This is a genomic window from Amycolatopsis sp. lyj-90, from assembly GCF_046549035.1.
GTDB lineage: Bacteria > Actinomycetota > Actinomycetes > Mycobacteriales > Pseudonocardiaceae > Amycolatopsis.
The window spans coordinates 504,916-560,608 of the sequence record NZ_JAJPWP010000006.1 but is presented as its reverse complement, the minus strand read 5'-3'; the positions used below and the strand labels follow the sequence as shown (position 1 = coordinate 560,608).

The 55,693-nt window shown below is 69.4% G+C and carries 56 protein-coding genes and 2 pseudogenes (2 of these 58 running past the window's edge); 36 read left to right on the top strand and 22 right to left on the bottom strand.

Going from position 1 to position 55,693, the window contains the following annotated elements; genetic code table 11:
* The 4 genes from infB to ACLJPX_RS25900 form a co-directional block, all read left to right on the top strand.
* Positions 1 to 434: the 3' end of a translation initiation factor IF-2 gene (gene infB, locus ACLJPX_RS25915; protein ID WP_410602428.1), read on the top strand. The gene continues 2,608 nt to the left of window position 1, outside the view; only the last 434 of its 3,042 coding nucleotides appear in the window; the start codon falls outside the window, past its left edge; the stop codon is at positions 432 to 434.
* Between the two features lie 71 nt (positions 435 to 505).
* Positions 506 to 799: a DUF503 domain-containing protein gene (locus ACLJPX_RS25910; RefSeq protein ID WP_410602426.1), complete on the top strand. Its 294-nt coding sequence runs from the start codon at positions 506 to 508 to the stop codon at positions 797 to 799.
* 202 nt (positions 800 to 1,001) lie between these two features.
* On the top strand, positions 1,002 to 1,478 hold the full coding sequence (rbfA, locus tag ACLJPX_RS25905) for a 30S ribosome-binding factor RbfA (protein ID WP_101606283.1): 477 nt from the start codon (positions 1,002 to 1,004) through the stop codon (positions 1,476 to 1,478).
* Entirely contained in the window at positions 1,459 to 2,325 is an 867-nt protein-coding gene (locus ACLJPX_RS25900; protein WP_410602424.1) for an alpha/beta hydrolase, read from the top strand. Before rbfA ends, ACLJPX_RS25900 begins: the two co-directional genes overlap by 20 nt.
* 99 nt (positions 2,326 to 2,424) lie before the next feature.
* Here the strand turns inward: ACLJPX_RS25900 and ACLJPX_RS25895 are convergent, their stop codons facing one another.
* From ACLJPX_RS25895 to ACLJPX_RS25880, 4 genes are all read right to left on the bottom strand, one after another.
* Positions 2,425 to 3,372, bottom strand: coding sequence for an ABC transporter substrate-binding protein (locus ACLJPX_RS25895; protein ID WP_410602422.1), 948 nt, complete (start codon positions 3,370 to 3,372; stop codon positions 2,425 to 2,427).
* A 20-nt stretch (positions 3,373 to 3,392) separates the two neighbouring features.
* Complete coding sequence (locus tag ACLJPX_RS25890; protein ID WP_410602420.1) at positions 3,393 to 4,160, bottom strand: amino acid ABC transporter ATP-binding protein; 768 nt, start codon at positions 4,158 to 4,160, stop codon at positions 3,393 to 3,395.
* Positions 4,157 to 5,095, bottom strand: a complete 939-nt coding sequence (locus ACLJPX_RS25885) for an amino acid ABC transporter permease (RefSeq protein WP_410602418.1) — start codon at positions 5,093 to 5,095, stop codon at positions 4,157 to 4,159. The genes ACLJPX_RS25890 and ACLJPX_RS25885 overlap by 4 nt, the downstream gene beginning before the upstream one ends.
* 183 nt (positions 5,096 to 5,278) lie before the next feature.
* Entirely contained in the window at positions 5,279 to 6,322 is a 1,044-nt protein-coding gene (locus ACLJPX_RS25880) for a TRM11 family SAM-dependent methyltransferase (RefSeq protein WP_410602416.1), read from the bottom strand.
* A 25-nt stretch (positions 6,323 to 6,347) separates the two neighbouring features.
* Here ACLJPX_RS25880 and ACLJPX_RS25875 point away from each other — a divergent pair, with 25 nt between their 5' ends.
* The 12 genes from ACLJPX_RS25875 to ACLJPX_RS25820 all read left to right on the top strand — a co-directional run bounded on the left by ACLJPX_RS25875 (position 6,348) and on the right by ACLJPX_RS25820 (position 18,856).
* Positions 6,348 to 7,361 (top strand): DHH family phosphoesterase, encoded by a 1,014-nt coding sequence (locus ACLJPX_RS25875; RefSeq protein ID WP_410602414.1) that lies wholly within the window; start codon positions 6,348 to 6,350, stop codon positions 7,359 to 7,361.
* A gap of 63 nt (positions 7,362 to 7,424) precedes the next feature.
* Positions 7,425 to 8,750 carry an MATE family efflux transporter gene (locus tag ACLJPX_RS25870; protein WP_410602412.1) on the top strand — a complete coding sequence of 442 codons (1,326 nt, stop codon included), beginning with the start codon at positions 7,425 to 7,427 and terminating at the stop codon, positions 8,748 to 8,750.
* A 198-nt stretch (positions 8,751 to 8,948) separates the two neighbouring features.
* Positions 8,949 to 10,259, top strand: coding sequence for an MFS transporter (locus ACLJPX_RS25865; protein ID WP_410602410.1), 1,311 nt, complete (start codon positions 8,949 to 8,951; stop codon positions 10,257 to 10,259).
* Positions 10,260 to 10,288: 29 nt separating this feature from the next.
* A complete protein-coding gene (gene truB / locus ACLJPX_RS25860; RefSeq protein WP_410602408.1) occupies positions 10,289 to 11,212 on the top strand; it encodes a tRNA pseudouridine(55) synthase TruB in 924 nt (307 codons plus the stop codon).
* A gap of 40 nt (positions 11,213 to 11,252) precedes the next feature.
* Positions 11,253 to 12,215, top strand: a complete 963-nt coding sequence (locus ACLJPX_RS25855) for a bifunctional riboflavin kinase/FAD synthetase (protein ID WP_410602406.1) — start codon at positions 11,253 to 11,255, stop codon at positions 12,213 to 12,215.
* Positions 12,216 to 12,330: 115 nt separating this feature from the next.
* A complete protein-coding gene (locus ACLJPX_RS25850; RefSeq protein ID WP_076154920.1) occupies positions 12,331 to 12,810 on the top strand; it encodes a helix-turn-helix domain-containing protein in 480 nt (159 codons plus the stop codon).
* Positions 12,810 to 13,319, top strand: coding sequence for an RNA 2',3'-cyclic phosphodiesterase (thpR, locus tag ACLJPX_RS25845; RefSeq protein WP_410602404.1), 510 nt, complete (start codon positions 12,810 to 12,812; stop codon positions 13,317 to 13,319). The genes ACLJPX_RS25850 and thpR overlap by 1 nt, the downstream gene beginning before the upstream one ends.
* A 128-nt stretch (positions 13,320 to 13,447) precedes the next feature.
* Positions 13,448 to 13,717: a 30S ribosomal protein S15 gene (gene rpsO / locus ACLJPX_RS25840; RefSeq protein WP_003084034.1), complete on the top strand. Its 270-nt coding sequence runs from the start codon at positions 13,448 to 13,450 to the stop codon at positions 13,715 to 13,717.
* Between the two features lie 238 nt (positions 13,718 to 13,955).
* Positions 13,956 to 16,208, top strand: a complete 2,253-nt coding sequence (locus ACLJPX_RS25835; RefSeq protein WP_410602402.1) for a polyribonucleotide nucleotidyltransferase — start codon at positions 13,956 to 13,958, stop codon at positions 16,206 to 16,208.
* Between the two features lie 94 nt (positions 16,209 to 16,302).
* Entirely contained in the window at positions 16,303 to 17,667 is a 1,365-nt protein-coding gene (locus tag ACLJPX_RS25830) for a M16 family metallopeptidase (RefSeq protein WP_410602400.1), read from the top strand.
* Positions 17,664 to 18,410, top strand: coding sequence for a 4-hydroxy-tetrahydrodipicolinate reductase (gene dapB / locus ACLJPX_RS25825; RefSeq protein ID WP_410602398.1), 747 nt, complete (start codon positions 17,664 to 17,666; stop codon positions 18,408 to 18,410). The genes ACLJPX_RS25830 and dapB overlap by 4 nt, the downstream gene beginning before the upstream one ends.
* The gene (locus tag ACLJPX_RS25820) at positions 18,407 to 18,856 is read left to right on the top strand and encodes a tetratricopeptide repeat protein (RefSeq protein WP_101606297.1); all 450 of its coding nucleotides are present in this window, start codon (positions 18,407 to 18,409) and stop codon (positions 18,854 to 18,856) included. The genes dapB and ACLJPX_RS25820 overlap by 4 nt, the downstream gene beginning before the upstream one ends.
* A 19-nt stretch (positions 18,857 to 18,875) precedes the next feature.
* Here the strand turns inward: ACLJPX_RS25820 and ACLJPX_RS25815 are convergent, their stop codons facing one another.
* Complete coding sequence (locus tag ACLJPX_RS25815; protein WP_101606298.1) at positions 18,876 to 19,397, bottom strand: YqaA family protein; 522 nt, start codon at positions 19,395 to 19,397, stop codon at positions 18,876 to 18,878.
* Between the two features lie 86 nt (positions 19,398 to 19,483).
* On the opposite strand from ACLJPX_RS25815, the pseudogene ACLJPX_RS25810 reads away from it, so the two are divergent.
* Positions 19,484 to 19,954 (top strand): annotated as a pseudogene (locus ACLJPX_RS25810) (GtrA family protein); the annotation flags it as partial.
* A 66-nt stretch (positions 19,955 to 20,020) separates the two neighbouring features.
* Here the strand turns inward: ACLJPX_RS25810 and ACLJPX_RS25805 are convergent.
* Positions 20,021 to 20,581, bottom strand: a complete 561-nt coding sequence (locus ACLJPX_RS25805; protein WP_410602395.1) for a GNAT family N-acetyltransferase — start codon at positions 20,579 to 20,581, stop codon at positions 20,021 to 20,023.
* A 59-nt stretch (positions 20,582 to 20,640) separates the two neighbouring features.
* Here ACLJPX_RS25805 and ACLJPX_RS25800 point away from each other — a divergent pair, with 59 nt between their 5' ends.
* Positions 20,641 to 21,861: a winged helix-turn-helix domain-containing protein gene (locus ACLJPX_RS25800; RefSeq protein ID WP_410602393.1), complete on the top strand. Its 1,221-nt coding sequence runs from the start codon at positions 20,641 to 20,643 to the stop codon at positions 21,859 to 21,861.
* Between the two features lie 174 nt (positions 21,862 to 22,035).
* Here ACLJPX_RS25800 and ACLJPX_RS25795 read toward each other — a convergent pair whose 3' ends face one another.
* Together ACLJPX_RS25795 and ACLJPX_RS25790 are read right to left on the bottom strand one after the other, a co-directional pair.
* Entirely contained in the window at positions 22,036 to 22,950 is a 915-nt protein-coding gene (locus ACLJPX_RS25795) for a DUF4097 family beta strand repeat-containing protein (RefSeq protein ID WP_101606301.1), read from the bottom strand.
* Between the two features lie 11 nt (positions 22,951 to 22,961).
* The gene (locus ACLJPX_RS25790; RefSeq protein WP_101606302.1) at positions 22,962 to 23,486 is read right to left on the bottom strand and encodes a toxin-antitoxin system HicB family antitoxin; all 525 of its coding nucleotides are present in this window, start codon (positions 23,484 to 23,486) and stop codon (positions 22,962 to 22,964) included.
* A 132-nt stretch (positions 23,487 to 23,618) separates the two neighbouring features.
* On the opposite strand from ACLJPX_RS25790, the gene thyX reads away from it, so the two are divergent.
* From thyX to ACLJPX_RS25755, 7 genes are all read left to right on the top strand, one after another.
* Positions 23,619 to 24,371, top strand: a complete 753-nt coding sequence (gene thyX, locus ACLJPX_RS25785; RefSeq protein WP_005156312.1) for an FAD-dependent thymidylate synthase — start codon at positions 23,619 to 23,621, stop codon at positions 24,369 to 24,371.
* Positions 24,371 to 24,763, top strand: coding sequence for an ACT domain-containing protein (locus tag ACLJPX_RS25780; protein ID WP_101606303.1), 393 nt, complete (start codon positions 24,371 to 24,373; stop codon positions 24,761 to 24,763). Before thyX ends, ACLJPX_RS25780 begins: the two co-directional genes overlap by 1 nt.
* Positions 24,764 to 24,845: 82 nt before the next feature.
* Positions 24,846 to 26,348, top strand: coding sequence for a protein kinase domain-containing protein (locus tag ACLJPX_RS25775; RefSeq protein WP_410602390.1), 1,503 nt, complete (start codon positions 24,846 to 24,848; stop codon positions 26,346 to 26,348).
* Between the two features lie 111 nt (positions 26,349 to 26,459).
* Positions 26,460 to 27,473 carry a 4-hydroxy-tetrahydrodipicolinate synthase gene (gene dapA, locus ACLJPX_RS25770; RefSeq protein WP_410602388.1) on the top strand — a complete coding sequence of 338 codons (1,014 nt, stop codon included), beginning with the start codon at positions 26,460 to 26,462 and terminating at the stop codon, positions 27,471 to 27,473.
* Positions 27,470 to 29,167, top strand: a complete 1,698-nt coding sequence (locus ACLJPX_RS25765; RefSeq protein WP_410602386.1) for a ribonuclease J — start codon at positions 27,470 to 27,472, stop codon at positions 29,165 to 29,167. The genes dapA and ACLJPX_RS25765 overlap by 4 nt, the downstream gene beginning before the upstream one ends.
* Positions 29,168 to 29,706: 539 nt before the next feature.
* Positions 29,707 to 30,492 carry a pentapeptide repeat-containing protein gene (locus ACLJPX_RS25760; RefSeq protein WP_410602384.1) on the top strand — a complete coding sequence of 262 codons (786 nt, stop codon included), beginning with the start codon at positions 29,707 to 29,709 and terminating at the stop codon, positions 30,490 to 30,492.
* A 273-nt stretch (positions 30,493 to 30,765) separates the two neighbouring features.
* A complete protein-coding gene (locus tag ACLJPX_RS25755) occupies positions 30,766 to 32,340 on the top strand; it encodes a VWA domain-containing protein (protein ID WP_410602382.1) in 1,575 nt (524 codons plus the stop codon).
* Here the strand turns inward: ACLJPX_RS25755 and ACLJPX_RS25750 are convergent.
* A complete protein-coding gene (locus ACLJPX_RS25750) occupies positions 32,270 to 33,691 on the bottom strand; it encodes an amino acid permease (protein WP_410602380.1) in 1,422 nt (473 codons plus the stop codon). The genes ACLJPX_RS25755 and ACLJPX_RS25750 overlap by 71 nt on opposite strands.
* Before the next feature lie 152 nt (positions 33,692 to 33,843).
* Here ACLJPX_RS25750 and ACLJPX_RS25745 point away from each other — a divergent pair, with 152 nt between their 5' ends.
* Entirely contained in the window at positions 33,844 to 34,431 is a 588-nt protein-coding gene (locus ACLJPX_RS25745) for a DUF305 domain-containing protein (RefSeq protein ID WP_410602378.1), read from the top strand.
* Here ACLJPX_RS25745 and ACLJPX_RS25740 read toward each other — a convergent pair.
* The 6 genes from ACLJPX_RS25740 to ACLJPX_RS25715 form a co-directional block, all read right to left on the bottom strand.
* Positions 34,408 to 35,376 (bottom strand): EamA family transporter, encoded by a 969-nt coding sequence (locus ACLJPX_RS25740; RefSeq protein WP_410602376.1) that lies wholly within the window; start codon positions 35,374 to 35,376, stop codon positions 34,408 to 34,410. The two genes, ACLJPX_RS25745 and ACLJPX_RS25740, sit on opposite strands and share 24 nt — an antisense overlap.
* Positions 35,377 to 35,442: 66 nt before the next feature.
* Positions 35,443 to 35,982: a hypothetical protein gene (locus tag ACLJPX_RS25735; RefSeq protein ID WP_410602374.1), complete on the bottom strand. Its 540-nt coding sequence runs from the start codon at positions 35,980 to 35,982 to the stop codon at positions 35,443 to 35,445.
* Positions 35,979 to 37,511 (bottom strand): alpha/beta hydrolase, encoded by a 1,533-nt coding sequence (locus tag ACLJPX_RS25730; protein ID WP_410602372.1) that lies wholly within the window; start codon positions 37,509 to 37,511, stop codon positions 35,979 to 35,981. The genes ACLJPX_RS25735 and ACLJPX_RS25730 overlap by 4 nt, the downstream gene beginning before the upstream one ends.
* Before the next feature lie 37 nt (positions 37,512 to 37,548).
* Positions 37,549 to 38,163, bottom strand: coding sequence for an NAD(P)H:quinone oxidoreductase (gene wrbA, locus ACLJPX_RS25725; protein WP_410602370.1), 615 nt, complete (start codon positions 38,161 to 38,163; stop codon positions 37,549 to 37,551).
* Between the two features lie 48 nt (positions 38,164 to 38,211).
* A complete protein-coding gene (locus tag ACLJPX_RS25720; RefSeq protein ID WP_174720390.1) occupies positions 38,212 to 39,021 on the bottom strand; it encodes a lysophospholipid acyltransferase family protein in 810 nt (269 codons plus the stop codon).
* A gap of 114 nt (positions 39,022 to 39,135) precedes the next feature.
* Entirely contained in the window at positions 39,136 to 39,330 is a 195-nt protein-coding gene (locus tag ACLJPX_RS25715; protein ID WP_168214255.1) for a hypothetical protein, read from the bottom strand.
* Between ACLJPX_RS25715 and ACLJPX_RS25710 the strand changes: the two genes are divergently transcribed.
* On the top strand, positions 39,320 to 41,665 hold the full coding sequence (locus ACLJPX_RS25710; RefSeq protein ID WP_168214256.1) for a DNA translocase FtsK: 2,346 nt from the start codon (positions 39,320 to 39,322) through the stop codon (positions 41,663 to 41,665). The genes ACLJPX_RS25715 and ACLJPX_RS25710 overlap by 11 nt on opposite strands.
* 152 nt (positions 41,666 to 41,817) lie before the next feature.
* Positions 41,818 to 42,306 carry a hypothetical protein gene (locus tag ACLJPX_RS25705; RefSeq protein ID WP_410602367.1) on the top strand — a complete coding sequence of 163 codons (489 nt, stop codon included), beginning with the start codon at positions 41,818 to 41,820 and terminating at the stop codon, positions 42,304 to 42,306.
* A 103-nt stretch (positions 42,307 to 42,409) separates the two neighbouring features.
* Here the strand turns inward: ACLJPX_RS25705 and ACLJPX_RS25700 are convergent, their stop codons facing one another.
* The 3 genes and pseudogenes from ACLJPX_RS25700 to ACLJPX_RS25690 all read right to left on the bottom strand — a co-directional run bounded on the left by ACLJPX_RS25700 (position 42,410) and on the right by ACLJPX_RS25690 (position 44,335).
* Positions 42,410 to 43,129, bottom strand: a complete 720-nt coding sequence (locus ACLJPX_RS25700) for a cold-shock protein (protein WP_410602594.1) — start codon at positions 43,127 to 43,129, stop codon at positions 42,410 to 42,412.
* A gap of 30 nt (positions 43,130 to 43,159) precedes the next feature.
* A pseudogene (locus ACLJPX_RS25695) lies at positions 43,160 to 43,357 on the bottom strand (cold-shock protein); the annotation flags it as partial.
* 132 nt (positions 43,358 to 43,489) lie between these two features.
* On the bottom strand, positions 43,490 to 44,335 hold the full coding sequence (locus ACLJPX_RS25690; RefSeq protein ID WP_410602365.1) for an alpha/beta fold hydrolase: 846 nt from the start codon (positions 44,333 to 44,335) through the stop codon (positions 43,490 to 43,492).
* 58 nt (positions 44,336 to 44,393) lie between these two features.
* Between ACLJPX_RS25690 and ACLJPX_RS25685 the strand changes: the two genes are divergently transcribed.
* Positions 44,394 to 44,927, top strand: a complete 534-nt coding sequence (locus tag ACLJPX_RS25685) for an ABATE domain-containing protein (protein ID WP_410602363.1) — start codon at positions 44,394 to 44,396, stop codon at positions 44,925 to 44,927.
* Positions 44,928 to 44,940: 13 nt separating this feature from the next.
* On the opposite strand, the gene ACLJPX_RS25680 is transcribed toward ACLJPX_RS25685, so the two are convergent.
* On the bottom strand, positions 44,941 to 45,477 hold the full coding sequence (locus ACLJPX_RS25680; protein ID WP_410602361.1) for an amino-acid N-acetyltransferase: 537 nt from the start codon (positions 45,475 to 45,477) through the stop codon (positions 44,941 to 44,943).
* Positions 45,478 to 45,565: 88 nt separating this feature from the next.
* Between ACLJPX_RS25680 and rimO the strand changes: the two genes are divergently transcribed.
* The 7 genes from rimO (at position 45,566) to ACLJPX_RS25645 (ending at position 52,831) form a co-directional block, all read left to right on the top strand.
* A complete protein-coding gene (gene rimO / locus ACLJPX_RS25675) occupies positions 45,566 to 47,014 on the top strand; it encodes a 30S ribosomal protein S12 methylthiotransferase RimO (protein ID WP_101606321.1) in 1,449 nt (482 codons plus the stop codon).
* Positions 47,011 to 47,652 (top strand): CDP-diacylglycerol--glycerol-3-phosphate 3-phosphatidyltransferase, encoded by a 642-nt coding sequence (gene pgsA / locus ACLJPX_RS25670; protein ID WP_410602359.1) that lies wholly within the window; start codon positions 47,011 to 47,013, stop codon positions 47,650 to 47,652. Before rimO ends, pgsA begins: the two co-directional genes overlap by 4 nt.
* Positions 47,649 to 48,119, top strand: a complete 471-nt coding sequence (locus ACLJPX_RS25665; protein WP_410602357.1) for a CinA family protein — start codon at positions 47,649 to 47,651, stop codon at positions 48,117 to 48,119. Before pgsA ends, ACLJPX_RS25665 begins: the two co-directional genes overlap by 4 nt.
* Before the next feature lie 101 nt (positions 48,120 to 48,220).
* Positions 48,221 to 48,667, top strand: coding sequence for a helix-turn-helix domain-containing protein (locus tag ACLJPX_RS25660; RefSeq protein WP_168214257.1), 447 nt, complete (start codon positions 48,221 to 48,223; stop codon positions 48,665 to 48,667).
* 303 nt (positions 48,668 to 48,970) lie between these two features.
* A complete protein-coding gene (locus ACLJPX_RS25655) occupies positions 48,971 to 49,816 on the top strand; it encodes a PspA/IM30 family protein (protein ID WP_044854161.1) in 846 nt (281 codons plus the stop codon).
* Positions 49,817 to 49,892: 76 nt separating this feature from the next.
* A complete protein-coding gene (gene pspM / locus ACLJPX_RS25650) occupies positions 49,893 to 50,891 on the top strand; it encodes a phage shock envelope stress response protein PspM (RefSeq protein ID WP_410602354.1) in 999 nt (332 codons plus the stop codon).
* Positions 50,892 to 51,196: 305 nt separating this feature from the next.
* Positions 51,197 to 52,831 carry an amidase family protein gene (locus ACLJPX_RS25645; protein ID WP_410602352.1) on the top strand — a complete coding sequence of 545 codons (1,635 nt, stop codon included), beginning with the start codon at positions 51,197 to 51,199 and terminating at the stop codon, positions 52,829 to 52,831.
* On the opposite strand, the gene ACLJPX_RS25640 is transcribed toward ACLJPX_RS25645, so the two are convergent.
* From ACLJPX_RS25640 to add, 3 genes are all read right to left on the bottom strand, one after another.
* The gene (locus ACLJPX_RS25640; RefSeq protein ID WP_410602350.1) at positions 52,791 to 53,840 is read right to left on the bottom strand and encodes a quinone-dependent dihydroorotate dehydrogenase; all 1,050 of its coding nucleotides are present in this window, start codon (positions 53,838 to 53,840) and stop codon (positions 52,791 to 52,793) included. The genes ACLJPX_RS25645 and ACLJPX_RS25640 overlap by 41 nt on opposite strands.
* A gap of 23 nt (positions 53,841 to 53,863) precedes the next feature.
* On the bottom strand, positions 53,864 to 54,424 hold the full coding sequence (locus ACLJPX_RS25635) for a GNAT family N-acetyltransferase (protein WP_410602348.1): 561 nt from the start codon (positions 54,422 to 54,424) through the stop codon (positions 53,864 to 53,866).
* A 380-nt stretch (positions 54,425 to 54,804) separates the two neighbouring features.
* Positions 54,805 to 55,693, bottom strand: the 3' portion of a protein-coding gene (add, locus tag ACLJPX_RS25630) for an adenosine deaminase (protein ID WP_410602346.1). Its footprint extends 161 nt past the window's final position; the window shows 889 of its 1,050 coding nt (coding positions 162-1,050); the start codon falls outside the window, past its right edge; the stop codon is at positions 54,805 to 54,807.

The window sequence follows — 55,693 nt, the reverse complement described above, 5'->3', positions numbered from 1 at the left end:
TCAACGTGCGGGCACAGGGCAAGGCGACCGAGCGGGCCACCCGCGAGGGCGTCGACGTCCGGTACTACACGGTCATCTACCAGGCGATCGACGAGATCGAAGCCGCGCTCAAGGGCATGCTCAAGCCGATCTTCGAAGAGGTCGAGCTGGGCAAGGCCGAGATCCGCGGGATCTTCAAGTCGTCGAAGGTCGGCACGATCGCGGGTTGCATGGTCATCTCGGGCGAGATCCGGCGTAACGCCAAGGCGCGTCTCCTCCGTGACGGCAACGTCATCGTCGAGAACCTGCCGATCAACTCGCTGAAGCGCGAAAAGGACGATGTCACCGAGGTCCGCGAGGGCTTCGAGTGTGGTCTCACCTTGGGCAGCTACAGCGATTTGAAGCTCGGAGACGTCATCGAGACGTACGAGCAGCGCGAAAAGCCGCGTGCGTAAGTGACACGGCGGCGCTCCCCCGCATCTGGGCGGGGGAGCGCCGCTTCACTTCTATCCAACCCAGAACCCCCATGTTCGTAGGAGCTCTTGAGCTCGACATCCTGCTGGGCGACGTTCACTCGCTCAAGCAGAAGCGATCCGTGATCAAGCCGGTGCTGGCCGAGGTGCGCAGGCGTTTCGACGTCTCCGTCGCCGAAGCCGGGCAACAGGACCTGCACCGGCGGGCGCTGATCGGTGTGGCCGTGGTCGCGGCGACTGGCGAGCACGTCCGGGACGTGCTCGACTCGTGTGAGCGCTTCGTGGCCGGAAGGCCGGAGTTGGAACTGCTCTCCGCCCACCGCCGGCTGCTCGGCTCGGATGACTGAGCCTGTTGGCGAAGCTGAGATGTGACCGGAAAGGTGACCATGCGCATGAACCCGCCCTGCCGAAGGCCCGCTATCGCGGTGGCAGGACGCCCTGGTCGCCTGGCGTGACGTCGATGACCAGGCAGCGTCCTGCCGACGTCGATCGCGGTCGCGGGTTCACCGACAGACACTGACGGAAAGATCTTTCGAGGAGAAGAATCCCATGGCCGACCCCGCTCGGGCCCGCAAGCTCGCCAAGCGGATCTCGCAGATCGTCGCGCACGCGATCGAGCACGACATCAAGGATCCGCGGCTCAACCACGTGACGATCACCGACACGAAGATCACGGCCGACCTGCACGACGCCACGGTCTACTACACGGTGCTCGGCGAGAACCTGGAGTCCACGCCCGATCACGCCGGTGCCGCGGCGGCGCTCGAATCCGCCCGTGGCGTGCTGCGCACGAAGGTCGGACAGGGCACTGGAGTCCGCTACACTCCGACGCTGGCCTTCGTGGCCGACAGCATCCCTGAGGACGCCAAGCGCATCGAGGACCTCCTCGCGAAGGCCAGGGAAGCCGATGCCGAGGTCGCCCGCCGGGCGACAGGGGCACAGCACGCCGGTGAAGCCGACCCGTACAAGCCGCCGCGGGAAGAGGCCGAAGACGATGAGTTCGCCGATGAGGAGACCCGGGGCTGAGCGAGTGAGCCACGCCGTGACCCGGCGTGGCCTGCTGCTCGGGGCCGCGGCTCTCGGGGGCACGGCACTGCTTTCCGCTTGTGGTACCGGAAGAGCACCCCTGATGGGGCCACCACCGGTGGCCCCGCCGACCAGGCCGACCCCGTTGACCGAAGCGGTCACGGTGCAGAAGATGCGCTCGGCGGCCCGGAACCGGGACGTCAACCTGGTCATCATCGCCCCTGACGGCGTGTCCCGGGTCGGGCTGTCCGTCTGCGTCGCCCTGCACGGGCGCGGGGCGGACGCCCGGACGTTCCTGAACCTCGGTGTGCAGGACGCGCTGAACAAGGCCGTCTCGGCCGGCATGCCCGCCTTCGCGGTGGCCGCGGTCGACGGTGACGACTACTGGGTGGACGTCGGCAAGGGCGACGACCCGCAGCGCATGCTGTCCGCCGAACTCCCCGGCTGGCTCGCCCAGCGCCAGCTGCGGCCGCCGACGGCGATGTTCGGGATCTCGATGGGCGGTTTCGGCGCACTGCGCTACGCCCGCGACCACAAGGACCTCAAAGCCGTCGCCGTCGCGAGCGCCGCCCTGTTCGTGAGCTGGCCCGATGCCAAGTCCCGCAAGGTTTTCGCCGATCGCGCGCAGTGGGAATCGCATGAGCCGCTGCTGCACACCGACGACCTCTCGGCGGCGTCGACAGGGGTGTGGTGCGGGAACTCGGATCCCTTCGCCCGGGCCGACCGCAAGCTCATCAAAGCGCTCGATCCCGCCGTCGCGAAGATGTCCCCCGGTGAGCACAACGACGACTACTGGCGCGAGATCATGCCCGAGGTGGTGAAGTTCGTGGGGGACCGGATGGCCTGACCGTCGCGCCGCTTCCCCCTCACCGACGCTATGAAAGGCCCGTTACTTGCAAAATTTGCAAGTAACGGGCCTTTCATAGCACGCGCCGCACCCAGAGGACTACTTGCGCGGAAGCCCTTGCGGGTTGATCTGCGACGCCTCCACGGCCTCGTTCCCCAGGTTCCAGCGCTTGAGCACCTCGGCGTACTGGCCGTTGGTGAGCACGCTCTGGATGGCCTGGCGCAGCGGCTCGGCGAGGCCGTTGCCCTTCTTGGTCATCGCGGCGATGTCGGCCGGGATCTGGCCGCCGCCGGACACCGTCCCGACGATCTTGGTCTGCCCGTCCACGGCGACGTGGTACGAGGCCGTGGGGTTGGGGCCCGCGTAGGCGTCGATCCGGCCGGACTGCAGCGCCAGGTAGTAGTCGGTGGTGTTCTGGAAGTACTGGAACTCCACCGGCTTCAGGCCCGCGGCCTTGTTCTGTTCGTCCCAGCGCACCAGGATCTGCTCCTGGTTCGTCCCGGAGCCCACGCCCACCTTGAGCCCGGCGATGTCCTTGGGCTCCTTCACGGTGACGTCGCGGTTCTTCTTGACCTCGAAGGCGATGGTGTCCTTGCGGTAGGTGGCGAAGTCGTACTTGTCCTTCCGTTCCTCGGTCACCGTGATGTTGGAGAAGCCGGCCGCGTACTGGCCCGTCTCCACCGAGAGGAACAGGTTCTCCCAGGACGTCGCCTGGAGGTCGAGTTCCAGGCCCAGCACGTCCGCGACCAGTTGCGCGATGTCGATCTCGACGCCGATCACCGTCTTGTCGTCGTCGGCGCGGAACGACAGCGGGGGAGTGCCGTTGCCGGTGGTCCCGACGGTCAGCTTCCCGGTGTCGCGCACCGCTTTCGGCACCAGATTCGCGACGGCGTCGACCTTCTGCGCGCGGATCCGGTTCTGCTGCGCGGTGATGTTGATCCCTTCGGTCCCGGGCAGCGGGGCGGCGGGTGCCGCGGCTTCGGTCGTCCCGCACGCGGCCAGCGCGACCGTGGACAGGAGCAGGATCGGGTACAAGAGCTTCTTCACGGTGGTACTCCCGGGTTTTCTCAAAGGACCTTTTCGAGGAATGCTTTGGTGCGGGGATGTTCCGGCGTGTCGAGGATCCGTGCGGGCGGGCCCTGTTCGACGACGCGGCCGGCGTCCATGAACACCACGGTGTCGGCCACTTCCCTGGCGAAGCCGATCTCGTGGGTGACGACGATCATGGTGGTGCCGTCGCGGGCGAGTTTCTTGATCACGTCGAGTACCTCGCCGACCAGTTCCGGGTCGAGCGCGGACGTCGGTTCGTCGAACAGGAGCACTTCGGGGCGCACCGCGAGCGCGCGGGCGATCGCGACCCGTTGCTGCTGCCCGCCGGACAGTTGCCGCGGGTAGGCGTCCGCCTTGTCCACGAGCCCGACCAGCGCGAGCAGTTCGCGCGCGTGGGCCGTCGCCTCCGCACGGGAGCGGCGTTGCGCGGAAACCGGTGCCTCGACGATGTTTTCCAGCGCCGTGAGATGCCCGAACAGGTTGAAGTTCTGGAACACGAACCCGATCCGCGTGCGCTGCTTGAGGATCTCGCGCTCGCGCAGTTCGTGCAGCCGGTCACCCGAGCGCCGGTACCCCATGAGTTCCCCGCCGACGCTGATGAAGCCGCGATCGGCGCGGTCGAGATGGGTGATGAGCCGCAGCAGCGTGGATTTCCCGGAGCCGGACGGGCCCAGCACCACGGTGACCTCGCCGGAGCGGACTTGGAGATCGACCCCGTCGAGCACGGTGAGCGGGCCGAAGGCCTTGTGTACGCCGCGGACGTCCACCTTGAAGTCGTCGCTCATCGGGTCGCCGCCTTCAGTCTGGCGAAGCCGGCGCGGGCCTTCTGCAGGGGAGTGGGCGGGACGGTGCGCAGGGCGCCCTTGGCGTAGTGGCGTTCGACGTAGAACTGCGCCACCGAAAGGAGCGTCGTCAGGAGCAGATACCAGGCGGTGGCGACCAGCAGGAGCGGGATCACCCGGCCGCTGCGGCTGTAGATCACCTGCACCTGGTAGAAGAGTTCCGGCAGGGCCATCACGTACACCTGCGAGGTGTTCTTGACCATGCCGATGATCTCGTTGGCCGCGTTCGGCACGATCGAGCGCATCGCCTGTGGCAGCACGATTCTGCGGAACTGCCTGCTCGCCGGGATGCCCAGCGCCGCGGCCGCCTCCCGCTGTCCCTGATCGACCGCGAGGAATCCGGCGCGCACGATCTCCCCGGAATAGGCGGCCTGGTGCAGGCCGAGACCGAGCCCGGCCGCGAGGAACGGCGGGATCAGGCTCATCGTGTCGAACGAGACGAACGACGGTCCGAACGGGACGCCGAAGGAGATCTGGTTGTAGAGAATGGCGAGGTTGTACCAGAAAAGCAGCTGCAGAATGAGCGGGACCGACCGGAAGATCCACGTATAGGTCCAGCTGACCGAACGGAGGAGCGGATTCCGGGAAATGCGCATGAGCGCGAGAACCGTGCCCAGAACGAATCCCGCGACTACGCCGAATGCCGTCAATTCCACGGTCAGGACGACCGAAGAGAGAACGGCGTCGGCGAACAGGTAATCGGCGACGACCGACCATTCCCAGGCCTGGTTGGTCACCAAGGCGTGGCCTGCCATGGCCACCAGGACCGCGACCACCGCGGCGGCCAGCCAGGTCAGTGGCCGCCTGGCGGGCACGATCCGCAATCCTTCCTCCGGCCGGGCAGGCGCCGCGGGTGGCGCTTCTAGGTCACTCGTCATCAGGCACCTGTCTCCCGGGAAAAGGGCAGCATGAATCAACCGAAAGCGGAAAGATCGAAAAGGAAATGCCGTCGACGCGGCATGGATCGCCGTGTTCCTTGTCGTCGAGCCGACTTTAGGAAGGTGTGCCCGTTCCGGTCAACGAAGCCGGTTCCGGTTCCAAATGCTGGAAACGCCCGCGGGTCAGGCCGGTTTGGCCGCGACGATCAGGTCCCGCACGATAGCCTGGTCCACCCGGTGCGAGAACTCCGCGAACGGGCCGTCCTCGCGGACTTCCAGCCCCGCCTTGTCCAGGATCGCGGCGAGTTCCTCGCGCGGCGCGACGTTGGTGTTCCAGGAGATGCCGAGCGCGCCGCCGGGCCGCAGCACCCGCGTCCACACCGGGACGGCGGCCGCGAGCAGGTCCCGCGGGCTGCGCGCGAGCGACGCGTCCTGCGTGCGGTGGCTGCCGTGCTGCACGCCGTACGGCGCGTCGGTGACGATGAGGTCCACGGAGTTCGCCCGCAGCAGTTCGTCCGTGGTGAGGGTGTCGCAATTGAGGTAGCTCAGCTTGCGGACGTCACCCGCCTTGTACTGCTCTTTGGTGATCCCGAAACCGATGTCGAGCCGCCTGCCGAGCCGGACCTTGTTGCGCCGCACCTGACCGGACTCCGCGGTGTGCTTGATCCGCTTCTGCTTCAGCCAGGTCTTGACGAACATCTCGTAGGAGTCGAAGTCCTTGCCGTCGACGTCGAGGCCGGTCGCGTCGAAGCCGTACATCATCGCCTGGTTCAGCGTGGTGCCGCGGCCGCACAGCGGATCCAGCAGGTGCAGCGGCTTCTCCAGCATCGCGGCCGGGTCCGCTGTCGACAGCAGGGTGATGTTGACGAGGAGTTTGGTGAACAGCTCGTTCGTCTTGCCCGGGTACTTCTGGATGGTCAGCAGGTCCGAGTCGAAGTTCGCGAGCGGGGTGATCGTGACCGGCTTCAGGACGCCGTCGCCGAGTTCGAACAGCGCGTACAGCGCGGAAAGGTTCGAGAGGAGCGCGAGATCGCGCTCGCTCAGCGGGGCGGGCGTGGTGAAGGTGAGGTAGCCGACACCGCCGAGTTCCGTCTCGCCGATCTCGGAGATTTCGGTCTCCAAAGCGGACAGACCGAACACCGCCAGCTCCGCGCGCAGCAGGGCCGGAGTGGAGTCGGTGTAGACCCGGTTGGCGGACGGGTAGATCAGGATCGCGTACTCGGACATCCCGAAGAGCGTAGCTTGACTGTTCGTGACGACCACTTTGGCGCAGGACCTCAAGGACGCCGCCGCCCTGCTGGCGCGCGCGAACGACGTGACACTGCTCGGCCACGTGCGCCCGGACGCGGACGCGCTGGGCAGCGCGCTGGCGCTCGGACGGGCACTTCACCTGCGCGGTGGCGTCGAGGTCCGGGTCTCGGTCGGCGAACCCGAGGAGATGCCCGAAACCCTGCGGAGCCTGGACGTCGGCGGGCTCTACGTCCCGGCGAGCGAGCTTCCGGAGAGTGAGCGCCTGCTGGTCGCGCTCGACACGCCCACCCCGGGCAGGCTCGGGAAACTCGCGCCGCGCGTGGACGCCGTCCGCGCGGCCGGCGGCGACGTCCTGGTGATCGACCACCACGCGTCCAACGTCTTTTTCGGCACGAAGCACGTCGTCGACGACAGTGCCGAAGCCACCGCCGTCCTGGTCTTCGCGTTGCTGGCGGAACTCGGCGCCGAGATCGACGAGCCGATCGCGCGCTGCCTGTACGCGGGGCTCGTCACCGACACGAGCGGGTTCCGCCGTGCCCGCCCGTCCACGCACCTGATGGCGGCGAAGCTGCTGGAGGCCGGCGTCGACCCGGACAAGGTGGTTCGCGAGATCGTCGACGATCACCCGTTCGCCTGGTTGCCGATGCTTTCGGACGTCCTCGCGGGTGCCCGGCTCGAACCGGACGAGGCGCGTGGCTTCGGGCTCGCGTACGCGGTCGTGAGCCTCGACGCCGCGCGGACGGTGCGCGGGGAAGAGGTCGAAGCGGTCATCGACGTCGTCCGGTCCACTCGGGAAGCCGGGGTCGCCGTGGTGCTCAAGGAAGCCGAACCGACCGGGCCGCGGCAGCGATGGACGGTCTCGCTCCGCTCGGCGGGCGGTGTCGACGTCTCCGTCGCGGCGGGGGAACTGGGCGGCGGCGGACATCGCCAGGCGGCCGGGTGCACCGCGGAGGGCACCGCGGACGAGGTACTCGACAGGCTGAGGGCGGCGCTGTCGCGGGCACCGCTGTTGTGACCCGCTGACCGGGACCGCCCAAGATCGGCACGGTCACCGTCCGTTGCCCTTTACGCTGCGGAGGTGTCTCAAGCCTCCGAAACCGACGAGCGGGTCCCGCCGAAACGCGTGCTCGGGCTCGCCGTGCCCGCGCTCGGCGTCCTCGCCGCCGAGCCGCTGTACGTCCTGGTGGACACGGCCATCGTCGGGCATCTCGGCGCGTTGCCGCTGGCAGGCCTCGCCGTCGGCGGTGTCGTGCTTTCGCAGGTCTCCAGCCAGCTGACGTTCCTCTCGTACGGGACCACGTCGCGGACGGCGCGGCTGCACGGCGCCGGACGTCGTGGCGAGGCGGTCAGCGAAGGGGTCCAGGCGACCTGGCTGGCGGTGATCGTCGGGCTGGTCGTGATCGTCGCCGGGCAGCTGCTGGCCGCGCCCATCGCCCGGGTCCTGTCCGGGGACCCCGCGATCACCGACGCCGCCGTCTCCTGGCTGCGGATCGCGCTGTTCGGGACGCCGTTCATCCTGATCACGATGGCCGGGAACGGCTGGATGCGCGGCGTGCAGGATTCCGCCAAGCCGTTGCGCTATGTCCTGGCGGGCAACGGGATCTCCGCCGTGCTGTGCCCGGTGCTGGTGTACGGCGCGGACTGGGGACTGGAAGGTTCCGCGATCGCGAACGTCGTCGCGCAGGTGATCTCGGCGTCGCTGTTCATCGTGGCGCTGGTGCGGGAGCGGGTCCCGCTGCGCCCGGAGCCGAAGGTGATGCGCGCCCAGCTCGGTCTCGGCCGGGACCTGGTGCTGCGCAGCCTCGCCTTCCAGGCGTGCTTCGTCTCCGCCGCCGCGGTCGCCGCGAGGACGTCCACCGGCGCTGTCGGCGCGCATCAGGTCGTACTGCAGCTGTGGACGTTCCTGGCGCTCGTGCTGGACTCGCTCGCGATCGCCGCGCAGTCGCTCGTCGGGGCCGCCCTCGGTGCCGGCGCGAGCAAACGGGCGCGGGGCGTGGCGAGCCAGATCACCGTCTACGGCCTGGTGTTCGGCTGTTTCCTCGGCGTGGTGTTCGCGTCGCTGGCCGGGGTGCTGCCGCAGGTGTTCACTTCGGACGCGACCGTGCTCGGCGAGATCCCGCACGCGTGGTGGTTCTTCGTCGCGCTGCAGCCGATCGCCGGGGTGGTGTTCGCGCTCGACGGCGTCCTGCTCGGCGCGGGTGACGCGGCGTTCCTGCGCAACGCGACGCTGCTGAGCGCGGCGCTGGGGTTCCTGCCGCTCGTCTGGCTGTCACTCGCGTTCGGGTGGGGACTGGCCGGGATCTGGACGGGGCTCTCGCTGTTCATGCTGCTGCGGCTGGCGACCCTGCTGGTGCGGTGGCGCTCCGGGCGCTGGGCTGTGGAAGGCGCCGTCCGCGCGGCCTGACCCCGCCCGCGTTTAGTCCTCTAGTTGCGGTACTTGCACACGCAACTACCGCAACTAGAGGACTAAACGCGGGGGAGCGTGTGGCGAAAACCACCCGGGTAACGGGTATGTTTCGCCATTGCTTAGGAGCTACAACTATATGAGACGGCAGTGCGGGCGTCTTCAACTTGCCCGAACCGTTCTCGAGGAGGAAACACTGTGACAGGCCGAGCCACCCGCCGGTCCTGGTTCATCTGGTTCGCCGCCGTCACCGTCTACCTCCTCGCCGTCTTCCACCGCACCTCGTTCGGCGTCGCCGGGCTGCAGGCCGCCGACCGCTTCGGCGTCGGCGCGGCCGCGCTCGGCACGTTCACCGTCCTGCAGGTCGGCGTCTACGCGGCGATGCAGATCCCCACCGGCGTCCTGGTCGACCGCTACGGCCCGCGCCGCGTGCTCACCGCCGCCGTGTTCTTCCTCGGCCTCGGCCAGATCCTGCTCGCGATCGCCGGTTCCTACCCGCTCGGCCTGGTCGCGCGGGGTGTCGTCGGCTTCGGCGACGCGCTGACGTTCGTGAGCATCATGCGGCTGATCGCCGCGCATTTCCCCGGCCGCCAGTACGCCCTGCTCGCCGCGCTGACCGGGGCCATCGGGTACGTCGGCAACCTCGCCGCGACCGTCCCGCTCGGCCTGCTGCTCGACGGTCCCGGCTGGACCCCGACGTTCCTCGCCGTCGGCCTGGTGACGGCGCTGTACGCCGCCGTCGTCGCCCTTCGCGTCAAGGACTCCCCGCCCGGCGAGCCGGAGCCCGTGCGCGGAAGGGTGCACCCGAAGGTGCTCGGCCGCCAGGTCGCCGAGGCGTGGCGGACCCCCGGGACCAGGCTGGGATTCTGGGTCCACTTCAGCACGATGTTCGCGCCCAACGTGCTGACCATGCTGTGGGGTGTCCCGTTCCTGGTGCAGGGACAGGGGTATCCGAAGTCCACCGCGAGTTCGCTGCTGATCGTGTTCGTGTTCGGCTCGATGATCGGCGGCCCGTTCATCGGCGGCCTGATCGGACGGCGCCCGTCGCTGCGGATGCCGCTCGTCGGCGGGTACATCGGCGTCGCCGCGGTGATCTGGGCGGTCCTGCTCGGCTGGGGCGGGACGACCCCGGTCGCGGTCCTGGTCCCCGCGTTCGCCTTCCTTTCCCTCGGCGGCCCAGCCTCGATGATCGGCTTCGCGCTGGCACGGGACTACAACCCGCTCTCGCGCGTCGGCACCGCGACCGGTGTCGTGAACGTCGGCGGGTTCGTGGCCACGACGATCTCGGCGCTCGCGGTCGGTGTCCTGCTGGAGTGGACCGGTGGCGCGTTCCGGCTGGCGCTGCTGTCGGTCATCGCGGTGCTCGCGCTGGGCACCTTCCGGATGCTCGTGTGGTGGCGGCGCACCCGCGCCGTGCTGTTCGAAGCCGAGGCGCGCGGCGAGGAGATCCCGGTGCAGATCCGGCGCCGCCGCTGGGACGCCGAAGCGCCGCTGCCCGTCTCGTCCTAGGGACGGGCCCGAAAGATAGGGTTCGGCCCGTGTCGCGCCCCAATCAAGCCCCCGCCAAGAAACGTCCAGCCCCGCCGCCCGGTCTCGTCATCGTGGACAAGCCGTCCGGGATGACCTCCCACGACGTCGTCGCCAGGGCGCGGCGCTTCATGGGCACCCGCAAGGTCGGGCACGCCGGCACCCTCGACCCGATGGCCACCGGCGTCCTGGTGCTCGGCATCGAACGCGCGACGAAACTCCTCGGCCACCTGGCGCTGGACCGCAAGACCTACCTCGCGACCCTCTCCTTGGGACTGTCGACCACGACCGACGACGCCGAGGGCGAGCCGATCGCCGAAGCCTCCCCGGAAGACGTCGAGAAGATCACCGACGACGCGATCGCCGCCGGGATCGCCGCGCTGTCCGGCGACATCCAGCAGGTGCCGAGCGCGGTCAGCGCGGTCAAGATCGACGGGAAGCGCGCGTACGCCCGCGTCCGCGCCGGCGAGGAGGTCGTGATCCCGCCGCGTCCGGTCACCGTGCACCGCTTCGATCTGCTCGCCACCCGCCGCGAAGCGGGCCGGATCGAACTCGACGCCGTCGTCGAGTGTTCGTCCGGGACCTACGTCCGGGCGCTGGCCCGCGACCTCGGGGCGGGACTGGGCGTCGGCGGGCATCTGCGCGCGTTGCGGCGCACCACGGTCGGGCCGTTCACGCTCGCCAAGGCCCGTACTCTCGACCAGCTCGAAGCCGAGCCGGAACTGTCACTGGACCTCGACGCCGCCGTCGCCGCCGCGTTCCCGCGCCGCGACCTGGACGCCCGCATGGCGCAGTCGGTCCGATATGGACAGAGGGTGCCCGCGGCCGGGATCGAGGGGACCTACGGGATGTTCGGACCGGACGGCAAGGTGCTCGCGCTCGCCGCCGACGAAGGGGAACTGGCCCGCTCGGTGGTCGTGTTGCTGCCCGCCTAGGGTGGTGCACGAAGCGGGCCTGGAGGAGACGGGGCTACAAGTGCAGCGTTGGCGTGGTTTGGGTGACCTTCCCGGGAGCTGGGGACGGTGCGTGGTGACGATCGGCGTCTTCGACGGCGTGCACCGCGGGCATCAGGAGCTGATCTCGAGGACGGTCCGTGCCGCCGCCGACCGCGGGGTGCCGAGTGTGGTGCTGACCTTCGACCCGCATCCGTCGGAGGTGATCCGGCCGGGCAGCCATCCCGCGCAGCTGACCACGTTGCGCCGCAAGGCGGAACTGGTCGAGGGCCTGGGCGCCGACGTCTTCTGTGTGCTGCCGTTCACGCTCGAACTGTCCAGGCTGACGGCGCACGAGTTCGTGCACGAGGTCCTGGTGGACAAACTGCACGCGGCCGCGGTGATCGTGGGGGAGAACTTCACCTTCGGCGCCAAGGCCGCCGGTGACGTGACTCTCCTGCGCACACTGGGGAAGCGGTTCGGTTTCGTGGCGCACGGCGCGGAACTGCAGGGGCTGCTCGCGCAGCAGCAGACGGAGAACGAGATCACCTTCTCCTCGACCTACGTCCGCTCGTGCATCGACGCCGGGGACGTCGTCGCGGCGTCCGAGGCGCTCGGCAGGCCGCACCGGCTGGAGGGCATCGTCGTCCGGGGTGACGGCCGGGGACACGATCTCGGCTACCCGACGGCGAACCTGTCGACGCCACGTTTCGCCGCGGTGCCCGCCGACGGGGTCTACGGCGCCTGGTTCACCCGTTCGTCGGATCTTGGGCACCGGCTGCGCGCCGCGGTGTCGGTCGGGACCAATCCGACCTTCTCGGGGCGGGAACGCACCGTCGAGGCGTTCGTCCTCGACATCGACGAAGACTTCTACGGACAGCACGTTTCGCTCGATTTCGTCGCCAAGCTGCGGGACCAGGTCCGTTTCTCGACGTCGGAAGGTCTGGTGAAGCAGATCGACGAAGACGTCCTCCGGACCAGGGAACTGCTCGGCGGGCAGGACTGACCGGAGCCGGCCTTGGCCGGATGACAATCGACAAACACGCCCGTCGGGACGCGGTCCGGTGGCAAGATGTCACGGACCGCGCATGGCGTTCGACGGGGTTAGGGGAGCGGACCAGGTGGAGGACCACAAGATCGTCCAGCGGAACATCGCGCTGCAGAGGGAGTGGTACGGGGAGCCGCTCGGCGATCGCGTGCGGAGACTGGTCGTCGCGTTCGACATCTCCCAGGCCTTCCTCGCCGAGGTTCTCGGCATCAGCGCGCCCATGCTCAGCCAGGTGATGAGCGGCCGCCGCGCGAAGATCGGCAACCCGGTCGTCCTCGCCAAGATGATCATGCTGGAGCGCAAGGTGCTGGTCCCGGCGGTCGCCGCGGGGGACCGGAAGGCCATGCAGGAGGCACTCGAGGACGTCCGCGACTCACGGCCGACGGTGGGCCGTGACAGCATCCCGGTCGGTGCCGTCGCCGACGACCAGGGTGTGCTCGCGGCGCTGCGGGACATCGGCGAGGACGAAGACCTCACCGAAGCCGCGAAGCTGCTCGACGACGATTTCCCGTCCCTCGCGGATCTGCTGCGCCGGGCGGCCAAGAACTCCTGATGAACCTCTTCAGTGCCCTGATCCCGCCGGACGACGTCCTCGACGAGATCGCCGAGGCGCTGGGTGCCCCCGAAGACGGCGATCTGCGCTGGTCGCGGCGGGAACACTGGCACGTCACCCTCGGTTTCTACGGCGAGGACGACGCGGACGACCGGGGCGATCGGCTCGCCGGACGACTGGCGGACGCGGGCCCGGTCGACGTCCGGCTGGAAAAGGCCGCGACATTCCCCGGGGTGCTGTGGTTGAGTGTGTCCGGAACCGGGCTCCACGAGCTGGCCCTGAAGGCCGGCGCGGAGAGTGAAGGCAGGCCCTATGTGGCCCACCTGACACTGGCCCGCTTCCCCCGCGACCGGCCGGAAGCCGCGAGCGCGTGGGAGGAGCGGCTGGCCGGGTTCACCAGCAGAACTTGGACGGCGACCGAAGCCGTGCTGATCCGCAGTGACCGTGAGCACGATGTCGCGCACTACCGGGTGATCCGGTCGTACGAGTTGCACCACGCCCGCGCCTGAAGCCGCTGATCACGAGGCTGGTAACCTCGATGATTGGGTCCGGCTGCAGTCCGTGGCGGCCGTGACCGTCTCACCCGGCGTGATCGATCGTCCGGGCCGCACGGCACAGAATATCTAGGAGCACCACTGTGGCTTTGTCCACCGAAGAGAAGAAGTCGATCCTTGCCGAGTACGGCGTGCACGACTCGGACACCGGATCCCCCGAGGCCCAGGTCGCGCTGCTGACCAAGCGCATCGTCGGCCTCACCGAGCACCTCAAGGCTCACAAGCACGACCACCACTCCCGTCGCGGGCTCCTGCTGCTGGTCGGCCGTCGCCGCCGGCTGCTGAACTACGTGATGAAGGTGGACATCGAGCGTTACCGTGCGCTGATCCAGCGTCTCGGCCTCCGCCGATAGCTTGAACCCGAGGGGGAGTGACCACGACGGTCGCTCCCCCTCGGTTTAAGAACAAAGAATTCACGCGGCGCGAGCGCGCACGAGGAACCGTCCGCCGGTCCTCGGTAGTGGTTCCCGGGCAACGGCCCGGGGGCTTCGATCGAAGACCGGCCTCACTCCTCGAGCGTCCGCAGGCGAAACAGGTCCCAGGGTGGGAGACTCGCGCCGTTACAGAGGATCAAAAGAGGAGATACACCCTATGACCGACTCCACCGGAGTCACCGTGCACGAAACCGAAGCCGTGATCGACAACGGCCGTTTCGGCACCCGCACCGTCCGCTTCGAGACCGGCCGCCTGGCCCGTCAGGCCGCCGGCGCCGTCGTCGCGTACCTCGACGAAGAGACCATGCTGCTCTCGGCGACCACCGCGTCGAAGCACCCGAAGGACCACTTCGACTTCTTCCCGCTGACCGTGGACGTCGAGGAGCGGATGTACGCCGCCGGACGCATCCCCGGCGCGTTCTTCCGTCGCGAGGGTCGCCCGTCGACCGACGCGATCCTGACCTGCCGCCTGATCGACCGGCCGCTGCGCCCGTCGTTCACCGACGGTCTCCGCAACGAGATCCAGGTCGTCATCACCGTCCAGAGCCTCAACCCGGACGACCCGTACGACGTGCTCGCGATCAACGCGGCTTCGGCCTCGACGCAGATCGCCGGCCTGCCGTTCTCGGGCCCGGTCGGCGGCGTCCGCGTCGCGCTGATCGAGGGCCAGTGGGTCGCGTTCCCGACCTGGAAGCAGCTGGAAGACGCCACCTTCAACATGGTGGTCGCCGGCCGCATCGTCGGTGACGACGTCGCGATCATGATGGTCGAGGCCGAGGCCACCGACAAGACGCTCGACCTGATCGCCGACGGCGGCAAGTCGCCCGACGAGATCGCCGTCGCCGAGGGCCTCGAAGCCTCGAAGCCGTTCATCAAGGTGCTGTGTGAGGCCCAGCAGCAGCTGGCCGACGTCGCCGCCAAGCCGACCGGCGAGTTCCCGGTCTTCCTGGCCTTCGAGCAGGACGCCTTCGACGCCGTCGCCGCCATCGCGACCGACGACCTCGCGAACGCCCTGACCATCGCGGGCAAGCAGGACCGCGACAACGCGACCGACCAGGTCAAGGCCGCGGTGCTGGAGAAGATCGGCCTGGGCGAGGGCGAAGCCTTCCAGGGCCGTGAGAAGGAGATCGGCGCGGCCTTCAAGTCGCTGTCGAAGAAGATCATGCGCAAGCGCGTCCTCACGGACAAGATCCGCATGGACGGCCGCGGCCTGACCGACATCCGGTCGCTCGCCGCCGAGGTCGCCGTGATCCCGCGTGCGCACGGTTCCGCGCTGTTCGAGCGTGGCGAGACCCAGATCCTGGGCGTCACCACGCTGAACATGCTCCGCATGGAGCAGCAGATCGACTCGCTCTCCCCGGAGACCACGAAGCGGTACCTGCACCACTACAACTTCCCGCCGTTCTCCACCGGCGAGACCGGCCGCGTCGGTTCGCCGAAGCGGCGCGAGATCGGCCACGGCATGCTCGCCGAGCGCGCCCTGGTCCCGGTCCTGCCGAAGCGTGACGAGTTCCCGTACGCGATCCGCCAGGTCTCCGAGGCGCTGGGCTCCAACGGCTCCACCTCGATGGGCTCGGTCTGCGCGTCGACCATGGGCCTGCTGAACGCGGGTGTCCCGCTGAAGGCGCCGGTCGCCGGCATCGCCATGGGCCTCATCTCCGACGAGGTCGACGGCGAGACCCGCTACGTCGCGCTGACCGACATCCTCGGTGCCGAAGACGCCATGGGCGACATGGACTTCAAGGTCGCCGGCACCAAGGACATCATCACCGCGCTGCAGCTCGACACGAAGCTCGACGGCATCCCGTCGGAGGTCCTCGCGGCCGCGCTGAAGCAGGCGAAGGACGCTCGCCTCACCATCCTGGAGGTCATCGCCGAGGCGATCGACGGCCCGGACGAGATGAGCCCGTACGCCCCGCGCGTCACCAGCGTGAAGATCCCGGTGGACAAGATCGGCGAGGTCATCGGCCCGAAGGGCAAGATGATCAACTCGATCACCGAGGAGACCGGCGCCGACATCTCCATCGAGGACGACGGCACGATCTACGTGGGCGCGGCCGACGGCCCGTCGGCGGAGGCGGCGATCGACAAGATCAACGCCATCGCCAACCCGCAGCTGCCCAAGGTCGGTGAGCGCTTCCTCGGCACCGTGGTGAAGACGGCCGCGTTCGGCGCGTTCGTCTCGCTGCTGCCGGGCAAGGACGGCCTGGTGCACATCTCCAAGCTGGGCAACGGCAAGCGGATCGCCAAGGTCGAAGACGTGGTCAACGTGGGCGACAAGCTCCGCGTCGAGATCGCCGACATCGACAACCGCGGCAAGATCAGCCTGATCGTGGTCCAGGAGGAAGACGCCGCCGCGGCCGAGAAGCCCGCCGAGAGCGCCGACGCTCCGAAGGCCGACGCTCAGTAGGACCGGCAACGTACGTTGTGAAACGTCATGAAAGGGTCGTTCAGGACATTTTCGTCCTGAACGACCCTTTCATGACATGTGAGTAAGGGATCCGTTGGCTCGTCAGGTTTCCGGGCACGAACAGCCCGTCGGCAGCACCCGCACCCTCGAGTCCACTCCGGACGGCGCGGTGGTCAAGCGCAGCGTGCTGGCCGGTGGCCTCCGGGTCATCACCGAGCACGTCCCCGCCTCCCGGTCGGTGACGGTCGGGCTGTGGGTCGGCGTCGGATCGCGGGACGAGCCGTCGTCGGTCGAGGGCGCGGCGCACTACCTCGAACACCTGCTGTTCAAGGGCACCACGAACCGTGACGCCACCCAGATCGCCGAGGAGATCGACGCGGTCGGCGGGGAGTTCAACGCGTTCACCGCGAAGGAACACACCTGCTACTACGCGCAGGTGCTCGACGAGGACCTGCCGCTCGCGATGGACCTCGTCACCGACGTCGTGTTCGAGGCGCTGTGCACGGACAAGGACGTCGAGACCGAGCGCAGTGTCGTGCTCGAAGAGATCTCGATGCGCGACGACGACCCCGAAGACCTGCTGCACGAGACGTTCGTCGGCGCGATCCTGGGCGATCACGCGCTGGGCCGTCCGGTGCTGGGCAGCGAGAAGTCCATCATCGAGATGTCCGCGTCGGCGTTGCGCGGGTTCTACCGTCGCCGCTACACGCTGCCGCGGATGGTGCTCGCGGTCGCCGGGAACATCGAGCACGGCCAGGTGCTTCGCTTGGTGCGCAAGGCTTTGCGGAACCGCCTGACCGGGACGGCGACACCGGTGGCGCCGCGCGGCGGGCGGGCGCGGATCGTGCTGGCGCCGAAACTCGCGCTGCACACCGACGACACCGAGCAGGCGCACGTGATGCTCGGCCTGCGGTCGCTGCCGCGCCACGACGAACGGCGGTTCGCGCAGTCGGTGCTCAACGCCGCGCTCGGCGGCGGGATGAGTTCGCGCCTGTTCCAGGAGGTCCGCGAGAAGCGCGGGCTGGCGTACCAGGTGTACTCGTCCGTCGCGAGCTACGCCGACGCCGGGCACATGGCCGTGTACGCGGGCTGTCAGCCGGAGAAGCTCGGCGAGGTCGCCGGAGTGATCCGCGAGGTGCTCGAACTCGTCGGCAAGGACGGGCTGAGCGAAGCCGAGGTCGCGCGCGCGAAGGGGCAGTTGCGGGGCGGGCTCGTGCTCGGCCTCGAAGACACCTCGTCGCGGATGTCGCGGATCGGCAAGAACGAACTGAACTACGGCCGGTATCTCGGCGTCGACGACACGGTGGCGCGGATCGACGCCGTCACCACCGAAGAGGTCTGTGCGCTCGCTCGCACTCTGCTGCACCGCCCTGGTGGCGTGTCGGCGGCGGCGGTGGTCGGGCCGTACGCTCACGCCGACGACCTGCCGGACGATCTGCACGAGGTGATCGCATCATGACCGCTGGAATTCGCGTCGGCGTGCTGGGCGCACGCGGCCGGATGGGCCAGGAAGTGGTCAACGCCGTCAACGGCGCCGACGACATGGAACTCGTCGCCGCGCTCGACGCCGGGGACGACTTCTCGGCGCTCAAGCAGGCGCAGGTCGTCGTCGACTTCACCCATCCCGACGCGGTGATGGACAACCTGGAGTTCCTGACCGGCAACGGGATCCACGCGGTCGTCGGCACCACCGGCTTCAGCGGGGAACGGCTGGAGAAGCTGGGCTCCTGGCTCGCCGCCGACCCGTCGCTCGGCGTCCTCATCGCGCCGAACTTCGCCCTCGGCGCGGTGCTGGCGATGCGCTTCGCCCAGCAGGCGGCGCGCTTCTACAACTCGGCCGAAGTCATCGAACTGCACCACAACCGCAAGGCCGACGCGCCGTCCGGCACCGCCGCGCACACCGCCCGGCTGATCGGCGAGGCCCGCGCGGAAGCCGGGCTCGAACCGGGCGAAGACGCGACGACGTCCGAAGTGGACGGTGCCCGCGGCGCGCTCGTCGAGAACGTCCGCGTGCACTCCGTCCGGCTGCCCGGCCTGGTGGCGCACGAGGAGATCCTGTTCGGCGGCGAGGGGGAGACCCTCACCATCCGGCACGACTCGCTGCACCGCACGTCGTTCATGCCGGGGGTGCTGCTCGGCGTGCGCTCGGTGCTCACGCGGCCCGGCCTGACGGTCGGTCTCGAGAACATCCTCGACCTGTGAGGGCCCGCAATTTCGCGCTGGTGATGACGGCGGCGCTCGCGATCTACGTCGTGCTGCTGGCCGGCCGCGGGATCGCGCTGCTGGGCACCGGCGAGACGGTGCCGGTGATCTTCGGCATCGGTGTCCTGCTGCTGCCGCTGCTCGGGATCTGGATCATCGTGACCACCTGGCGTTCCGGCGTCCAGATCCAGCGGCTTTCGCGGCGGCTGGACGAAGAAGGCGGCCTGCCCGACGTGTCCGATCTGCCCCGGCGGCCTTCGGGCCGGGTGGATCGCGACGCCGCGGACGCCTGGTTCGACGAGCGCCGGGCCGAGGTCGAGGCGGATCAGGAGAATTGGCGCGTCTGGTACCGGCTGGCCTACGCGTACGAGATCGCGGGGGACCGGAAACGGGCCCGCGCCACGATGCGCCGCGCCGTCGAGCTGGAAGCGACCTCCCGCAACTAGAGGACTAAACGCGGGCGGTTCAGTAGTGGAACCAGCCCGCGAACAGGGCGGGGGAGGCGGCCAGCAGGCTGAACCGCAGCCAGCGGCCCAGGAAACCCGTGGCCAGGAAGCTCGCCAGCGGCATCTTCACCAGGCCCGCGAGCACACTCGTGGCCATGTACGGCGGCAGCCCGACGACCGAGCTCACCCCGTAGGTGCCCGCCATCCAGTGCGGATGCCGGTGACAGCGCTCGCGAAGGGCGTCGAGCCGGGCACGCATCTTCTTGGTGCGGGCCCGCCATCTTTCCCGGCGCGGGGTGGGCGGCCGTTCCCGGTGCAGCCGGTCGTGCAGGGGTTTCGGCAGCTTGATCGTGCCCTTCGCGGCCAGGTAGTAGAGCGTCTTCCCACCGACCTGACCGGCCGCGACGACGGCGCCGAGCAACAGCCACGGCAGTGTCGGCTCACTCGCGCACAGGCCGATGAGGAACATCTCGATGCTGACGATGGGGAGGATCGCGGAACCGAAGGCGACGCCGAACGACAGGAGCAACCAGCCCACCATCGTTGCCTCCCCGTTATCTTCGTCTTCTCCAAGTTATCAGCTGAATTACCGGTCGCACTGGGGCCAGCCCCCGTTACCGGCCTCGGGTGCGCACCAGAAGATCACCTGCCGGTCGGCTCGCGGCCACCTGCCGCTGCCATGCTGAATCCGTGGCCGACGTGCACGACGCGGTCCGCGGCAAGGGTTTCGCGGATCGCTTCGCCGACTTCTGCGCGGCCGTGGTCCGGCGCCTCCCCTTCGGGCTTTCCCGGCTGGTGGCGCCGAGTTTCCTCGGTTTCGCGCTCATCAACGGGTTCACCTTCGGGGTCGACCTGCTTCTGCTCGTGCTGCTGCGCGGCTGGCTCGGCCTGCCGGTGTGGCTGGCGATCACGCTCGCGTACGCGACGGCGTTCGGGCTGAGCTTCGTGCTGAACCGCAGCATGAACTTCCGCTCGCACGCGCCCGTCGGCAAGCAGGCGGCGCTGTACGTCGTCGCGATCGTCGTCAACTACCTGGCGTTCCTGCTCGGCGTCGGCGCGGGACTCGCCGCGTTGGGCGTCGACTACCGTCTGTCGCGGCTGATCGCCGGGGCCTGCGAAGGCGTCTTCATGTACTCGGTGATGCGCTGGGTCGTGTTCGCGAAGTCAGGGAGCGAGCTCGAGGGCGAGGGTGCCGGTGAGCCGGACCTCGCGCACGTTCGTGCTTCCGGTGTCGAGGATGCGGACGGTTCCGTCGGGGGACCAGCCCGCGCGGCGGAAGAAGCCCAGTGACGCGTGATCGGTCTGGGCGACCCAGCTGATCCCGCGCGTGGCGCCGTCCTCGCGCAGCCAGGCGGACGCGTTCGCCAGCAGCCGCCCCGCGTGCCCGCGCCGTCCCCAGCGCGGTTCGACCAGCAGCGAGGCGACGAGCGCCGTCGTCGAGGCGTCGTCGGGCAGCGATCCGTCGGCGGCGGCCACCTCGCTCTCCGGAGCCCGGCCCGCGACACAGAAGCCGACGGTGAACTCGCCTTCGGTGGCGACGAAGACGCGCGTTCCCGGGTACTCGATCGTTTCGGCCCAGGTCTTCTCGAGTTCCACGACGTCGAGCTCGGCGACAGCCGCTTCGCCGAGCAGCTCCGTGTACGCGCTTCGCCAGGTGTCGCGTTGGATGCGGGCGATCTCGGGAGCGTCGGAAACGACGGCGGGGCGGACTTCGGCGACGGCCATGATGGGCAATGTAGTGGGAGCGCCGGAAACTGTCGGTGGCGGATGGCACCATGCGAACGATGAGCACTACGACCATCAGCGGGCCGGTCGCGCGCCGGATCGCCCTGGCCGCGCAAGGGTTCGCCGACGCGCGTCCCAGTGGCGCGGTGAGCAGACGGCATCTGCAGCGCGTGCTGTCGCGAACCCAGTTGCTGCAGCTGGACTCGGTGAACGTCGCGGTCCGCGCGCACTACATGCCGATCTTCTCCCGTCTCGGCGCGTACGAACCCACGCTGGTGGACGACGCGGCCTGGTCCCATTCCGCCCGTAAGCCCCGGATGCTGGTCGAATCCTGGGCGCACGAGGCGAGTCTGCTGCCGGTGGCGGACTGGCCGCTCCTGCGTTCCGGGGCGAAACGCATGGGCTGGTGGACGAATTACGCGCGCGTACTGGAGCAGACGCCGCAGCTGGTGGACGACATCCTCGCCGTGGTCAAGGAACAGGGGCCGATCGGCGCGGGCGGCATCGAGCGGGCCTTGGAAAGCAACTCGGGTGGCTACAAGCCCGGCTCGTGGTGGGAGCGGTCGGAGGTCAAGAAGGCCTGCGAGTGGCTTTTCGGCATGGGGCAGCTGACCACCGGCACCCGGCGGTCGTTCGAGCGCCTGTACGACCTGACTGAACGCGTCGTGCCGCCGGAGATCCTGTCGCTGCGGGTGAGCCCGGAGGAAGGCGCCCGCGAGCTGATCACCCGCGCGGCCATCGCGCTGGGCATCGGCACCGAACCGGACCTGCGGGACTACTACCGGCTCGGCCCCGACGTCAGCAAGCGGGCGGTGGCCGAACTGGTCGACGCGGGCGTGCTGGAACCGGTGATCGTGGACGGCTGGCCCGCGCCGGCGTACCGGCACGTCGCGGCGAAGGCGCCTCGCACGGTCACCGGTCGCGCGCTGCTGTCGCCGTTCGACCCGCTGATCTGGGAACGCGCCCGGACCGAGCGCATCTTCGACTTCTTCTACCGCATCGAGATCTACGTCCCCGAGCCGAAGCGGATCTACGGCTACTACGTGTTCCCGTTCCTTCTCGACGGCGAGCTCGTCGGTCGCGTGGACCTCAAATGCGATCGGGCCGCCGGAGTGCTTCGCGTCCAGGGCGCCTTCGCGGAGCCCGGGGTGGACGTCGCGCGAGTCGCGAGCGAACTGGCGGGGGAACTGCGGCTGATGGCGGAATGGCAGGGGCTGGACGGGGTCGTGGTGGGGGAGCGGGGCGACCTCGCTCCCGTGCTCTCGCGCCTCGTGCGCTGAGGTCCGGTTCTCCCTCGCGTAAGTGCTATGAAAGGCCCGTTACTTGCAAATTTTGCAAGTAACGGGCCTTTCATAGCACTTACGGTGACCCAGAAACGAAGCAAGGGACCTTTGCTCCCACCCCCGTGGAAAAGTGAGAGCAAAGGTCCCCCGATCCCCCTGCAGTCCGCGGCCTTACCTGGCCGCGCTGGTCACCACCGCGTCGCCGGTACCGGTCCGCGCCCGAACCTTCAGCACGACGTCACCTTCCGAAGGCGCGCTCTCCGCGACATCCAGCTCGCTCGACACCGACCCCGTCGTCGACGAAAGGTCGATCTCGGCGGCGACCCCGCCGCGGATCCCGACCCGGACCTCGCCCGAGCCGGTGGTCAGCTCCAGCGATCCGGAGGCGGCGTCCGCCACCGAGAGATCGCCGCTGCCGGTGCGCGCCAGGACCTCGCCCGCGACCTCGCCCAGCCAGACATTGCCGGTGCCGGTCGCGACCGTGGCCGAACCGCTCACCGACGACGCTTCGACGGAGCCGCTGCCGGTGCGCAGTTGCAGACCGGACAGGGTCGGCCCGAGCTTGATGGCGCCGGTGCCGGTGCGGACGATCGCCGAACCGTCGGCGCGCTCCAGGCCGACGTCGCCGGAGCCGGTCAGGATGTCGGCCCGTCCGGCGGAACCGGTCACCGTGACGTCGGCCGCCCCGGCCCGCACTTCCAGATGCGAACCGGCGGGTGCCCGGACGGTCACGGCGAGCGGGACGTTCTTCAGCTGCCAGGCCTTCGGGGCCTGGACGACCAGCCGGTTGCCGACCTTCTCGATCCGCGTCTGCGCCAGTGCGTCACCCACCGACGTCCGCGGGTCGGCGCCGAGCTGGTCGCCGAAGCGTTCCCCGACCCAGCTGAGCAGGCTCGTCATCCCGTCCACCCACGGCTGCTGCTCGCCGCCGTCACGGCGGACTTCGGCGTGGACACCGCTCTCGGCGGTCAGCTCGATGGTCACCCGGCCGATGGCCACGCTCACGTCGATCTCGATCGGGCCCTCGGCCTCGAACTCTTCGACGCGCACGGTCTCTTCACCGGCGGGAATGTTTTCCTCGGTCATTTCCGTCCCCCTCAGCCCTGGACCCAGCCGTGCAGGTGCGAACCGGCACCGCCGCCCGGCTTCTGCTTGTACTGCCAGTGCTCGCTTCCGCTCTTGCCCAGCGCCCCCTGGACGGCTTGCGAGACGAACGTGTTCAGCGAAACGCCCTGAGAGGCGGCCGCGGCTTCTGCCTGGCCTTTGACCTGCTCGAACAGGCGTAGCGTGATCCGGGTGATGTCGCCCGTGTCGACCTTGGGGGCGCGCGGGGTCTCCCGCGGCGCCTCGTGGCGGGGCGCGGACTGCTCGGCGCTCTCGCCGGAGCCGGTGACGACGACGCGCACGTCGCGGCCGTCGAGCCGGACGTCGACGACGTGTCCCGGCAGCGCCGAGGTCACTTCGGCGGCCAGATCGGCCAGGGCGTTCATGATGGTCAACCGGGCGGCGGGCTCCAGTGCCGACGACAGCAGCGCGGCAGCGCGCCGCGTCTGCTCGTCGCCGGCCGAAGCCGTGTTCGCGAGGTCCTCGCGAAGGCTTGTGATGTACGGCGTCAGATCCATGACACCACTATGACGTCACTTCTGATGTCAGTCAAGGAGTCGGTGGTGTCACCGTGATGTCGCCGGGGTGTCAGAGTGGGCTGCGGTTACGCTGCCGGAGTCGTGGAGCAGGGGTCGAAAGGGAGTGCGAACGTGGCCGAGACCGTGTCACCCAAGGTTCAACTGATCGCGAAGACGGAGTTCTTCCCGCCGTCGGACGTACCGTGGTCGACCGACGCCGACGGTGGTGAGGCGCTGGCCGAATTCGCGGGCCGGGCCTGCTACCAGTCCTGGAAGAAGCCGAACCCGAAGACGGCCACCAACGCCGGGTACCTCGAGCACATCATCGACGTCGGCCACCTGTCGGTGCTGGAGCACGGGTCCGTCAGCTTCTACATCACCGGCATCTCCCGGTCGCTGACGCACGAGCTCATCCGTCACCGTCACTTCTCGTACTCGCAGCTCTCGCAGCGCTACGTCCCGGAGCGCGACGCCGCGTTCGTCGAGCCCGACGTCATCGCGCAGGACCCGGAGCTGCACGCGAAGTTCCTCGCCGCCTCGCAGGCCGCCGTCGACGCCTACACCGAGCTGCTCGCCGGGCTGGAGGAGAAGTTCGCCGACGTGCCGAGCGCGACCCTGCGCCGCAAGCAGGCCCGCCAGGCCGCCCGCGCCGTGCTGCCGAACGCGACCGAGACCCGCATCGTCGTCACCGGCAACTACCGCGCCTGGCGCCACTTCATCGCGATGCGCGCCACCGAGCACGCCGACGTCGAGATCCGCGCCCTGGCCATCGACTGCCTGCGTGAGCTGCAGAAGGCCTCGGGCAACGTGTTCGCGGACTTCACCATCTCCGCGCTGCCCGACGGCACCGAGGTCGCGTCCAGCCCGAAGGTTCTCGAGGGCTGATGCGACGACTCGCGATCGACGTCCGGCCCGGTGAGTACGCGGTCGCCCGCCTCGCCCCGGACGCGCCGATTCCGGCGAATCTGCTCGACCCCGGCGAGCCCGTGCTGATCTCCATCACACGGACGCCGGAGGAGCTGTCGGTGATCTGCCCGGCGGGCCTCGCGCCCGCCGGGGCCACGGTCGAGGACGCCTGGCGGCTCCTGTCGGTCCGCGGGCCGCTGGCCTTCACGCTGACCGGCATCATCGCGGCGCTGTCGAGCGAACTGGCCGCCGCCGGGGTGGCACTGTTCTCGATCTCCACATTCGACACCGACCACGTGCTGGTCCGGGCCCCCGAGCTGGAACGCGCGGTGAAGGCCCTCCGAGAATCCGGGCACGAGGTCACGGTCTGATCCAGAAGCGGGGAGAAGGAACCTTTCGGGGCGCGAACGGGTCCGAGTTAGCATCCTGCGCGAACCGAAGGAGCACCGAACCTTGACCGACGAACAGACCCGTCCGTACGGGCCGCCCCAGCAGACGTATCAGGCCGCCGGCGCGCGGATCGTCGCCGGCCGATACGCCCTGCTGGGCGAGCTCGGCCGCGGCGGGATGGGGATCGTCTGGCGCGCTCAGGACCAGGTGATCGGCCGCCAGGTGGCGATCAAGGAGCTGAAGTTCCCGAACGCTCCCGAGGACGCCTCGGTGCTCACGGAGCGGATGCTGCGCGAGGTCCGCTCCGCCGGGCGCCTCAACGACCCGGCCGTGGTCACCGTGTTCGACGTCGTCACCGAGAACAGCGCCACCTACATCGTGATGGAGCTGGTCGAGGCGCCGACGCTGGCCGATCTGGTCCGCGAGCGCGGGCCCCTGCCCGCCCAGCAGGTCGCGCTGGTGGGGGAGCGGGTGCTGTCCGCGCTGCGGGCCGCGCACGCCGCCGGGATCGTGCACCGCGACGTCAAACCCGCGAACATCATGGTCGCGCCGGACGGCCGGGTGAAGCTCACCGACTTCGGCATCGCCCACGCCGCCGACGACCCGCGCCTGACCACCAGCGGCATGATCGTCGGCTCGCCCGCGTTCATGGCGCCGGAACGGGTCGAAGGCCGCGACGCGATGCCCGAATCCGACCTCTGGTCGCTGGGCACGACACTGTTCTTCGCCGCCGAGGGCATCGTCGCGTTCGAACGGTCGACCACCGCGGCCACCCTGCACGCGATCATGACCGAGGCGCCGTACCTGACCAGGGTCCAGGGCCCGCTGGCCGCCGCGATCCTCGGCCTGCTGGTCACCAAACCCGAAGCGCGGATGTCGTACGACCAGGTGGGCAGCCTGCTCTCGGCCGCGCAGGGCGTGCAGGCCCAGCCGACCCCGCCCTCGGGCGGCACGGCGATGCTGCACCCCGGCCAGCCGATGACCCGGCTCGCGCCCGCCCCGGCGAAGCGCAACCTCCGGCCGCTGTGGCTCAGCCTGGCCGCGGTCGCCGTGATCGGCGCGCTGGTCGGCGGGATCTTCCTCGGCCGCTGGATGGTCGCGCCCGAGGTGAGCAAGCAGGCGCAGCCCACTTTGACCTACGGCATCAACGGACAGGTCAAACTCGACTCGTCCTTGGGCGACTGCTACAACGTGCCGCTCAAAGACGGCATCAACCTGGCCGACAGCATCAGCTGTGACAAGGACCACCTGCTGGAGGTCTTCGCCAAGGGCAGCCTGCTCGACGTCGAGTCCTCTTCGGACGACGACGCGCAGGAAGCCGCGTATCCCGGCGCCGAAGCCGTCAGCCGGATCGCCGAAGCGCTGTGTTCGGCGACCTTCAACTCGAACGCCGTCCCGGCGGCGCAGCGGTCGGCGCTGATCTGGCGCCCCGTCGTGCCGACCGAGGCCGAATGGCTCCGTCCGCCCACCGAGGAGAATCGGAACTACTCCCGCGGGTTCTTCTGCCTGCTCGCCAAGGCCGACGGCAGCCAGATCCCGTCGCCGATCAAGACCAAGGTCAAATAGGTCACAGAGAGTTTGCGCCGAGTTCGCCCCAACCACGGAAAATCTCCCGCATTCGTAGGGAACGACCACGTCGGCAAGGGGTTCGGCGGGCGCAGGAGGTACCTTCACACCATGTCCACTCCACCCACCGCAGCGCCGGGAAGACCGTTCGGGCGCGTGCTCACCGCGATGGCCACCCCCTTCGACGCCGACGGCGCGCTGGACCTGAAGCGGGCGCAGGAGCTGGCCGAACACCTCGTGGATCTGGGCAACGACGGTCTTGTCGTGAACGGCACGACCGGCGAAAGCCCGACCACGACGGACGCCGAAAAGGCCGAACTGGTCCGTGCCGTCGTCGAAGCCGTCGGTGATCGCGCGACGATCGTCGCCGGGGCGGGCACGAACAACACCGCGCACAGCGTCGAGCAGGCGAAGCAGGCCGAAGCGGCGGGCGCCCACGGCGTCCTCGTCGTCACCCCGTACTACTCGCGGCCCAGCCAGGCGGGGCTCTACGCGCACTTCACCACGGTCGCCGACGCCTCCGGCCTGCCCGTGATGCTCTACGACATCCCGCCGCGCTCGATCGTCCCCATCGAGGTCGACACGCTGCTGCGGCTCGCCGAGCATCCCCGCATCCTCGCGGTCAAGGACGCCAAGGGTGATCTGATCGCCGGCTCCGAGGTCATCGCGAACTCGCAGCTCGCCTACTACTCCGGCGACGACGGTCTCAACCTGCCGTGGGTCGCCGTCGGCGGCGCGGGCGTGGTCAGCGTGATCGGGCACGTCGTGGCGGGCCGGATCCGCGGCATGATGGACGCCTACGAATCCGGCGACACCTCCACCGCGCGCACCAACCACCGCGGCATGCTGCCCGTTCTGCGGGCGATGTCCCGTGTCGGCGGTGTCGCGTTCTCGAAGGCCGCCCTGCGACTTCGCGGTTTCGACATCGGAGACCCGCGGCTGCCCATCGTGGCCGCGAGCGACGAGCAGCTCCAGGCGATTTCAGCCGATCTCGCCCAGGGTGGCGTGCCGCTCGGTGAAAGCGCCGCCAGTGACTGGCATGGTGCTCGGGTGGCACAAGCAGATTCAGCGGCGGCCTACACGGCGCCGACCTCACATACCAGCGTAGGGACCATGCCTCGGTGAGTTCATTGCCAACCGGACCCGGACCGACCACCCCGCCGCCCGCGCTGCCCGAAGGCGCCTTGCGCGTCGTGGCGCTCGGCGGGATCGGCGAAGTCGGCCGCAACATGACCGTCTTCGAATTCGGCGGCCGTCTGCTGATCGTCGACTGCGGAGTCCTCTTCCCCGAAGACGACCAGCCCGGCGTCGACCTGATCCTGCCCGACTTCCGTGCGATCGAAGACCGCCTCGAGGACATCGACGGCCTCGTCCTCACCCACGGGCACGAGGACCACATCGGCGCCGTCCCGTTCCTGCTGCGGCTGTTCCCCGACCTGAAGATCTACGGTTCGCGGTTCACGAACGCGCTGCTCGCGGCCAAGGCCAAGGAGCACCGCCAGCGGCCGAACCTGATCGAGGTCCGCGAGGGGGAGCGCCGCACGGTCGGCGCCTTCGACCTCGAGTTCTTCGCGGTCAACCACTCGATCCCGGACGCGCTCGCGGTGGCCATCCGCACGCCCGCGGGGGTCGTGCTGCACACCGGTGACATCAAGCTCGACCAGCTTCCGCTCGACGGCAGGCTGACCGACCTCGCCGGGTTCTCCCGGCTCGGCGACGAGGGCGTGGACCTGTTCTGCGTCGACTCGACCAACGCCGAGGTGCCCGGGTTCGTCATGCCGGAACGCGACATCGGCCCGGTGCTCGACGACGTCGTCCGCAAGGTCGGCCAGCGCGTCATCGTCGCCTGCTTCGCGAGCCACGTGCACCGCGTCCAGCAGGTGCTCGACGCCGCCGTGCGGCACGGCCGCCGGGTCGCCTTCGTCGGCCGGTCGATGGTCCGCAACATGGGCATCGCCGCCGACCTCGGCCTGCTGAACGTGCCCGACGGCCTGCTGGTCAACCTCGACCAGGCCAGTGACCTGCCCGAGAGCAAGGTGCTGTTCGTGTCGACCGGTTCGCAGGGCGAGCCGCTGTCGGCGCTTTCGCGGATGGCGCGCGGCGAGCACCGGCAGATCTCGATCCGCGCGGGTGACACCGTCGTGCTCGCCAGCTCGATGATCCCCGGCAACGAGACAGCCGTCTTCGGCGTCGTCAACGGCCTCACCCGGCTCGGCGCGAACGTCGTGCACCAGGGCAACGCCAAGGTGCACGTGTCCGGCCACGCGTCGGCGGGCGAGCTGCTGTACCTGTACAACGCGGTGCGCCCCAGCAACGTCATGCCGGTGCACGGCGAGTGGAAGCACCTGCGTGCCAACGGTGAACTGGCCGTGCGCACCGGCGTCGCGCCGGAGAACGTGGTCATCGCCGAGGACGGCGTCGTGGTCGACCTCGTCGACGGCAAGGCCTCGCGCACCGGCCGGGTCGAGGTCGGGCACGTGTACGTCGACGGCCTCTCGGTCGGCGACGTCGGGGAGTCGACCCTGTCCGACAGGCTCGTGCTCGGCGAGGGCGGCTTCATCGCCATCACGGTCGCCGTCGACACCAGCACCGGCCGCGCGGTCACCAAGCCGACGGTGTCCGGGCGCGGGTTCTCCGACGACCCGAAGGCGCTCGACGCCGTGCTCCCGATGGTGGAGATGGAACTCGCCAGGACCGAGGCCGAAGGCATCACCGACACGCACCGCATCGCGCAGGCCGTGCGCCGCGTCGTCGGCCGCTGGGTCGCCGACACCTACCGGCGCCGTCCGATGATCGTGCCGACGGTCATCCCCGTCTAGCGGGTCGTGAGTGGCGATTCGGGTTCTGGTGGACCGGTATTTGCCTCCCTGCGCGTGACCAGGGCGAAATTGAGGTGCGGTAGTCGAGGGGTCGCTCCGGTCTCGGAGCTCGATGACACCGGAATCTCGCCGCGGCAGGTTCGAGTGTGGAGGATTTGGGACGTTGAACGTCCTAAATCCTCCACACTCGGCCACCTCACCATCCAGAACAAGCGCTACAACCTCACCGAGCTGACATCAGGATCCACGCTTTCCGGCGCCCCTTTCCCACCTGAAGTACATGAAGGCCCCCTTCCTTGCGTTAGGCGCAAGGAAGGGGGCCTTCATGTACTTGTGGAAGGAGCCTTCACGCGCCAGCGTTGTGACGTACCGCGGTCCGTGACCCAGCCGTTCCGGATGTCGCGAAAGCCACTTTCGCGACATCAGACGTCCCGGAAGTGGCTTTCGCGACACGGCCGCCCTGCATCACGGACCGGCTGTCACCTGCGCCTTCCCCTTACTCAGTCGAGTACCGGGCCCTTCTCGCGCATAATCTCCGCATGGTGATGGTGGGGGTGCACGTCATAGGGGCGCTGGCGGGTGTCGCGCTCGGAGTGGGCGCGGTCTTTCTGGGGCGGATGTTCATCGAGGGCGCTCGCCGCGACCGGCGGCTGCGGCCCGAGCTGATCGCCGCTGGGGTACGACGGGATCGCTGGGAACTCGCGGTCGCGAAGATGGACAGCGAGGACGCCGCGGAGCGTCTCGAGAGCTTCACGGACCTGGAGCGGTACGGGCGAGAAGACCCCGACGCGCGCGAAGACATCATCGAGCTGACCTGCACCTATCTGCGCAGGCCCTTCCGGTTCCCGGTCGAAGACGAGCAAGAGTTCGAGATCCGGCTCGCCGCGCAGGGTTTGCTCACCCGGCACCTCCGACGCTCGGGGAGCCTCGAATTCTGGGAAGTCGACGAGCTGGACCTGCGGGACGCCGTGCTCGTCGAGCTGGATTTCGCGGACTGCGATCTCAGCGGCGCGGACTTCGGCGACGGCGTGATCGTCGGCGGGAACTTCCGGCGCGCCCGCTTCCAGCGCTTCGCGAACTTCGAGCGAACATGGTTCACCGGTGAGACCGACTTCCGCGCGGCGACCTTTCCCCGGAACGCCAGCTTCAACGCCGCGATGTTCGCCGGGGTGACCACGTTCGCCGAGGCGGAGTTCCAAGACCGCGTGGACTTCGGCTACGCGCGAGTGGAGAAGCCGGACGAGGCTCACTCGTGGCCTTCTCCCTGGTACGTCTGGGTGGCTTCGCCGGTCGCGCAGGGACGGCTTGTGCCGCGTAAGAGCTAACGGGCCGCCGCCGCCATCAGCAGCGCGAAGGCGATCGTGATCGCCTGACCGAACAGGGCGTTGCGGGCTTTGCGCTGTTCCGCACGAGTGGGCCGGTTCATCACGGATTCCCCCGGTTTCGAGTGTTTTCCTTACGTGGCAAGTGTTCCGTGACCCGACGCCGGGCGCCTCCCGCCTCGGTAGGGTTCGCCTACGCCGCAGGTCGGAGCCTTCCCCTAGGGGTGGGGTCGGCGTACCCTCGGACGCCCTTGGAGCCCCAGACCGGGAGAGTCGATGGGACGCCACACCACCGCCCGGACCCGAAGACGGATGCTGCTCCCGCTGCTGGCGCTCGCGCTGGCGGCCGTGCTCGGCGCGGCCACCTGGGTGGCGGTGGCCATGGCGCGATCCGATCCCGGCTGCGAGTCCGCGCGGGTGGTCGTCGCCGCGTCGCCGGACATCGCCCCCGCCGTCACCGAGACCGCTCGTGACCTCGCGCTCGCCTGTGTCGCTTTCGACGTTCAGCCCCGGGAATCCCTCCAGATGGCGGAGGAGCTGTCCGGGACCGCGCCGAAGCCTCAAGCCTGGATCCCGTCTTCGACGCTGTTCCTCAGGCGTGCCAACGGTGTCCCGCTCTCCGGGCCGTCGGTGGCCAGTTCGCCGGTGGTGCTCGCGGTCGCGGAACCCGTCGCGAGCGGGCTCGGCTGGCCGCGCAAGACGCTGACCTGGCCAGACGTCCTCGGTAGTACCGGAATCGTCGCCGGAATGCCGGATCCCGCGCGCGACCCCGTCGGCGTCTCCGCGCTGCAGGCACTCCGCGACGTCACGAAGGGCGCCTCGGATCCCGCCGGCGCGTACGTGGCCTTGCTCCGGAAGTTCGCCGCCAACACCTTCGACGCGACGTCCACGTCGCTGACGGTGTTCCCCGCGTCGGAGAACGCGGTGCTGCGGCACAACGCCGAGCTTTCCGACGGCGAGGCCGCCCTGGTGGCCGCGTACTCACCCGCGTCGCCGTCACTCGACTACCCGTTCGTCGAGATCGCGGGCGCGACTCCGCAGCAGGGCAAGGCGGTCGCGGAGCTGAAGCGGGCGCTGCTCAACGGTGCCGCGACGAGCACGCGCTCCGGTCTCCGCGCTCCTGGCGGGCAGGCGTTGCGGCTGACCGAAACCGATCAGCGCGTTTCGGCGCAGGGGCAGCGCAGCGCCGAGATCCCGGCCGCCGCCGAGGTCGACAAAGCGCTCAGCCAGTGGGCGGGCGTGAACGCGAGCGCCCGGGTGCAGGTGCTCATCGATGTCTCGGGTTCGATGAGCGCGCCGGTCCCGGGCACCGGCAAGTCCCGGCTCCAGATCACGCTGGAAGCGGCGGAAAACGCCCTGCACCTGTTCAAATCCACGTCACAGGTCCGTTTCCTGGCCTTCGCGACCAAAGTGGACGGTGAGCGCGACTACCGGGAGATCCTGCCGATGGCGCCGGTCGGGCGGCAGCTGGCCGCGGTCGACAGGTTGCGCGCGGTCCGCGCCGTCCCCGACGGGCAGACCGGGCTCTACGACAGTGTCCTCGACGTCTATCGGCTGGCGCACAAGGAATGGGAGCCGGAGAAGCTGAACCTGGTCATCGTGATGACCGACGGCCGCAACACCGATCCCGGCGGCATCAGCCGCGAGAACCTGCTGACCGAGCTGGGAAAGCTGCGCGACCGGAACCGCCCGGTGCCGTTGATCGCCATCGGGATCGGCCCGGACGCCGACGAGACCGAACTCCGGCAGCTCGTCGCGCCCGCCGGTGGGCAGGCCTTCCTCAGCCGGGATCCCGCGAAGATCGGGGAGGTGTTTTACGGGGCTCTCGGCCGGATCGCCGGCGCTGGATGAAGTAGACGCCGAGGATCACCGCCAGGCTGAGCAGGCTCAGGTACAGCTGGGCGCGGGTGTCCGAGTCCACGAACAGCATCGACGCGACCACGGCGAGCGTCCCGGCGAGGGTCAGCCAGCTCAGCCATGGGTAGCCCCACATGCGCAGCTTCAGCCGTTCCGGTGCCTCGGCTTCCAGGCGGCGCCGCATCCGGAGCTGGGAGCCGGCGATGATCGCGTAGACGAACAACGCGACGGCGCCCGCGGAGTTGATGATGAAGTAGAAGATCTTGTCCGGTGACACGAAGTTCATCACCACGGCGACGTAACCGACCGAAGTGGACACGAGGATCGCCTTCCACGGCACGCCACGCCGGTTCGTGTCCGCGATCCATCTCGGCGCCCAGCCGTTGCCGTGCAACGCGAACAGCATGCGGGAAGCGGTGTACAGCCCGGAATTCAGCACCGACAGCACGGCCGTGAGCACCACCGCGCTGACGATCGTCTCGGCCGCGGGGATGCCGAACCGGCCGAACGCGGCGGCGAACGGGCTCGTCGTGGTCGGGATGTCGCGCCAGCCGGTGATCATCACCAGCAGCGTCACCGAACCGACGTAGAACACGATGACCCGCCAGACGATCGACGAGGTCGCCTTCCGCACGGCCGTTTCGGGCTCCCGTGACTCGGCGGCGGCGATGGTGACGATCTCCGCGCCGAAGTAGGAGAAGATCACGATCACCACGCCGTGCACCACCGAGAACGGGCCGTTGGCCAGGAAACCGTCCTGCGCGATGTTGCCGACCGAGAACGAGCCGCCGGGCCAGGCGCCGAGCACGAACAGGATGCCCACCACGAGGAACACCACGATCGTGGCGATCTTGACCGACGCGAGCCAGAACTCCGTCTCCCCGAACGACCGGGCCGAGGCGAGGTTGGTCGCGGTCAGCAGCAGCATCAGCACGAGCGAGAAGATCCACTGCGGCACAACGGGAATCCAGGTCTGGAGGATCTTCGCCCCGGCGACGGCCTCGAACGCGACCACGCCGACCCAGAAGTACCAGTACAGCCAGCCGACGGTGAAACCCGCCCAGCCGCCGAGCGAGGTCCGCGCGTATTCCATGAAGGAACCCTGCGACGGCGCGGCCGTCGCCATTTCGCCGAGCATCCGCATCACCAGCACGACGATCAGGCCGCCGATGGCGTAGGAGAGGACGGCCGCCGGGCCGACGGTGTGGATGACCGCGCCGCTGCCGATGAACAGGCTCGCGCCGATGATGCCGCCCAGCGCGATCATCCGGACGTGGCGTTGCCGCAGGTCCGGGCGCAGGCCCGCCCGCTCGGTCGTCCGTTCCGGGGTGGTTTCGGCGCCCATTCGCGGTTACCTCCTGTCGCCAGTGGCGTGAATCGCGGGATTGTCGCACCGCAAGAGCCGGAGGAAAAGTGTTTGCGCAACCCCCGGTGAACAGGCCGATGTGGACTCTGCGAACCTAGGCACCTCCACCGCGCGTTCCGAGGAGCTCTTCGATGCCGCACGCCGTCCTCCGGTTCCTGCCTGCCGTCGCCCTGGCCGCCGTGCTCGCGGGCTGTTCGGACGAGGCACCCCAAGCCCAGACGGCGCCGCCCGGGTCGTCACCGCTGGCGCAGCAGGCCGCCGTTCCGTTCAACGACGCCGATGTCGCCTTCGCGCGGCAGGCCCTCGCGCATCACCAGCAGGGCGTGGATCTGGCTTCCCTGGCGGAAACCCGGGCGGACGACGCCCGGCTGAAGGCGCTCGCGAAGCGGGTCATCGACACGCACGAACCGGAGATCGCGCGGCTTTCCGGGCTCATCGAGTCCTGGGGCCAGCCCGCTCCGGACGACCCGAACCTCGAACACATCCAGCGCGACGGCTACATCAGCCCGGGTGACATGGCGGAACTGGCCGGACTGTCCGGAAAGGACTTCGACCGCCAGTTCGTCGCGCGGCTGATCCGCCAGCGCGAGTCGGGTGTCCGCATCGCCGACGCCGAAACCCAGCACGGCCGCAACCCCGACGCCCGCGATCTCGCCGCGACGACTTCGCGTTCGCAGCAGCAGGAGATCGGCGATCTACGGGGCCTCCAGAACGGTTGAGTCCGTCTGGACCACGTTCGAGTTCAGCTGCACGATGTACGCGCCGGTCAACAGGACGACCGCGCCCGCAGCTTGGATCCAGCTGAGCGCCTCGCCCAGCAGCAGCCAGGCGGCGGCCGCGGCGATCAGCGGCTCCACCAGCCCGACGACACTCGCCACCGACGCCGGGAGATGGCGCAGCGCCGCCATCCCCGTCGCGTAGGCGATGACGGTCGCGATCAGCACCAGCGCGATCAGCAGTGACCACACCGGCGGATGCCACGGCCCGAACGGCGCCGGGGTGCCGAGGACACCCCACGGGATCGTCCACGGTGGAGCGACCGCGCAGACCAGGACCGCCCCGACCGTCATCCCCCAGGTGACCATGCCGAGCGGATCCCGGTCCGCGACGCCGCGTTCCCCGAGCAGGAAGTACCCCGCCGAACAGACGGCCGCGCCCAGTCCGGCGAGCAACCCGACGACGTCCAGGCTGAGGCCTTCCCAAACCTGCGCGACCAGGACGAGCCCGGTCATCGCCAGCGCGATCCCCGCCCACATCGCCCTCGGCAGCCGCACGCGGCGGACGAACCGCACCCACAGCGCGATCAGCACCGGCGAGGTGAACTCGAGCAGGATCGCGATCCCGACCGGGATCCGGCCCGCCGCGAGGAAGTACATGAGCTGGACGCCGGCCACGCCGAGCGAGCCGTACGCCAGCAGCAGCGGCCACTCGCGCTTCGTCACTTTGAGCAGCTTCGGCCGGAAGACGGCGACCAGCGCGAGCAGCACGATCGCCGACAGTCCGATGCGGATCGCCGCGACCTGCTCCGGTGACATCCCCGCCTGCATCGCCGGTTTGCCCAGCACGCCCGACGTCCCGAAGAAGAGCGCGGCGAGCAGGATGAGCACGATGCCCCGGCCGCGGTGCGCGACGTGCTGAGCGGGGGAGGCGAGTTCGGCGGTCACGGCCGGAGGGTAGAGGCCGGGCGACGGCGGGGCGAGCCGTTTTCCCAGCGGCTGGTGGCAGCTGGGTCAGAAGGAGGTGCCGCCGTCGGTCCAGTTGGTCTGTGCGAAGTCGTCGTCCTCGACGGGGGCGCGGCGCGGCTTGCGGACCGGCGCCGGTTCCGGCCCTGGGGTGACGGCAGAGGGCTCTTCGACGGCCTGGGCCTCGGGGGTGCCGTTCGGCCAGACGCACGGCGAGGTCGCCCCGACGTAGAACTTGCCGAGGTCGTTCGCCTGGACGGACATGTCGAAGGCGTCCGCGTTGTTGCGCACGAAGACGTACTGGTCCTTCGGCCGGGAATCGGTCAGGACCTCGAAATCGTGAGCCGTCCACCACGCGACGAGGGCGTCGAAGTATTCGGCGAATTTCGTCGTGTCGAGACCGGTCACTTCGTAGGTCGCGGAGATCTCGAACCGGCCTTGGGGACCTTGGTCGGTCGGATCGGTGCACTCGGACCGGTTCCGGGTGAACGGTTTCCGCCGCGCGGTGGCGGGCAGCGCCGAGAGCGCGGTCTCGACGTACAGCTCGACCTTGTCCTTCGCCTGTTGTTCGGTGATGGTCGGTTTCATGGCGTCTCCACCTTCCCCGCGATGATCAGGGCGACGTTCCGCAGCGCGGGGTTGTTGTCTTCCCAGTATTGGCTGTGCGCTTCCGAGCTGTACCCGCCCCACCCGTCCTTGCCCGGCGCGGAAGTGAACACCTGCCCGCCGAAGTCCGCGTCGGTCGGATCCTGGCCGAGGATCGGGTCGTATCCGGCGATCTCGATGTTGGCCAGATTGATCATGTCGTGCTCCGCCACCGTCGCGTGCACATGGTCGCCGACCTCGCCCTGATTCACCCCGTCGAGGTGCAGCTCGCTCACGTCGTGCGCGCCGACGCCGGGGCTCGCCACGAAGACGAGTTCGTCCGCGGCGAGACCGCCGTCGCGGGCCGCGTGGCCGACGACCGTGGTCCCGTAACTGTGGCCCAGCACCGTGTTGTGCGACGGCGGTCCTTGGTGTGTCTCCCTGAGCCCGTCCTGGAATCCGGCGAGTGCCGCCTTGCCGCCGTCGGCGTACTTGTCGCTCGCGGCGTCGCGGATCTCGTTCGGCGCGTCGTAGCCGAGCCAGGTGATCACGGCCGTCGAGGGGGAGCCCGCGGTCGTGGCCACGGCCCACATCTTGTCGGAGCGGTTGAGATCGCCGCCGATCTTCGCCAGTTCCGAACCGGTTCCCGGCACGTACGTCGCCACGTTCACCGCGGTGTCGGGATTCCCCGCCGAAACGATCGCCTTCCCGTCGCCGCCGGTGTCCAGTCCCAGCAAGAACGCCCGTGGTTCCGACTGGGCCAGCCGCTGCTGGATGGCTTCCAGACCCCGCAGCCGGGGATCGCCCTGGAGCCGCGCGATTTCACGGGCGAGGACGGCGCGGTTGGCCGCGTCGCGGTCGGTGGCCGGGATGCCGTCGAGATTGCCGACGAGGCCGGGATTTCCTTGCAGCAGAGCGACTTTCGCCGTATCCGACAGGCTGTCCCACCATGCCTTGTTGTTGCCGGGGGAGCCATGCTCCGGCGGGCCGATGATCGACAGGCCGCTTTGCGCGACTCCGGCGTTCGCGGCCTGGGCGAGGGTGCCGGCACCCTGTTCGGTGCTCTCGCCACGAAGGGCCCGTTGCAGGATGGCGGCGAAATCGGCGTCGACATCGGTGGCGCGACAGAGGATCTGCTCGATCCGGTCGGCGAGTTCCGCGATCACGCAAGGATCGGAAGGCCCACCGGAAGAAGCGATTTCCCCACCGGCGCCGATGAGCAGGCCGTTCCGGGAAGCGAGTTCGTCGGTCTCCCGCACGAACGCGACGACCCGGTCCAGCGCGATCTGCACCTCGTGCGCGCCCCGCCGGACCGCGGACGCTTCGGCCACCAGTTGTTCCAATGCAGAGGCCAGCGACTCGCCTCGCGTGGCCGCCGCGGTGGCGGCTTCGCCGTCCCAGCCCGGGATGCGAGCCATGGCCTCGACGTCGTCGTTCGCGGCGATGATCCGGGCGCAGCCCTCGTTGAGCGCGTCGGCGACCCGGCCGATCGCGGCCGGATCCCACCGGCGCACGTCTCCCCAGGTGAGCATCACCCTACGACGCGGGAGACGACCTGGCGGTTCCCCGTCAGCCGTCCTTGAACAGGCCGTCGGCGACGTAGCGCGAGACGGTGGCGAGCCGCCGCCCCTGCAGGCGGAGGGCGTCCAGGGCGAGGTCGTCGGGTTCGGAGGACTTGCGCGAGACGAACGAGCCGCCGTAGGGATTGCCCGATTCGAGCAGCCGCGGATCGGTGTAGCCGAGCGGCAGGACGATGGCGCCCCAGTGATAGAAGATGTTGTTCGTCGCCAGCACCGTCGATTCCAGGCCACCGTGCGCGGTGGACGCGGTGGTGAACGACGTCGCGACCTTGTTGACCAGCTTTCCCTTGGCCCACAGGCCGCCGGTACTGTCCAAATAGGACTTGAGCTGGGCGGCGGGGCCGCCGAACCGGGTCGGGCTCCCGGCCGCGAAACCGTCGGCCCACTCCAGGTCTTCCAGCGTCGCCGTCTCGTGGTGCGGCCCCGCGTCGACCCACGCCTGCCAGCGCGGATTGCTCGCCACCGCACCGGGCGGCGCGGTTTCGGGAACCGTGCGGACGCGGACGTCGGCTTCGGTCTCACGGGCACCGTCGGCCAGCGCCGACGCCAGTTTCGCGGTGTTTCCGGTCGCGCTGTAGTAGACGACGAGGATGCGGGTGCTCACGTCCGCCGACCTTAGGCGAGCGCGAGCACCCGTCTCAGGATCCGGAACTCAGTACTTCTTCCAGGGACTGACGGTGTCGGTCGGCCGGGTCGGGTCGTGGAACCGCGGCTTGTCCAGCTCGTCGCGGCGCAGCGGCACCATGCCGTCCGTGATCGCCTGCATGATCTTGGCGTGCGCGCGGACCCCGGCGCCCGGCCGTTCCGGCTCGACCTCCGACAGGTCCACCGGGTCGCCGAAATGCACCTTGAACCGGGGGCGGCGCATGGGCGCGCTCAGCCCGGACTTGGCGAGCGGCACCAGGTCGGCGGGCCCGTTGACGGTCTCCGTCCCCCAGAAGACGGCTTCGTGCGCGCCCCACTGGCTGATCGGGATCACCGGCACCCCGGCCGCCAGCGCGAGCCGCGCGGCGCCGGTCTTGCCGCGCTCCGGCCACAGGCCGGGATCGTGACTGATCCGGCCCTCGGGGTAGACGATGAGCGGGTCGCGCGTGGTGCGCAGGGCCTCGGCCGCCTCGGCGAACTGGCCGATGGCCGTCGAGGCCTCCTTGCGGTCGACCCGCAGGTGACCGCTGACCCGCAGCGCCGGGCCGATGACAGGTGCGTCGAGGATGCCGCCCGCCAGCATGAACCGCGGGTTGATGCCGATCCGTTTGCAGGCCGCCATCAGCACGAACGCGTCGAACACGCCGATGTGGTTGGCCGTCATGAGCAAGGGTTTCCGGCGCAGTTCCGCGGGCACACCGCCGGTCACGGTGAGTTTGCCGACGAAGTTGACCAGCCCCCGGTCGATGTTCAGCATCGTGCGCCAGATCGCTGGGGCGCGGCGAGCCGAATTCTCATCCTGATGCAGCGCGAACATGGGGCAGAGCATGTCATGAGCCCTCTTTCACCCGGATGGCCGCTCAAGCTGTGACCTGAGACGAATGTTCCGGATGTGCCCCGAGTGGCAGCCGGGACTGGAGGGTCGAGGCGGTTACCGTGGTGGCATGGCTAGCGGGTCGACGACCAGGAAGCGGAGTACGGCGCGAAGCGGCGGCAGCAAGGGGCCGGCGCGAAAGCCGCGTACCCCGGCGAAGCCCAGGTCAACGGCGGCGAGGAAGCCCGCGCCACGGCGTCCGGCGGCCAGGAAGAAGTCTTCCGGCACGTTCGCCAAAGGCGTGCGCGGCACCTGGAACCTGCTCGCGAAGGGACTGGGAACCCTCGCGAGGACGGTCGGCCGCAGCCGTGAACTCGAACCCGAACACCGTCGCGACGGGCTCGCGCTGGGCCTGATCGCGCTGGCGCTGGTGATCGCGTTCGGCGTCTGGTGGCGGGCCGCGGGCCCGATCGGCGGCTGGGTGGAGGTCGGCGCCCGTTCGCTCCTCGGCGCGGGGGCGGTGACGCTGCCACTGGTGCTCACCGTGGTCGCCGTCGCGCTCATGCGCTCGGAACCGGTGCCGGAGGCCCGGCCGCGGATGGTGATCGGCACGCTGCTGGTCGTGCTGTCCGTGCTCGGTCTGCTGCACATCTTCACCGCGCTGCCCGAGAGCAACGACGGCCGGATGTACGCCGGTGGGGTGATCGGCGCGTTCTCCGGCGGCCTGCTGACGATGGGGGTCACCACCTGGGTCGCCGTGCCGCTGCTGGTGCTGGTGCTGCTGTTCGGCACGCTCGTGTTCACCGGGACCCCGGTCCGGGAGATCCCGCACCGCCTGCGCAACTGGGGCCTCGACCCCGAAGAGATCGAAGAGGCCGAAGCCGAGCGCAAGGCCATCCACGACGAACGCGACGCCGTCACCGAAGCCGACCCGAAGTCGGTCCGCCTGCGGAAGCCGTCGCGGCGGCGCCAGGGCGCCGGTGACAACGCGGGCGAACAGCTCGACATCGAAGCCGCGCTGGCCGAACCGCCGACGCCGATGCGCCCGCCGAAACCCGCCCCGCAGAGTTCATCCAAAAACGCCGTCGAAGAGAAGAAGCCGAAGAAGGCCGAGCCGCCGATGGCGGTCACCAGGACCGTCGAGGGCGACTACAAGCTCCCGCCGCCGGACCTGCTGAAGCTCGGCGACGCGCCGAAGTCCCGCAGCAAGGCCAACGACGCCATGATCGAGGCGATCACCGGCGTGCTGGACCAGTTCAACGTCGACGCGCAGGTCACCGGCTTCACGCGGGGCCCGACGGTCACCCGGTACGAGGTCGAACTCGGCCCCGGCGTGAAGGTCGAGAAGATCACCGCGCTGACCAAGAACATCGCCTACGCGGTGGCGACCGACAACGTCCGGCTGCTGGCGCCGATCCCCGGCAAGTCCGCGGTCGGCATCGAGGTGCCGAACTCCGACCGCGAGATGGTGCGCCTCGGCGACGTGCTGCGCGCGCCGTCGACGGTCAAGGACAACCACCCGATGGTCATCGGGCTCGGCAAGGACATCGAGGGCCATTTCGTCACCGCGAACCTGACGAAGATGCCGCACCTCCTGGTGGCGGGATCCACCGGTTCCGGTAAGTCGAGCTTCGTGAACTCGATGCTGGTGTCGCTGCTCGCGCGGGCGACGCCGGACGAGTGCCGGATGATCCTGATCGACCCGAAGATGGTCGAGCTGACCCCGTACGAGGGCATCCCGCACCTGATCACGCCCATCATCACCCAGCCGAAGAAGGCCGCCGCGGCGCTGGCCTGGCTGGTGGAGGAGATGGAGCAGCGGTATCAGGACATGCAGGTCAACAAGGTCCGGCACATCGACGACTACAACAAGAAGGTGCGCTCGGGCGAGATCACCGCGCCGCCCGGCAGCGAGCGCGTCTACGCGCCGTACCCGTACATCATGGCGATCGTCGACGAGCTCGCCGACCTGATGATGACCGCCCCGCGCGACGTCGAGGACGCGATCGTCCGGATCACCCAGAAGGCGCGTGCGGCCGGTATCCACCTGGTCCTGGCGACCCAGCGCCCGTCGGTCGACGTCGTGACCGGCCTGATCAAGACCAACGTGCCTTCGCGGCTGGCGTTCGCGACGTCCTCGCTCACCGACTCGCGAGTCATCCTCGACCAGCCGGGCGCGGAGAAGCTCATCGGTATGGGTGACGCCCTGTACCTGCCGATGGGTGCCGGGAAACCGGTCCGCATCCAGGGCGCCTTCGTCGGCGACGAGGAGATCGCGTCCGTCGTCAACTTCGCGAAGGAGCAGGCGCAGCCGGACTACCAGGACGGTGTCACCGCGGCGAAGGCGGGCGAGAAGAAGGAGATCGACTCCGACATCGGCGACGACCTCGACGTCCTCCTGCAGGCCGCCGAGCTGATCGTCACCTCGCAGTTCGGTTCGACGTCGATGCTGCAGCGGAAGCTGCGCGTCGGGTTCGCCAAGGCCGGGCGCCTGATGGACCTGCTGGAAAGCCGGGGTGTCGTCGGTCCTTCGGAGGGCTCGAAAGCGCGGGACGTGCTGATCAAGCCGGAGGAGCTGGAGTCGGTGCTGTTCATGATCCGCGGTGGCGGGGACGCGAACGGCGGGGACGTCTCCGACGACGACTGAGCCAGACCTGGGGTGCTGTCTTCGGTCCCGTGGCGTGCAATGAAAGGCCCGTTACTTGCAAAATTTGCAAGTAACGGGCCTTTCATTGCACGGGGGAGGGCGACTTGAGGGACCGATGCAACGGACCGGCGGCTCCGCTACGTCCCTAGCCCGTGGACCCCAAGAAGCTGCTCGTCGTGCTCTGCGCCTTGGTCGGCCTCGCGTGCGGGGCAGGCAGCTCCGCCGCGCGCGAACAACCCGCGGCCGTCCAGCCCACGCTGGTCCAGCCCGCGCCGTCGCACCAGCAGCCTCAACCCGCTCCCAAGCCCCAGGAGAAGCCCCAGGGCACCGTGGAGCTGGGGGAAACCGTCGTCCTCAAGGCCGGTGAAACGACAGAAGTCGCGTCGAAGGACGTCAGCATCCGCTTCGCGCGGCTGGTGTCCGATTCCCGCTGCGCCGAGGGCATGGTCTGCGTCTGGGAAGGGGAGGCCGTGGTCGAACTGACCCTCGCCGAACCCGGACGCGGTGAGCGGACGACGGCGGAAGTCGCCTCCACCGCGCGCGGTGGCAGGCAGTCCGTCGAGTTCGCTGCCTGCCGGGTGGACCTGGTCGCCGTGAGCTCGGGGGGCGACCAGGTCACCCTGCGGGTGTCCAAGGCTTAGACCTGGTCTCAAAACTCAAGGGTGTGGCACTGCCTAACCTGCCGGTCCTGGTCGTCGATCGTGGGCAGTGTCAAGAAGTGATCAGCCATCGGTGGGGCCGCCTTCAGAGGCGTTCGATGCGGTCGGCCTGCGGGCCCCGGTCGCTCTGACGCACCGTGTACCGGACCCGGTCACCCTTCTGCAGCGGCTCCGACCCCATGATCACGGACACGTGGGCGAAGAGATCGTCGCCGCCTGCGTCCGGGGTGATGAAGCCGAAGCCGCGGTCGTCGTCGTAGCGCGCGACGACGCCCTCGCCGCCTCGTACGGGCACGTCCCGCGCCGCCGGCCCTGCGGCCGCGGCAGGTGCCGACCGCTGCGGCGCCGTCTGGGGCTCGGTGCCCCGGACCAGGTGCACGTCGCGAGCCTGCGGGCCCTTGTCTCCACTAGTCACCTCGTAGGCGACGCGGTCGCCCTCCGCGAGCCACGTCAGCCCGTCGGCCAGGGCCCGGGCGTGAACGAAGACGTCCCCGGCGCCGGAGTCGGGGTTGATGAAGCCGAAGCCCTTGTCCTCGTCGTACCAGGCCACCGAGCCGTCGGCACCGTCCGCGATACCAGCCGCAGCGGGTGAGCCGGCCCCTTCTCCCAGCGGGATCACGTGCCCGGCCTGCGGGCCGCGCTCGCCTTCGACGATCAGGAAGGCCACCCGCTGCCCCTCGGTGACCACGCCGCCGGTCACGATGGCGGAGCTGTGCACGAAGATGTCGGCGCCGCCGCCGTCCGGCGACGCGAAGCCGTACCCCTTGCCCGGCTCGTACCAGTTGACGGTGCCGAGCAGGCCCACGGCGCCGCCGGTGGCCACATCGGCTGTGACGCGAACGCGCAGCGCCTCGGGCCCGCGGTCGTTCTCGCCGACCTCGAACACGACGGCCTGACCCTCGCGGAGCATTTTCGCGCCGCCGTCCCCGACGATCTCGGAGGCGTGCACGAACACGTCCGGCGAGCCGTCCTCGGGCGCGAGGAAGCCGAAACCCCGTTCGGCGTCGAACCAACGGACGGTTCCTTGCGGCATAAAAGGCTCCAGGTCGAGAGGGCGGGCACTGGCCCCCAGTCTCCCTGACAGACCTCCGGTCCGTCGGGCCGGGCCCACAGGTGGGCGGTGCGGAGCCGGGGGCCGGTGACCGAGGTGTCCCTGTGCCGCCTTTCAGTGATGCGCCGTCAGGAAGCGGTCGATCAGCTCGCTGATCGGTTCGACGTCCTCCTCCAGCGCGAAATGCCCGGTGTCGAAGAAATGAACCTCCGCCGAGGGAACATCTTTCCGGAAGGCTTCGGCTCCCGCCGGGACGAAGAACGGGTCGTTGCGGCCCCACACGGCGAGCACGGGTGGCTGGGCTTCCCGCAGCCACGCCTGGAACTTCGGGTACGCGGGAGGGTTGTTCCGGTAGTCCCAGAACAGGTCGAGCATCGCTTCCGCGCGGCCGGGACGTTCGAGGAAGTACTGGTCCAGCAGGTAGTTCGCGGGATCGATGGTCTCCGGATCGCGGGCGCCGGTGTACTGGTACTCGATCTGCGCCGGTTCGAGGTTCTTCGCGAATTCGCGCTTCGCCTCGGTTTCGTCGGTAAGGGTCGCGAAGTCCGGCATAGCGGGCCCGAGCCCTTCGACGTAGGCGTTCCCGTTCTGCGTGATCAGCGCCGTGACCGCGGACGGCCGTGAGACGGCCAGCCGCAGGCCCGCCGGGGCCCCGAAATCGAAGACGTAGAGCGCGTAGCGGCGCAGCTCCAGCGCGTCGGTGAACTCGCCGAGCACCTCCGCGAGCCGGTCGAAGGTGAACGTGAACCCTTCGGGGGTCACGGTCCGGCCGAAGCCGGGCAGATCCGGCGCGATGAGCCGCCATTTCCCGGAGAGCCGCCGCATCAGCCGGACGAACTGGTGCGACGACGTCGGGAAGCCGTGCAGCAGGAGCAAGACGGGTGCGTCTGGATCGCCCGCCTCGCGGTAGAAGACCTCGACGTCGCCGAGCTGGACCGAACGGTGCCGGATGTTCGCCATGAACACTCCCTAATGGTTGGAACTGTTTTTAACCATTAGTACCTGATATTGTCAAGGCATGCTCGATCTGGACTCGCTTCCCGGTGACGATCTCGCGGTGAACCTCGCCGACACCGTCTTGCTGGCCGCCTCGCCGTCGATCGACCTGCTCGACGACGGCCACGCCCGGTTCTGGTCGGTGCAGGCGCCGCGGCTGCCCGAAGGCGCGCGGCCGCCGTCGGCCGAGCAGACGAGACGGCTGCGGTCGGCGGTGCGTGAGCTGCTGGAAGCGGCCGTGGCCGCGCGGGAGCCCGAGGCGTGGGCGGTCGAGCGGGTCAACGCGGCCGCGGCGGCGGTCCCGGCGAGCCCGCGGCTCACCGCTCGGGGCGCCGAGACGATCTGGCACGGCGAGGACGGTGGCGAGATCGCTCTCGCCGCCGTCGCGGTGGCCGCGATCGACCTCGTGTCGGGGCCGCGCGCCGCTCAGCTGCGGCGATGCGGCGCGCACGACTGCTCGATGCTGTTCGTGGCGGCCAACAGCAGGCGGGTGTGGTGCACGCCGTCGCTGTGCGGCAACCGGGTCCGGGTCGCCCGTCACGCGAAGAAGGGCTGAAAGTCCCCTTCGGCTACAGCTCCAGCAGCATCCGGCTGTTGCCCAAGGTGTTCGGCTTCACGTACGGCAGGTCCAGGAACTCCGCGACACCCGGATCGGCCGAACGCCGCATCTCCTCGTAGACCTCCTGGGTCACCGGGGTGCCGTCGATCTCGACGAATCCGTGGCCCGCGAAGAAACGGGTCTCGAAGGTCAGCACGAACAACCGCTTCAACCCGATCTCGCGGGCGAAGTCGATCAGCTGCCCCACCAGCGCGTGCCCGATGCCGCGACCCCGGGTGGCCTTGTCGACCGCGATGGTGCGCAGCTCGCCGATGTCCTCCCACAGCACGTGGAGGGCACCGCAGCCGAGCACGTCTTCGCCGTCTTCGACCACCCAGAACTCCTGGACGCTCTCGTAGAGGGTGACGAGCTCCTTCTCCAGCAGCACCGTCCCCGCGTCGGAGTCGACCAGCGCCTTGATCTTGCGGACGTCCGCGATCCGCGCCCGGCGGACGTTCGGGCGGCGACCGGGGAGCGGTTCGAGGGGGTCTGACGGCACATCCACCATTAAGCCATCCTCGACGCCATGGCCGGTCGAGGGCTCGCCCGAGCGAGCGATCGCCGACCCCGGGAGCAGGCCAGCTACCCTAAGGCACGTGCCTTCTCCCACCACTGATCCTGTCGCCACCCGCCGCGTGTCCTTGCTGACCCTCGGTTGCGCCCGCAACGAGGTCGATTCCGAGGAACTCGCCGGACGGCTGGCGGCGGGCGGCTGGGAGCTCGCCGCCGAGCCCGAGGACTCCGACGTCGTGGTCGTCAACACCTGCGGCTTCGTCGAGTCCGCCAAGAAGGATTCGGTCGACACCCTGCTCGCCGCGGCCGACACCGGCAAGAAGGTCGTCGCCGTCGGCTGCATGGCCGAGCGCTACGGCAACGAGCTGGCCGAGAACCTGCCCGAGGCCCACGCGGTCCTGGGCTTCGACCACTACGCCGACCTCGCCGACCGTCTCGACGACGTCGTGGCGGGCCGCAAGGTCGAGTCCCACACCCCCTCCGACCGCCGCAAGCTGCTGCCGATCAGCCCGGTCCAGCGCCCGACGGCCGCCGAGACGGTCGAGGTGCCGGGGCACGCGCAGCACGGCTGGGGCCCGCGGGTGCTGCGGACCCGGCTCGACACCTCCCCGGTGGCCGCGCTGAAGATCGCCTCCGGCTGCGACCGCCGCTGCTCGTTCTGCGCGATCCCGTCGTTCCGGGGCTCCTTCGTCTCCCGGCAGCCGGACGAGATCGTCGCCGAGGCCATGTGGCTCGCGGAGAACGGGGTCAAGGAGGTCTTCCTCGTCTCGGAGAACTCCACCTCCTACGGCAAGGACTTCGGCCGTGACGGCGCCCGCGCGCTGGAACTGCTGGTCCCGCGCCTGGCCGCGGTGCCCGGTATCGAGCGCGTCCGCGTCTCCTACCTGCAGCCCGCCGAGACGCGCCCCGGCCTGGTCAAGGCCATCGCGACCACCCCGGGCGTCGCGGACTACTTCGACCTTTCCTTCCAGCACTCCAGCGAGACCGTGCTGCGCCGCATGCGCCGTTTCGGCTCCACGGACTCGTTCCTCGCGTTGTGCGACCAGATCCGCGAGTACTCGCCCAACGCCGGCATCCGCACGAACGTCATCGTCGGGTTCCCCGGCGAGACCGAAGAGGACGTCGCCGAGCTGGAGCGCTTCCTGAACGGCGCGCGGCTCGACGCGGTGGGCGTCTTCGGCTACTCGGACGAAGACGGCACCGAGGCCGAGACCTTCGACGGCAAACTCGACGAGTCCGTGGTGACCGAGCGGGTCGCGCGGATCTCCGCGCTGGTCGAGGAGCTGACCTCGCAGCGGGCCGAGGACCGCATCGGCGACTTCGTCGACGTCCTGATCGAGCAGGCCGAAGACGGCGAAGACCCGATCGGCCGCGCCGCGCACCAGGCCCCCGAGGTCGACGGTGAGTGCGTCCTGATCGAAACGGACGACCTTCCCTCGCTGGCGGTGGGTGACTTCGTGCGCTGTGAGGTCGTCGACTCCGAGGGTGTCGACCTGATCGTGCGGCCCGCGCCGCCCGAGGCCGACCGGTGAATGCCGCCCCGAGCGACGCCGGGGCCGGTGAGGGGACGGGTGGTGAGCATGCCCGGGTACCCGAGGCCACCCCGGTCCCGACGCTGAACCTGGCGAACCTGCTCACGATGTCGCGGCTGGTGCTCGTGCCGCTGTTCGTGATGGCGCTGTTCACCGGCGACGGGACGGACACCTTCTGGCGGGCGATCGCCACCGCGCTGTTCGCCATCGCGTCGTTCACCGACCAGGTCGACGGCTGGGTCGCGCGCAAGTACGGGCTGATCACCGACTTCGGCAAGATCGCCGACCCGATCGCGGACAAGGCGCTGATCGGCGCCGCGCTGGTCGGGCTGAGCGTGCTCGGCGAACTGGGCTGGTGGGTCACCATCGTCATCGCGATCCGCGAGATCGGCGTGACGCTGCTGCGGTTCTGGGTGATCCGGCACGGCGTCATCCCGGCCAGCCGGGGCGGCAAGGCCAAGACGCTCGCGCAGGTCGCGGCCATCACCGCGTACCTGCTGCCCCTGCCGGTGGCCGCCGAGCCGGTGCGATGGGTGCTGATGGGTCTCGCGCTCGTGCTGACCGTCGTGACCGGCCTCGACTACGTCGTGCGCGCGGTGCGGCTGCGCGCCGCCGGACGGCGCGCGGCGGGCGCATGACCGGCACTACGGTTGAGACCTTGATCACTCACCTGATCGAGCGTAAGGAGACGGTGGCGACCGCCGAGTCGCTGACCGCCGGACTGGTGTGCGCGACGCTGACCGAAGTCCCCGGAGCGAGCGCTGTCGTCCGGGGCGGTCTGATCGTCTACGCCACCGACCTCAAGGCTTCGCTGGCCGGAGTCGACGAAGACCTCCTCGCCACCCACGGCGCGGTTCACCCCGAGGTCGCGGCTCAGTTGGCCGCGGGCGCGAGGGACCGCTGCGGCGCCACCTGGGGCCTCGGCCTGACCGGTGTCGCGGGTCCGGCGGGGCAGGACGGCGTCGCGCCCGGCACGGTCCATGTCGGTCTCGCGGGCGTGAGCACGCTCACCGTCCGCACACTGGCCTTGAGCGGCGATCGAGCCTCGGTCAGGGCCGGTGCCGTGAGCGGCGCGTTCGCCCTGCTGGGGGAACATCTCGCATGATCGCCGCGTTCGCCCTTGGCGTATTGCCGTGTCAACACCTGCGCCCGGGGCACCGCTCTGGGTAACGTAGGGGGTAGTCAGTCCTGGAAGGGAGGCGCGTGATGACCGTGCTGTTGCGCGAGGCGATCGGCGACCGGCTCCGACACGCCCGCACGAACCAGCGTCGAACGCTGCGGGACATCTCCCGCGCCGCCAGGGTGAGCCTCGGCTACCTGTCCGAGGTCGAGCGCGGGCAGAAAGAGGCGTCCAGCGAGCTGCTGGCGTCCATTTGCGATGCCCTGGACCTTCCGCTGGGCGAGCTCCTGCACAAGGTCGCGGCGGACGTTTCGGCGATCGACAACGTCGAGGTCGCTCCGGTGGACGAGAAGGTCGAGGCGGGCAAGCGGCGTGCTCCGGAGCGCGAGAGCGCCGAAGCGGGCCTCGAAGGCGGCCGCCTGGTGTCCGAGCTGATCGGCAACGACCTTGCCGACCTGCGGATCTCGCCACCGCCGCGGATGAGCCCGGCCCTGCGGACGACCATTTCCGCACCAAAGATGGTCGCCGCCTAGCAGTCGTGACGTGAGAAGCCCCAGGTATCGCACCTGGGGCTTTTCGCGTTGGCCGACGGTCCCGGTGCTCCGGGGGAGCCGGAAACGGGCCGTTTTCACCCAGGGTCACCACCCGGTGAACCCGAAAGGTCGTGGACATCACAGTCAGGGGTATCCCTGAATTCCGTCGGGGTCGCCTGGAACGCGGGACGCCGACCTGACACGATGGAACTCAACGCCGGGGTCGGGACGTTGCAACATCACAGAGGGGACGCCCCACCTCGAGGTAACAGCCCGTGGGATGCGAGAAGGCAGGCGGAGGAGATGGCCAACCCGTTCGTGAAGTTCTGGAAGTACATGATGGCGGCGTTCTCGTCGAAGATCGACGAGCACGCCGACCCGAAGGTACAGATCCAGCAGGCCATCGAGGAGGCGCAGCGCAATCACCAGGCGCTGACCCAGCAGGCCGCCTCGGTGATCGGTAACCAGCGTCAGCTGGAGATGAAGCTGAACCGCCAGCTCGGCGACGTGGAGAAGCTTCAGGCTTCGACCCGCCAGGCGCTGGTGCTCGCCGACGAGGCGCGCGCCAAGGGCGACGAGCAGAAGGCGACCGAGTTCGAGAACGCGGCGGAAAGCTTCGCCGCGCAGCTCGTCACCGCCGAGCAGAGCATCGAAGACCTGAAGACCCTGCACGACCAGTCGCTTCAGGCTGCGGAGCAGGCGAAGAAGGCCGTCGAGCGCAACGCGACCATGCTGCAGCAGAAGCTGGCCGAGCGCACCAAGCTGCTTTCTCAGCTGGAGCAGGCGAAGATGCAGGAGCAGGTCTCCGCTTCGCTGAACCAGATGAGCCAGCTTGCCGCGCCGGGCAACACCCCGTCCCTGGAAGACGTTCGCGACAAGATCGAGAAGCGCTACACCACCGCGCTCGGCTCGGCCGAACTCGCACAGAACTCCGTACAGGGCCGGATGATGGAGGTCCAGGCCTCCACGACGCAGCTCGCGGGACACTCGCGACTGGAGCAGATCCGCGCGTCCATGAAGGGCGACTCCGTCGCGCAGGTGACCGACGGCAAGACCGCCGCCGCCGCGCCGAAGGCGTCGAGCGGTGCGGACATCCAGCGTGAGATCCAGGCACGGGTTCAGGCCGAACAGGGCAAGAACCCCGCCTGACACACCACCTAGAGCCGGTCCCGCACCCCGCGCGGGTGCGGGACCGGTCTCACCAGACGACAGGGGCGAGGGCAAAATGGGCCAGGGCAGGCGCAAGGACTTCGGGGAGTTCACCGCCAAGCTTGAGAAGCACATCGAGAAGCTGCCCGATTACGCCCAGCGCGCGCAGGAGAAGCTGCAGCGCTACATCCCGCCCTCCGAGCAGGGTTCCCGGCCCTCCTCACCGACGGCGTCGCAGCCACCGCGGCCGTCGAGGCCACGGCCGCAGATGCCGCCGATGCCCGCCATGCCGAAGATCTCGCAGCAGCTGACGTCGATGGCGGCTGGCCAGATCCCGGTCGTGGCCGACGCGAAGGCCAAGTGGGCCCGCTGGAACGAGCCCGCCGCCAAACTGGAGAGACGCAAGCGCCGGACGTCGCGCGCGATGACCTTCTGGATCCTCCTCACCATCCTTTGTGGACTGTTCGCCGTGGTCGCCGCCACCGGTCTGTTGAAGGCGGGCCAGGTCGACGTCCTCCAGGCCATCGCGGCCAGCGCGTTCACCATCGTTTTCGGCACTTTCAGTGTCCGGTCGGGACTGCGGCTGCGCGCGCTCAACCGCACGGTGCTGCCCGCCGCGCCCGCCGCTCCGCCGCCGCTGCCCCCGGCACGGTCCATCGCGCGGGCGCCGATGGAGCGCCTCGTCGAGAGCGAGGCTTCGCTGGCGGAGCTGCTTCGTCAGCTTTCCCAGCCGACGTCCCTCGGCACCATGCCGGTGTCGGAGATCGCCGTGGCGGACGCCCGGACCACCGCGTCGGAGGCCGCGCAGGCCCTTCGCGGGCTGGCCGGCCGGATCCAGGCCATCGAACGCGGACGTGACTCCGCGCCCGAGCGGGAACGAGGCGCCCTCGACGCCGCCATCACGCAGCTGCGAGACCAGCTCGACGACGGTGTCGACGGCTACGGCGGTCTCGTCGCGGCCGCCGGGCACACCGTCGCCGCGAGCTCGGACGGCATGACGTCGTCCAAGGAATCGCTCTCCGACGCGACGGACAAGCTCGCCGGACTGGCCATGGCCCTGCGCGAGCTTTCCTGAGCCCGATCAGGCGGGCACACGCCGGTAGCCTTCCGGCTCATCTTCCTGGACAATCGTCTCATTCGTCGTCGCTAATACTCCATTGCGTAACGACTCGCTCACTGTGCGATACCGAAACGCTCGCGTAACCCGAAACCGCTGGTGACGGCCCCTCGCGATGCCTAACGTTTCTCTCATGCACGCAGTGCTTTTCCCAGCTCGGGCCTGAACCCAGCCCGCGTGAGCGGGCGTCCCAGGGTGGTGGACCGGACACAGTGGATCTCGCGCAGTGGTCTTTCTCGTCCCCGCCGAGGAAAGGACGCCCAGTGACGACGCTCCCCCCGGAACCAGAGCCGATCCCCGCCCCGCCTCCCAGCTCCTACCAACGCGTCATCGCGGCCTACGACCGGATCGCCGAGGTCGACCGGCCCGACGTCTGGATCACCCTCCGTCCCCTCGAAGACGCCCTTGTGGACGCGAAGGCGGTCGACGAACGCTTGCGCGCGGGGACGGACCTCCCGCTCGCCGGAACCCTGGTGGCGGTCTCCGACGTCATCGACGTCGCCGGCCTTCCCACGGCGGGGGAAGAGGTCTGCTGTGCCGACGCCACGTCCGTTTCCCGGCTGACCGCCGCCGGAGCGGTGGTGATCGGCAAGACCAACTGCGACCGGTTCGGCAGCGATCTCGAGCACACGCACAGCCCGTACGGCGCCGTGAGCGCGGCCCTGAACACCGCCCGGGTCTCCGGGAGCGCGAGCAGCGGCGCGGCCGTCGCGGTCGCGCTCGGCCTGGTCGATCTGGCCGTCGGCACGGACACGGCGGGCGCGGGCCGGGTGCCCGCGTCGCTCAACGGGATCGTCGGGATGAAACCGACGCTGGGCCTCGTGCCCAAGACCGGTGCCCTGCCGTGCGGCGGGATCGCCCTGTTCGCGCGCAGTCTCACACTGGGCCAGCGCGCGCTCGGACTGATGACCGGCCCCGACGGGATCGACCCGCTCGCCCGTGACTGGCCCCCGGACGTCCGGCTCTCCGCGGGCGACCGGCCGAGAGTGGCGATCCCGGGCTCCGCAACGCTCACCGGTCTCTCGTTGCAGTCCCGGTCCGCCTTCCTCGGCGCGGTTTCGGCGTTGCGGGCGTCCGGGGCCATCGTGGAGACGGTGGAGGTCACGGCACTGTTGTCGGTGGGCGACCTGATCCACGACGACGGCTTCCTCGCCGACAGGCAGCGCGTCGCCGAGGCCGGGATGCTCGCGCTCCGGATGCTGTCCGAGTACGACGCCCTGGTCCTCCCGACCGTCGCCGACCATCCCGAGCTGTCCGAGGCGCTGTCCGATCCGGACGGTGTCGCGAAACGGCTGGGGCGGTTCACGGCGTTCGTCAACCTGCTCGACCTCGCCGCGGTCACGGTGCCGTCGTCGCCGTCGGATCTCGGGCCGTACGGGGTGTCGGTGGTGGTGCGGCCGTTCGACGACCAGATCGCCATCGACCTCGCCGCCGTGCTCACCGACGAACAGGCCGATTTCCCTTATCCCGCACCGGGCGCGGATCTCGTGGTGTTCGGCGCGCATCTGCGCGGGCAGCCGTTGAACGGGCTTTTGGTGACCGCGGGGGCGCGGTTCACCGGGCCGGTCCAGAGCGCCGAGGGCTACCGGATGGTGCTGCTGCCGACCGAGCCGCCCCAGCCGGGGGTGGTACCGGTGAGCGCCGCGGGTGAGCACACCATGCTGTCGGGTGAACGCTGGCGGCTCTCGCCCGCGGCCCTCGGTGCCTTCGCGGCCACGCTGCCCGCTCCGTTCGTCCTCGGCCGGATCCGGCTGGAGAACGGGCAGACACCGCTGGCTGTCCTTTGTGACCAGGCGGCGGCAGCGACGGCGACGGAGCTGACGCGCTACCAGTGCTGGCGGGCGTACCTGAGGTTCGTCAGTACGGCCGGGCCGCGAGACCTCGGGCGACCCGCTTGACCAGACCGGGACCGTGCAAGGCGAAACCGGTGTAGAGCTGGACGAGACCGGCGCCGGCGTCGAGCATCCGGGCGGCGGCGCCGGCGTCGAAGATCCCGCCGACGCCGATGATCGGCAGCTCGCCGCCGGTTTCGTCATGCACGAACCGCACCACTTCGACCGAGCGCGCGGTGAGCGGGCGGCCGGAAAGCCCGCCCGCCTGCTCGCCGACGGCGGCTTCGGCGGGCGAGATCCCTTCGCGGGACAGCGTCGTGTTGGTCGCGATCAGCCCGGCGACGCCGTGTTCGAGGCAGACCTCCAGCAGTTCCGCGAGGGCCTCGTCGGTGAGGTCGGGGGCGACCTTGACCAGCACCGGCGTCGGCTCGGCGTCACCGGTGAGCTCGGCCGAGGTCTTGCGGAGTTCGGAGAGCAGTTCGGCCAGCGCGGACTTGTCCTGTAGCGCCCTCAGCCCCGGCGTGTTGGGCGAGCTGACGTTGATCGCGAAGTAGTCGGCGTACGGGTACAGCGCCCGCAGCGAGAACCGGTAGTCCTCGACGGCCTCGCCGAGCGGTGTCACCTTCGACTTGCCGATGCTCACGCCGAGCGGGACCGGCGGTTTCCCGCTCGCGGCGAGGCGGGCGGCGAGCGCTTCCGCGCCTTCGTTGTTGAAGCCCATCCGGTTGATCACCGCGTCGGTCCCGGCGAGGGTGAACAACCGCGGCCTGTCGTTGCCCGGCTGCGGATGCCGGGTGACCGTGCCGACCTCGACGAAGCCGAAGCCGAGCGCGGGCCAGGCGTGCAGCGCGCGGCCGTTCTTGTCCATCCCGGCGGCGAGGCCGACCCGGTTCGGGAAGCGGAGACCGAGGAAGGTGACCGGATCGTCCGTCCGGTAGACGCGGCCGAGCGCGCCGAGCGCGGGGGAGACCCGGCTCAGCCCGGCGAGCGTGCCGATGGTGCGTTCGTGCACGGTTTCGGGGTCGCCGCCGGAGACCCGGTACAGCGCGGGGCGGACGATCTTGTCGAAGAACACGCGCCCATCATGCCTGGTGGGCTCTAGCGGCTCGCCTTCCAGTCGCCTTCGAGCATCGCGAAGACGAGTTCGTCACACCACTCGCCCTTGACGATCTCGTTCTCGCGCAGATGAGCCTCTTTGCGCATGCCGAGGCGTTCCATCAGGGTGGCGGAAGCGGTGTTGCGGCCATCGCAGCGGCCGATGATGCGGTGCAGTCCGAGGTCTTCGAAGCCGAGCCGGAGCAGTTCGACGGCCGCCTCCGCGGCGTACCCCTTGCCGTGGTGATCGGGGTGGAACACGAAACCGACCTCGCCCTGACGGTGTTCGCTGCTGAGGTACTCGAGGTTCAGATCGCCGATGAGCTGCCCGGTCTCCGTCAGTTCCACGGCCACCGCCAGGAACTGACCCTCCTGCGAGAGGCTGCTGCTGTGCACCCGTTTGGCGAGCGCGGCGGCGGATTCGGCCCGGCTGCGCGGACCCCAGTAGAGATACCGGGCGACGTCGGCACGGGACTGGAAGGAGTTGAGTTCGTCGAGATCCGCCGGCGTGAAGGCGCGGAGGGTAAGGCGCTGGGTGGTGATCGGGAAGTCGGGCCTCAACATGACGTCAGGCTATCCACTCTGCGGGGCCGCCGGGGCGGAACGGCGACGGACGGTTCTGCGGCGCGGCGGGTGGTCCTTCACTGCTGCGCAAAAGGAGGAACAACCCGGAAATGAGGGTACCCCCGAGGTGGCTCCCGGACGCCGGAATCGGCGGCCGGGCCCGAGCCGGACCGGTGCTCGGGAACCTCGGGGGCCCGGTGACTGCCTGGTATTCGCTATCAGGCACCACGCGAAGCAGAGACGACGAGCCGAAGGTGGCTCCAACTTGCGTTGTATCGCTGCTCAAAAGTCCTACGCGTGCCGTCCGCTAGCGGACAGTCACCTCACGAGTCCTGTTGGAATACAACTTTGGACCACCTCCTCTCTCGTGTACCGCCACGCTATGCGAGGGGTTCGAGGTCCTGCAACAAGATTTCGCCGATCTCTGCCAGCAGGACGGTTTTGGCCGCCGGTGCCAGGAAAGACGCGTTCACGGCGTTCTGCGCGAATCGGGCGATTTCGGCCGCGGTCAGGCCCAGCGTTCGGGCTACCGCCAGGTACTCGCCGTCGAGCGTGGCGCCGAACATCGGCGGGTCGTCGGTGTTGAGCGTGACCGTCACGCCGTGGTCGAGCAGCCGTCGCACGGGATGCGCCCCGATCGACGGGAACTGTCCTGTCCGGACATTCGAGGTCGGGCACACCTCCAGCGGGATTCCTTGCACGGCAAGGTATTCCAGGAGTGCCGGATCGGTGTACGCGCCGACGCCGTGGCCGATCCGCTCGGCGCCGAGATCGTGCACCGCCGACCAGACGGTGGCCGGCCCGGTGGTCTCACCCGCGTGCGGGACGCTGTGCAGCCCCGCCTCCCTGGCCGCGGTGAAGAACGGGGCGAACTGCGCGCGGCCGACGCCGACCTCGGGTCCGCCGAGTCCGAAGGACACCAGGCCCTCGGGGCGTTCGCGGAGCGCGAACACGAGCGTTTCACGCCCGGCGACGACCCCCTTCTCGCCGGGAATGTCGAAGCACCAGGCCAGCTCCACGCCGTGGTCCGCCCGCGCCGCCGCCCGGCCGGTGGCGAGACCGGTGAGGAGATCGTCGCCCGGCATCCCGTCGAGAAGGTGGTTGTACGGCGTCACCGTCACTTCGGCGTAGCGGGCGTTCTGCGCGGCCAGATCGGCCGCCAGCCCGGTGACGAGGGTGTGGACGTCGCGGGCGTCGCGCACCAGCGACGTCACCGCCAGGTAGTTGCGGAGGAAATGCGGGAAATCGCGGAAGGTGAAGAAGTCCGCG

Bases quoted from the DNA above. Each gene is read 5' to 3' on its own strand.
- ACLJPX_RS25910 (WP_410602426.1), top strand. From the start codon at position 506: ATGTTCGTAGGAGCTCTTGAGCTCGACATCCTGCTGGGCGACGTTCAC.
- rbfA (WP_101606283.1), top strand. From the start codon at position 1,002: ATGGCCGACCCCGCTCGGGCCCGCAAGCTCGCCAAGCGGATCTCGCAG.
- ACLJPX_RS25900 (WP_410602424.1), top strand. From the start codon at position 1,459: ATGAGGAGACCCGGGGCTGAGCGAGTGAGCCACGCCGTGACCCGGCGT.
- ACLJPX_RS25890 (WP_410602420.1), bottom strand. From the start codon at position 4,160: ATGAGCGACGACTTCAAGGTGGACGTCCGCGGCGTACACAAGGCCTTC.
- ACLJPX_RS25885 (WP_410602418.1), bottom strand. From the start codon at position 5,095: ATGACGAGTGACCTAGAAGCGCCACCCGCGGCGCCTGCCCGGCCGGAG.
- ACLJPX_RS25880 (WP_410602416.1), bottom strand. From the start codon at position 6,322: ATGTCCGAGTACGCGATCCTGATCTACCCGTCCGCCAACCGGGTCTAC.
- thpR (WP_410602404.1), top strand. From the start codon at position 12,810: ATGAACCTCTTCAGTGCCCTGATCCCGCCGGACGACGTCCTCGACGAG.
- ACLJPX_RS25835 (WP_410602402.1), top strand. From the start codon at position 13,956: ATGACCGACTCCACCGGAGTCACCGTGCACGAAACCGAAGCCGTGATC.
- dapB (WP_410602398.1), top strand. From the start codon at position 17,664: ATGACCGCTGGAATTCGCGTCGGCGTGCTGGGCGCACGCGGCCGGATG.
- ACLJPX_RS25815 (WP_101606298.1), bottom strand. From the start codon at position 19,397: ATGGTGGGCTGGTTGCTCCTGTCGTTCGGCGTCGCCTTCGGTTCCGCG.
- ACLJPX_RS25805 (WP_410602395.1), bottom strand. From the start codon at position 20,581: ATGGCCGTCGCCGAAGTCCGCCCCGCCGTCGTTTCCGACGCTCCCGAG.
- ACLJPX_RS25800 (WP_410602393.1), top strand. From the start codon at position 20,641: ATGAGCACTACGACCATCAGCGGGCCGGTCGCGCGCCGGATCGCCCTG.
- ACLJPX_RS25795 (WP_101606301.1), bottom strand. From the start codon at position 22,950: ATGACCGAGGAAAACATTCCCGCCGGTGAAGAGACCGTGCGCGTCGAA.
- ACLJPX_RS25790 (WP_101606302.1), bottom strand. From the start codon at position 23,486: ATGGATCTGACGCCGTACATCACAAGCCTTCGCGAGGACCTCGCGAAC.
- ACLJPX_RS25780 (WP_101606303.1), top strand. From the start codon at position 24,371: ATGCGACGACTCGCGATCGACGTCCGGCCCGGTGAGTACGCGGTCGCC.
- dapA (WP_410602388.1), top strand. From the start codon at position 26,460: ATGTCCACTCCACCCACCGCAGCGCCGGGAAGACCGTTCGGGCGCGTG.
- ACLJPX_RS25760 (WP_410602384.1), top strand. From the start codon at position 29,707: ATGGTGATGGTGGGGGTGCACGTCATAGGGGCGCTGGCGGGTGTCGCG.
- ACLJPX_RS25755 (WP_410602382.1), top strand. From the start codon at position 30,766: ATGGGACGCCACACCACCGCCCGGACCCGAAGACGGATGCTGCTCCCG.
- ACLJPX_RS25750 (WP_410602380.1), bottom strand. From the start codon at position 33,691: ATGGGCGCCGAAACCACCCCGGAACGGACGACCGAGCGGGCGGGCCTG.
- ACLJPX_RS25745 (WP_410602378.1), top strand. From the start codon at position 33,844: ATGCCGCACGCCGTCCTCCGGTTCCTGCCTGCCGTCGCCCTGGCCGCC.
- ACLJPX_RS25735 (WP_410602374.1), bottom strand. From the start codon at position 35,982: ATGAAACCGACCATCACCGAACAACAGGCGAAGGACAAGGTCGAGCTG.
- ACLJPX_RS25730 (WP_410602372.1), bottom strand. From the start codon at position 37,511: ATGCTCACCTGGGGAGACGTGCGCCGGTGGGATCCGGCCGCGATCGGC.
- ACLJPX_RS25720 (WP_174720390.1), bottom strand. From the start codon at position 39,021: ATGTTCGCGCTGCATCAGGATGAGAATTCGGCTCGCCGCGCCCCAGCG.
- ACLJPX_RS25690 (WP_410602365.1), bottom strand. From the start codon at position 44,335: ATGGCGAACATCCGGCACCGTTCGGTCCAGCTCGGCGACGTCGAGGTC.
- ACLJPX_RS25685 (WP_410602363.1), top strand. From the start codon at position 44,394: ATGCTCGATCTGGACTCGCTTCCCGGTGACGATCTCGCGGTGAACCTC.
- ACLJPX_RS25680 (WP_410602361.1), bottom strand. From the start codon at position 45,477: ATGGTGGATGTGCCGTCAGACCCCCTCGAACCGCTCCCCGGTCGCCGC.
- ACLJPX_RS25665 (WP_410602357.1), top strand. From the start codon at position 47,649: ATGACCGGCACTACGGTTGAGACCTTGATCACTCACCTGATCGAGCGT.
- ACLJPX_RS25660 (WP_168214257.1), top strand. From the start codon at position 48,221: ATGACCGTGCTGTTGCGCGAGGCGATCGGCGACCGGCTCCGACACGCC.
- ACLJPX_RS25655 (WP_044854161.1), top strand. From the start codon at position 48,971: ATGGCCAACCCGTTCGTGAAGTTCTGGAAGTACATGATGGCGGCGTTC.
- pspM (WP_410602354.1), top strand. From the start codon at position 49,893: ATGGGCCAGGGCAGGCGCAAGGACTTCGGGGAGTTCACCGCCAAGCTT.
- ACLJPX_RS25635 (WP_410602348.1), bottom strand. From the start codon at position 54,424: ATGTTGAGGCCCGACTTCCCGATCACCACCCAGCGCCTTACCCTCCGC.